This window comes from Colwellia sp. MB3u-41, from assembly GCF_014076845.1.
In the GTDB taxonomy this organism is placed as follows: Bacteria; Pseudomonadota; Gammaproteobacteria; order Enterobacterales; family Alteromonadaceae; genus Colwellia_A.
Window position 1 is genome coordinate 1 of record NZ_JACGUT010000072.1, and the last position, 57,671, is coordinate 57,671.

The following is a 57,671-nucleotide window of genomic DNA, read 5'->3' on the forward strand; positions in this document are numbered from 1 at the left end:
TCACCCTCGGTGAGCTGCTTGTATTTCATAGTGTTTTACTTCTTGGCGGGAGCAAAAAACTAAGGATATCGCAGTTCATCGTTTTTATTAACTTGGGTGTCGCACTTAGTATATGAATTCGGCAAATATAACAAGGCATTCAAGCAGGACAAATAATAGCTGGCTATTTGCTCCTTCGTCGCTTCCTTTAGCCAACTATTATTTGCCTCTTAGTGGGGCGTTATACGTTTAGGGATGTTTATGAGTACATTGGTAGTTGTTAAAAAAATGGATATGCAACTATTGCTGATGAATCAAAGATTTAGAATTTACAGTTAAGCATTCAATTTTCAAATCACTCATTAAAATCCATCAAATATTGAAAGATGAATATTTTATAGAAACTAGCGAAAATGATGATCAACCAATCGAATCATCACAAATTGATGGCTTAATTTTAACACCGAATGGTATTTTTGAATTTGATAGTTATCGTGGCGTTGATGAATACAATAAGTCTTGGGCTCTGGTATGCTTTAGGTGCGTTGCATAATGCGTATGATTAAGAACAATCATCAGAAGAAATTGCGATAGGTGCTTTTAAAGCAAGTTGTAGTTTTGATGACGGTTCAGGTTTACCTGTGCAATTTGAAACTATAGAGCTAAAAAACGTATAACAAGCCATTCAAGCAGGACTTTTAACAGTTGGTTAGGTTCCGCTTCGTTTCACAATTTTAGCCAACCATTACTTAGCCTGTTATTTGGGCGTTATACGCAAAACGGAGTTTAGGTGAAATTTTTACCATTAATATTCATTTTAATTAGTTTCACTCAATTAGTTAAAGCACAAAATATAAGTTCTTTCGAAATACCTAGAAGTAGTGTAATCGAGATTAAAGATTCTATTTCCGATAGGGTTTACCCCATATTCATAAAGCTACCCGCTTCATATAAGCGGAATAATGAAAAATCATATCCTGTCATTTATTTAACGGATGCTTGGTACAGTTTTCAAATCGTTTCTGGTGCCACTCGTTTCCCAATGAATTCAGGTAAAATGCAGGAAGCGATAATTGTTGGGATTTCATATTCAAAAGGTTCTAAAGGACCTTCAAGCCGCGTTCGTGATTATACGCACAAGAAAGACACTAGTTGGAAACTTCAAACTGGAAAGGCCCTTGAACATGCTACTTTCATAGAAGATTCAATCTTCCCATTTATCAAATCTCACTACAGGGTAAATAATTCACGTACTTATGTAGGTAATTCTCTGGGTGGCTTATTTGGTGCTTATATCTTTTTAACTAAACCAGATATGTTTAATAACTATATTTTAAGTAGTCCGTCGGTTTGGTTTAATAACAGTGATATTCTTACACTTAAGTCAAAGCCCAATCTAAACACACACAATATATTTATTGCTGTCGGTGCTAGGGAAACTATTGAGCTCGATTCCCCGCAACATGATATGGTCAATGGTGCAAATAAGCTTGCGTCAAGGCTATCTGGGGAACAATTTCCAAATGTAAAAGTTAGGCTCTTGACAGTTGAGGGTGCAAACCATGAAACAGCGTTTCCAACCACTGCAATCCAAGGGCTGTATTGGCTGTTCAAAAAATCGTGATAATTGGGTATAACAAGTTACTCAAACGGACGCTAAACAGTTGGCTAGCTTCGTGCCCCACACATTTTAGCCAGCTATTATTTGCCGCTTAACGTGGCGTTATGCGGCATTGCGAATTCGATTAGATGTAATTGTGGTAGTTGCCTTTTCTTTACCTTGGTTATTTACGCGTAATTAAATCTATTTAAGTTTTTTGGTTAAATAGTTTTTCGCCAAAAAAGTAGGTAAGTGATAAATTCACTTTTCATTAGTGGCTCAAAACTCACAGTTTAGTGTGTCGCAATACTGTGATTTTTTAAATATGTATTTTATGTCGTCAATATTTATATAAATTGTTTGGTTTGTGGTAGTGTAAAAGTCGCATAACAAGGCATTCAAACGGACAAAAAACAGTTGGCTGTTTTCACTCCGTTCAACATTTTAGCCAACAGTAATTTTCCACTTATTGCGTTGTTGGCTATACAGGTCATATTTTTTGGCACTAGCTAAAATTTACAAAGGACAGCATGGACAATGAATACGAAAAATAAAAGTACAAAATTACCTCTAAATATTCGACTTCTACTAGGTGTTTTTGCTATTCCGTCATTATTTTTAGCGTATATGGTTGGCACAATGGCATTGGAAGGCGATTACCAAGGGATTGATTATTTCGAATGGATATATTCATTGCTTGGTTTTGTCGCCATTTATATCGCAATATCTGGAAAACGAGTGTTTTAGTTTTCGCCAATTAGAATGTGTAAATAGTGTATAGCTAACCAGCCATTCAAGCAGGACAAAAAACAGTTGGCTATTTGATTCTTCGTCGCTTATTTTAGCCAACTATTATTTACGTCTTGATGGGGCGTTATATGCCCGTAATAGCAAAGTCGATCGCTGCAATAATCTCATCTCTTAATGATACAACTGAGCCAACAGGGTTTTTGAGTAAATTTGCTGGCATTGATGAAATCTGTGGTGTGAGTAAAATGAACTGTTCATTTTCATATTCTATCGCTGGAGTTAAGCCATCCATCTTTTCATTTCTAAAATGATTAAGCTTTCCTAAAGGGATCACAATTCTCGTTGCGAGATCGCTAATTAATGCATTTTGGATATCAATTATATATGGATATGCTTCCCTGCTTTTTTTACTTAGGTTGATGTATACATCAAATTGTGCCATTAAAACTCTCTAAACTCGTCACCAAAACAGCCATTTTCATCTATAAAATCATTGTAGGCTTTTATAGCGTTTTTATTTTCTTTTACCCACCTTTTAGCTTCAATACTTCTCAATTTATCTTTTAATGCTTGCTCTAAAGTTGCAGATAAATTAATGTTAAGTGCTCTTGTTTTCTTTAGTAAGTCACTATTTAGGCTAAGGTTTGTTGCTTTTTTAGGGGCTTCAAAATCGTATAATGCTTGCATAGTATGTCTCCAAGTAATCATTGTTTTTATTATGCGCACTCTAATGCGTATTGTAAAGGGCACATAACAAACCATTCAAGCAGGACAAATAACAGTTGGCTATTTGTCGAAGGAGATTATTAATGGAATATACACTTGTGAAAACATCTACGTATAAAGGATTAATCAATGAGGTTAACGACCTCATAAAGCAAGGTTGGATTCCTCAGGGGGATAATAAAAGATCAAAACGGTAGATGTTTACAGGCAATGATTAACACTTAAATTTACTGTAATGTAAAAGTATTACTTAGGCTTTATAAGCATATCCAAGTCTAACAAAAACTTCTAACGGAAAAAAACAGTTTGCTGTTTTCGTTCCTCAATATTTTAGCAAACAATTTTTAGCTTCTTATAGGGGCGTTATGGCAAGAGGTCATCGTATGAAAATACATTCTCGAAAGCTAAATGAAGCTGATTTTCAAGCAATGAAGGTTCTTCTTCTAAAAGAAGGTCCAAATGATTGGAATTACATTACAGATGAGAGCATGGTTCATCAATTTCAACTTATAAACCAAGGGAAAGCTGTAGCCGTTTTAGCCGAAGATACCAACATCGTTGGCTTCGCTGTCCTCATCATTAAAGAGGCGTGCCCGGCTAAATTAAGTAAGTATGCTGTCCTATCAGATATTGCATACATAAATGACGTGGTTGTGGCCTCAAGCCAAAGTGGTAAAGGTCTTGGCAGTCAACTTTTAAAAGAATCGATTAAATTTGCTAGCGATAAACAATGTAGCCATATCTATATCGAACGCCATGAAGAAAATTTGGCTTCTGCGGGCATGATGCGCAAGGCAGGGTTTAATCTGGTTGAGACATTCTATGACCCTGAAAAAAGAGCTACAGGTTCAAAAAACACTTCGGTGCTAAGCAGATGCACATAACAAGTTATTCAAATGGACACTAAACAGTTGGCTATTTGCTCTTTCGTCGCTTATTTTAGCCAACTATTACTTAGCCGCTTATTGTGGCGTTATGCATTTTAATCTAAAACTAGAAAGGAGCTAACTTTTGAGCTTTTATGAAAACAATATTCTTCCACATATTATAAATTGTGCTTGTTCTTCAAGTGCCATAATGGAGATTCGAGAAAAAGTAGTTCCTTTAGCTTTTGGAAATGTTTTAGAGATTGGTATGGGGTCTGCCATCAATCTGGATTTATATAATCCAGATAAGGTAACCAAAGTATGGGGGCTTGAACCATCTCTTGGAATGCGAAAAAAAGCGAATAAAAATTTAGCTAAATCACAAGTTAAGGTTGAGTGGTTAAACCTTCCGGGTGAACAAATCCCCCTTGATGACAATTCAGTGGACTCAATTGTTTTAACTTATACCCTTTGTACTATTCCTGATTGGTCTGCAGCTATGAGGCAAATGCATCGAGTATTGAAACCAAGAGGTAAAATCCTGTTCTGTGAGCATGGTCAAGCGCCAGACGAATCAATTAAGAAATGGCAAAATCGTTTAAATGGCTTATGGGGTAGGGTTTTTGGTGGCTGTAACTTGAATAGGACGGTGATTGAAAATATACAAATCAGTGGATTTTCTATAGATTGGTCTGAGAGCAATTATATAAAAGGTATGCCTAAATTTGCATCCTATATCAGCTGTGGTGTAGCAATTAAAAAGGCATAACAAGTTAGTTAAACGGAAAGATATTAGCTGGCCATCGCTTCGCGATTATAGCCAACCATTATTTTCCGCTTAGCGAGGCGTTATGTTTACCTGAGGTTTTGTACATAATCATCAAAAAACAAAAAAGGCTCTCAAGGATGAAATTTAAAATGTATAAATTTTTATTTTTGTATTTATATTATGTTCAAACATTACACTGGCACAGAATGCTTCCAACATAACTATTGGTAAACGCACTACAATTAAATCATTGATTCTAAATTCTGACAGAGAAATCCAGATTTATCTGCCAAACTCATATGACTTATATAAAAGCGCTACATATCCTGTTTTGTATCTCTTGGATGGGAGAACGTTTTTTCATTCATTTTCAGGAACTGTTGCTCAATAAAGCAGTGATGCAACACCAAAAATGCCAGAAGTGATTGTAATCGCTATCACAAGTTAAGATCGTGTAAGAGATTCATCCTCAACAAACTCACTTATTTGATACTGTGAGAAAGAAGAAAAAGGCCTTGAAGTCAGTGGTGGTGCAAATGATTTTTGAACTTCATAAAGAAAGAACTAATTCCTTTTGTTGATAAAAATTATCGAACAAATTCATATAGGACTTTTGTAGGTTATTCTTTTACTGGTTTGCCTGTTTTACATTCGCTATTTAATAGTCCAGAAACGTTTTATTCATATTTGGCTATTGATTTTAGTGCTTGGTGGGATGAACAAGTGATATTAAAGAATGCAAAAATTTTTTTTGAAAACTATAATGGAGCACGCAAAGATGTCTATTTGAACACTGTTGATAGGGCTATAAGTAACCTCTATCCAGAACGATATAATACAGTCTGGGGATTTATTCAAGAATTTGAAAAAGTCATCAAGAATTTCAATATGGACAAGTAACAGTTGGCTATTTGCTCCTTCATCGTTTATTTTAGCCCATTATTATTTGCCTTTTAGGGGCATTAGGCTCAAGTGTCACTCATAGGTATAGGCTTCCATGGTAACTCTACTTAGTACAATTAAAAACACTCTCAATGAAAATAGTGAGCAGCCTTTTTCGGTTTACACTTCCATCAAAGAGCAAAAGCTATTAAATGTCCCAATTGCGAAACCATTATTGATTGTAGTGCTGAGTGGGAATAAAGAGTTGGGTGTAGATAAAGAATTAACTTGTCATTCGGGTGAGTTTATCTTCTTATCCGACAGTCCTTCGATAGATATGCGAAATATACCTAAGGGCAAAGAGTATTTTGCTCTGTTAATCGAGTTTGATTATCAAGATTTCAATGGCCTTCAAGTCAATGCCTCTAATAAAAAGGAATATTTTATTGGTAAAACAACATTCGATTTAGAAAGCTGTCTAAAACAATTTATTGAAGTTTCATTATGGGCTCCAAAGCAATTGTGGTCACTACGAAAAAGAGAAATTATTTCGTTATTGTGTCATATGGGGCATGAAGAAATATTAACCATGCTAGGTAATCTTAAAATAAAAGATCGACTACACGAGATGTTTATTGATCAAGGCTTTCATGAATTAACCACTAAAGATCTTTGTGAACAGCTAGCAATGAGCGAATCTACGTTACGACGAAAGCTGAAATTAGAAGGTACAAGTATTCAAGTAATCAAGGACCAAGCCAGATTAGGCCTAGCATTACATTTACTGCAAACATCGTGTAACTCAATTGGTGTGGTTGCAGATAAATGTGGTTATCAATCACAGTCACGATTTACTGAGCGCTTTAAGAGGCGATTTGGCTTAACTCCTTCAGAATTAAGAAAAACTAAAAATGACTGATTAAGGCGACAATGTGATTGTTTTAGTACTAATTTTTCTAAAGACAAACTTTTAAGATAAGCCTTCAATTAATTACTACTAATTAGGATTATTATGCTTAATACAATCAAGCTTGTTACTGTTTTATCTCTTGGCATTTCGGCATCAGCCTTTGCGGGTTCTCTTACATTATCTAGTCATGATATTAAACACGGTGAGTTTATGGCTAAAGCGCAGGAATTCAACGGGTTCGGCTGTGACGGTGTGGATTTGTCTCCACATCTTAAGTGGTCTAATGCTCCTAAAGGCACAAAAAGCTTTGCTATTACCGCTTATGACCCAGATGCTCCAACAGGTAGTGGTTGGTGGCATTGGCAGATTGTGAATATACCAAAGAATGTAACGGAGATAGCAACAGGGGCTGGTAGTAAAAAGTCTGACATTGCTGGGCAGGGAAGCAGGCATATAGAGAATGATTATGGTAGCAAGGCCTTTGGTGGTGCTTGTCCTCCTTCTGGTCATGGTGTGCACCACTATCGTTTTACAATACATGCACTATCAGTAGAGAAATTGGATCTACCTGAAAATGCTTCTGGTGCATTAGCTGGTTACATGATCAATGCTAATACAATAGAATCTAATACTATTGAATCATTGTATAAACGAGATTAGCCTAATAAGTTGCTCAAACGTAAAAATAACAGTTGGCCATCGCTTCACGATTATATCCAACCGTTATTTTTCGCGTAGCAAGGCGTTAAGCATTCTTAGAGTATGAGTGTATTTATAATTTCATTTTTGGGTCGCATTATAGCTGCTTTAGGCAACATAAAAAAAGCAGATCCAACACCAGCTAATGGCACTGAAATAGTTGAATTCCCACGTTCAAAACTATCATATTTGCAAATGGTTGTGTTTTAATTCATGGGTGTGTATTACTATTTTTTAATTTCTGATGAACCACCATTTAGTATTAAATATAAAAATTCAACTGGTTGTCCTTCAATAGTACTTTAGGTATTAATAATAAAATCATGTGCTTGTATGCATTATGGTAAAAGCACAGTATTAAACCGAATGGTTAGTTTTAGTTTAAAGTGCAACAAAAGTAACTATTCATTAAAGCATTGCTCTGGTGTTTTATAGCCAAGACGCTTTCTTTTTCTTGTATTTAATTTAGCAGCGGTGATATTGCATCGTTGTTGAATTAACCCTTTCATCGATGTTCCTTTGACCAAGTATTGCCTGATTAACCCGTGCGTATTTTCGTTTGTTTACGCTCCCAGCAGTGGTGCAGATTAGCAAAGTAATGAAGGCAGTTAGTCGCTTCTTCTACTTTCTTATATTGATGAAATTAGGAGCCGTTATCAGAGGTGATTGTTTTAAATTGTTCGGGCATTTTATTCATGAGATTAATCGTTCGCTTGTTTGTTGATTTAGTCGTTCCATCATTTAATTGACCTATCAATGTGTAACCTGTTTTATGTTCAACGAGTGCGAAAATGCAGTGTTTAGAGGCTTTTTCCATCACGGTATCTATTTCCCAGTGACCTTTTTTTCTTGTATTTCAACGTTGGCTGGGCGTTAGGCGGCAACACTTTTTTATAAAGGGTTCAAATTGTCTGCTTGGTATTTTACCGTGTTGCGGTTATATTATTTTGGTCGTTCGTATTAAGTAATTGTAATTACAAAACTGTTCGCCTAACAAGGCATTCAAATCGACAAAAAAGTTATATATTTTCACATTCAATAATGAGAGGGTTTTATGTTTACAGGAATAGTTCAATCTATAGCTAAGATTGTTAACGTTAGTGACAAAAATGGTATTAGGACATTTATTATCGATTTCAAGGTTGGATTTTGTAATGATTTAGAGGTTGGGGCAAGTGTTGCAGTTGATGGCGTTTGTCTAACTGTAACAGAACTAATCTCAGAGGTTAGAGTTAAATTTGATATTATGTTACAAAGTCTTTTGATTACCGCTTTAAGCGAATATGAAAACGATTCAGATGTAAATGTCGAAAGAGCAGCAAAAGATGGCGCTGAAATTGGTGGGCATCCATTGTCCGGCCATGTCGATTTTAATACGCCAATTGAAAAAATTGTTCAGATTGAAGATAATTATTGTATACGTTTAAGTTTATCGAATGATTGGAAACGTTATATTTTCCCTAAAGGGTACATAGCGTTAAATGGAGCAAGTTTGACTGTTTCCCAAGTAAATAAACAAGAGAACTGGTTTGAAGTTTGGTTAATTCCAGAAACACGTAGAATGACTGTATTCGAAGATAAGATTGTCGGTGATAATATTAACGTTGAAATAGAACGTGGCACTCAGGTTGTAGTAGATACTGTAAGAGATACGCTTCATGAAAGTTTGGGCCCTTTACTTCCATTGTTCGAAAAGCTACTCATGGAGCAAGGTATCGATGTTAATTCATTAGGCCATAGTTCTGAACTGCCCGTAAGTAAGAGCAACTAAGTTGCTTAAACGCGATAATAACAGTTTGCCATCGCTTTGCGACTAATTTACCAACAATTATCCATGGTTTATCAATGGGAACTGTAGTTGCAAGTTATCTTGCCGCTAATAAATAAATAGATGCACTAATTCTTGATGGTGCCATTAGTACAGTTCCTGTGTTAGTAGATACTTTGATGCCTAGTTGGTCAAAACTATTTTATTCAGTTAATTTATCACCTGAATTAGCAGAAATAAACAATGGTGATTTCATTAAAAAAGATAGAAAACCATTACTTTTCTTAATCGGTGATAATGATTAAAGTACTCCAATGGAAAACTCCAAATAACTTTACAATATACCATCAAGTCAGGTTAAGGTTTTGGCTATTATTCCAAATACTGAGCATGCCAAAACGATGAAAAAAGACAAAGCAATAAAAGCATATCAGGATTTTATTAATAAATTGGTTTGCTGTAAAAAGGCTAACAAGCTGTTAAAAAATAAAAATAACAGTTGGCTATTTGCTCCATCATCGCTTATTTTAGTCAACTATCATTTGCCTCTTAATGTGGCGCTTAAAGTAAGGGTAACCTATGCACTGTGACGAACTAATGACATTCTTATCTGATAATGGGAGTAAGGATTTATCAGCTTCAGCACAATGGATTAACCCAATACCTGATGATGCTTATGCTTTAATAGAAAAAATAGATATGGCGCTAAATATTGTTAAATTTTCCCAATTACGTTGCTCTGAAGAAGGTGAGAAAGTTTCAAATAACCATCTAGATTCTTTAATACGTTTAAGGTCAGAAATCAGTAATATTCTAGATGTAAAGCGAACGTAGTTTATCTAAATTTACTCATAACAATGCCTTAAAACTCGGGTAAAGCAAAATTAATCACGGGTTGTTGCTCGTTCCTTGCTTATTTTAACCAGCTATTATGCAATTACACGGCAAAAGACAACAGTAATAATGGTTTACTGCTCTATATTTAATGCCCGTGTTGAATAACCTAGCTTTATACAGCTTACTCTTTAGGAAAAGGATTTGAGGTAAATCCTTTGAACTCGTTAACCCCAACAGGTAGAGCTTTTATTCTTTCATTAATACTCGGTGTTTTACTTGGACATTACACCCACATAAGTTTGTTAAACCACATTTCACTCTATTTTAGTCAGTATTTTTCTGCTTAAATAGGTATTACATTCAAAGTTATATAAAATAATTAGCAGTATTAAATTATTATGAGTACCTTTTTATGTTGTCTATATCTCATGGAGATTCTATCTTAGTATCTAAAATTCTGTCCGAATTACTATCAAAGCCAAAACGTACAGTTACGAAATCGGCCATGAAAGCATCACTGAATTCTATGATGCCATTATCTGTAGGTAAACCATCTAATGCTGCATTTTCAGAATTAATCAAACCTGCTCTGGCATTTAGAGCAAAATATATACAAAAAAATACAACTTAAAATAATAACGTTAGGTGGGGAGTTAGGTTTTATGTATTCTATTGTCATATAATTTCTCTTTATGCCTCGCATTTTGCAACGTTGAAGTAGTCAAATGAGTTGGGCACGGTTTTGTTATGCTGCTGGACACGAACTTTAAAATTAATACTATTTTTGGGTTTATGTGCTATTTGTGTATTCAAAATAGCAACGTTATATTCATGAACAAAGTAATAAGCCGCTTTTAATGAATAAGTTGATAAAGATTTTGCTGTAATAAAACAGAGAAGACCACGTTCATTGTTAGTTGCCATCGCTATATTTTAACTTTTGGTGCTATTGCCATGATGTTATAGATCGGTAGCATGGATTTACTCAACTTTTTTACGATGAGCAGGGGGGTTAGATTATCTAAAAAAAAAGCAATATATCGCTCTCGCTAGAGCCATACTACCCCCTGAAATATGATTACTCGATGAAGCTAGAAGAGCTAATGATGCTGAAAGTGAGCATTATGTCTATTCGACATAAAAGGGTGATAAAAACTATTATTATTGTTATGCTTCAAAGGCTAGTATTAGATGTTGGTAATCAATAGTCACCACTAAAAAGTTGGCGGTTTTATCAGCGCTTGTGAGTATTATAGTTAATAAAATTAATGACTGAGTTTAAATGATAATATGTTATTTTTGGGTAAAATAATGGTGAATTTTATTTTCGTTACTATGACTTATTTATGACGCCTATTATAAGACTAGGTAGGCCTATAATAGGCGTCAATAGATGGCTAATAAGGAACCTCATTTATCTTGAATTTCCCTGTCACTCATTTAAACTAAGATAATACAGCCTTGTACCTAACGTAGTCTGTGAGCTTTATAAAAAAGGTTTACCAATTTTTCGGACACGTTTTCAATGGTACGGATATACCGTTTGACGCGACGCCATTTGTAATATTGAGGCTATCATTTAGCCCATTAATTGAGCCATCCCATGTGTCTGTACCGATGCAATTAGTCGATGTTAGTGAACCTATTCCAACCGCTGCTAGAGAAAATAAGTTTCCACAACTAACGTTTGAACCAGCACCGCCAGTTATTGCTCCATAAGAAAAAACAGTACCAATAAAAGAGGCCTGAGCACCTAGTGTTGCAGCACCCCCTATATTCCAAATAACACTAGCCCCTCCGCCAGCGTTAATTATTTCGAATATGTTACCAGCCCCTGCAGACAGAGCACCACTAAGATTAAAAATCCAAAGTGGACTCTCTTCACCATTGCCATCAAGCGTAATGGTCGCTCCCGCTGTTATGGTTAGAGCCGACCCTCCATATACTCCAGGTTCAAAGACATAAGACCCCAATGTTGTTGGGATAACAAAATCATTTTCGAGCTCGAATAAAGTTGCTTGAGCACTCACTATCTGTTCAAGCGCATTTACCATGTTTAGCGTTTGTTTATATGCATTTATACTTTCAGAGGTATCAGTGTAAGCGGTTATACTGTTTGCCCCCACGCCAGTAATTGCTCCTGCGGCATAAACGTCGCCTGAAGTAGAGCCAGCCCCCAAACCTACTGCTGCACCAGAATAGATGTTTGCAGTAGCACCATTAGCGCCGACTACAACAGCGGCAAGAGCATAGATATTTTCAGCACTGCCATTAGCGGCTATACCAGCAGCTTCTCCAGCATAGATATTCTCAGTGTTAGAACCATCTCCTATCGCAACGGCAGCGCCAGCATATATATTTGCAGTATAACTCCCTGCTCCTATAGTAATTGCCGCCTGTGCACCAAGATTATTACTGACAACGGCATCCGCTTCTATAGTGAGTGCAGCACCAGCAATGGCTGAGTAACCTAACAAGTCAGGACCGAGCAATGAGTCGGCTACCGACGCGGTTGAGTTGAGTAATATACTGCATAAAAAAATAGTCGACTGTTTGTTATTCATATACCTGCCCCTAACTTAAATATAAATTATATTGATCTGTGCCCATTATTATCGCCACTAAATCTCCTGGACCTTACTAGCCTCGATAAGGGGGTGTCGTATAACAAAAATTTGGATTAGCGTAATTAAGAAGAGCGCATGAGTTTCGTTAACGACTCATAAACTTCTCAGGTTACAGTTCTATATAGCCACAATCATGCCAATTTATTATGTTTTTTAACCTATTGATTTTATTTGTTTTATTTTTATTGGTATCGGTTAACCGATCAATTGGCACACTGATTTTCGCAATTTGCTAATAAAGGGACTTATTTTAAAAATATCTACTGAGATCTGATCTTTTCTATAACATTGACCAGAGAGTAATACTAAACCAGAAAACTAGGCTTTATTCATTGATTGAGAAGTCGTTCTTTCAATTTTCTAAGCTATGTACAACAACGTGCAGATATTTTTTTTATTTTATTCATCGATAAAAAAACTAATAAGTGAAAATAGCTTAAGAATGTGCCATTGTGAATATATACCTATCTAAGCAACTAAGTAGATATTGCCAATGACCAGACAAACTAATGCAAGTATTTTATTTGTTGATGATGAGATAAATATCTTATTATCTTTGAAGCGTTTGGTTCATGATTTAAACTTAGAAGTACATACCGCCATTACTGCAGAAGAAGGACTGAGTATTCTAGAGAAAAATTACATTGATATTGTTATTTCAGATAAAAATATGCCAGGCATGAATGGTAATGAATTTTTGGAAAAAGTTGCTATTGAATGGCCAGACACCGTAAGAATTATGCTGACTGCCTATACAGAACTGATTGATGTAATAAGCGCAATAAATGCGGGTAAAATATGGGGGTATATAAAGAAACCCTGGGATAACAAGGAGTTAAGGCTAAGTATACAGCAGGCCTTGATTTTTAGGGAAGTCCTTGCAGAGCGAAGCTTATTGCGCCATACCCTAGATCAGGTGCAATCTAAACGAAAACGTCACTTTGAACATTTTATCGGCCAATCTACGGCTATGCAATTTGTTTATGATGCCATCGAACATTGTGCAGTAAGTTCTGCATCGGTATTTATTACTGGGCCAAGTGGCTCAGGTAAAGAACTTGCCGCTGATGCCATACACAATTTAAGTCTGCGAAAAGATAAACCCTTGATATGCCTTAACTGTGCAGCTATTCCACGCGAGCTGATGGAGTCTGAAATATTTGGCCATATCAAAGGCGCGTTTTCTGGTGCGATATCAAACCGCGATGGTGCCGCGACACTTGCTCACAATGGTACTTTGTTTTTGGATGAATTAGGTGAGATGGATATCGCTTTACAGGCCAAAATCCTAAGATTTATTCAAACGGGGACTTTTCAAAGAGTCGGCAGCAGTAAAACAGAAAAAGTTGATATTCGATTTATCAGTGCCACCAACAGATTACCCTTTGAAGCTATCGCTGATGGCCATTTGCGAGAAGACTTGTATTATAGACTAAACGTTATTTCAATTAACCTGCCTCCTTTATGTGAAAGAGAGCAAGACGCCAGTCAAATAGCTCAATATTTTATTAATCGCTTTAGTGATATCGAAAAAAAAATATTTGTTGGTATGTCTGCTGATGCAGAAAAGTTAATCAATCACTACAGTTGGCCTGGTAATGTCAGGCAGCTTGAAAATATTATTCACAGTGCCGTGGTGATGTCAGAAGGCCCTTTGTTGACTGAAAATAATTTAGCTCGACAGTTACAACTCAACGAAGGGCAGGCGAGTAGACTGATCAGTAAAAGGCCGCCATTAGATACCTATAATTTAACAGACCGATTGTCGGATGAAGAATCTACATCTTTGTTTGACAATTATGCTGAGGTGCGCAGTTTAGCAGCCGTTGAAAAAGCAGCTATTGAACATGCTATTGCTGCTTGCAGCGATAATATTGTCAAAGCGGCCAGTTTACTTCGAGTCAGTCCTTCGACTTTGTATCGTAAGATACAACAGTGGCAAGAATAGCAATAACGCCATTTTATAACGCATTATCCATCTGTTTTTCTTTTTGCTATTTTTCGCTATCTGCAAATTATTTTTGTGCAAATAGCAAAAAAGCTCAATATTTAGATTCAATAAAAAAATACCCCTTAAAATTCAATTAGTTGATTTTCTGTATACTTGGAACGATTCTTGAGTTATTTATTATAATTCTCTTGATCAGGTAAGCGTTGTGAAATTTGAATTAATGCAAGTTGAAAATAGACGTTTACTCGATAACACCACTTGGTTATTACTGACAGAGGCTGCTGCTAAAATTTCTAGGATACTCGTGATCTTAGCTTTAGCCGCTCATTTATCAGCTATTGAATATGGTACCGTCATGCTCGCATTAGCCTGCCATGAAGTTCTTAGGCTGATATTACGCTCAGGTGCGGGCGCACAAATCATCCAGTGCTCTGAAGATAAACTCAAGCAATATGCTAAAAATGGCGCGATATTACAATGGTTAGTGTGTCTGTCGTTAGCTGGAATTCAGACGACTTTAGCTAAACCTGTTGGAAATTTTTATAATAATCCCGAGGTGACTCAATTACTCGTAGCGATGGCCAGTGTTTATCTACTGTATCCGTTGGTCAGTATTAAAGTATTTTTAATTCACCGTGCAAGTAATATGCGTTTCTATAGTGTACGAAATGCCAGCTGTATTCTGGCTGAAAACCTAACCATTACTATATTTACCATCTTTGATTTTGGCATTATGTCCATTGTCTATGGAAAATGGGTGTTTGGACTCCTATGGGTATGCCTATTTTATTTCGCTCCGGTGAAACACTTTGGTATTGGCTTTCAGCTTAGTACATTTTTGCTGCTTTGCCGCACCTCTGGTCAATTACTGTTAACCGAATTAGCAAGGGCATTACGCATGCAACTTGACATGCTAATTGGTGCTCGTTTATTAAGTCCAGAAATGTTTGGGCTGTATAGCTTCGCAAAAAGTGCTGGCGTTGGCTTAAGTCAGTCGCTTAATAATGCATTTAATTCAGCACTTTACCCCTACCTTTGTGATAAACACAGACAAGGTCAATTATCACAATATATCCGTTGGATCTATCTGGTTACTACTGCCGTTGCATTGTTATTTTTGTTGCAAGCCGTCGCCGTACCTTTTTACGTACCGTTGCTGTTTGACCAACAATGGCAACAGCAATACCTTGTTATTTCATTGTTATGTTTAGCGGCATTATCTGGACTTTACATTGACACTCATTGCAATATATTACGATCACAGGGAGCCTATCAATGTGAATTATACGTGCGTTTGTTTTGCTTACTTGCCAGTACACTGGGTTTACTGATTTTCCAAACAAAGACGCCAGAAGTTTTCGCTTTAGTTGTATTGGCAAGTAGTACAACTTGGCTATTGGCTCTACTTTTTAGGCCAACCATTAGCCAGAATATTACCTCATTTAAATCACTGTCAATAAGGAGTAAAACTAATGAATAAACAATCGTTACCGATAGTAACAGTGGTTATTCCTATGTATAACGTTGAAGATCATATTCAACAGTGTATTGAATCTGTATTAGCTCAAACGTTTCAAAACTTTGAAGTGATCTGTGTTAACGATGGCAGTACAGACAGCACACTAGATAAACTTAGGCAATTTACTGATCCACGTATTAAGCTTATTCAACAAGTCAATAGAGGTTTGTCAGGTGCGCGTAATAGCGGCATTCTTGCCGCTAGAGGACTCTATGTTGCTTTGCTTGATGCTGATGACTTTTGGGCAAGTGAAAAACTAGCCTATCATGTTAATCATTTGAATAGTCATCCCAATGTAGGTGTAAGTTATTGCCCTTCTTTATTTGTCAATGAACAAGGGGGACTAATGGGTATAGGCCAATTCCCCAAGCTAAAAAAGATCACCTGTAAAGATATCTTCTGCCGTAATCCTGTTGGTAATGGCTCTGCGCCGGTGATCCGTCATCGACTACTTCGCGAAATGACTTTTGAGTGTCCAAAAACGGGTCATCTCTGTGTATTTGATGAAGAGTTAAGTCAATCTGAAGATATTGAACTCTGGCTCAGGATCGCATTACATGAAAGGTGGAGGTTTGAAGGTATTGATGTCCCTCTGACCTATTATCGAATAAACAATAGCGGACTATCGGCCAATGTAACAAAGCAATACGCGAATTGGTGCTTAGCTGTGAAAAAAAATATTGTCGGCCATGAAGAATTTTTTCAACGTTATCTGGCTTTGGCTAGGGCCTATCAACTTCGTTACCTTGCTCGAAGGGCTATTCGTTCCGGCAATAGCTGGAGTGCACTTAAGTTAATCCACAAAGCGCTAATTACTGATCCTAGAATCATAGTTGAAGAACCAATCCGGACCTTTGCAACGTTTGGCTTCGCATTAATATCAATCTTACCCCTGTCGTGTCATCGTATGTTGGAGAATATAGTTATCAATTATGTTAAGTATTGTGGCCATAGTATCCGTTAACTACTTACAACAAAGGAGTTTTTTTTGAATAATAAAAAAGCAATTAGACAAGATCCCGACATCATGAACTTCCTGAGTCGCCTACCTCAGATGTCTGCAGCCAAATTTAGTGATAGCGAACTCGAACATATTAAAGTGGCGATAGGAACCGCCAAGTATCGTAAACATAAAGTTGATGTAAGAGGAACAATCCCTATTTTTTTTACTGAATACCGCATATATTATGTGTTGTTAATGGGGCTCAATCTCCGTTCGCTTAACCGGCGAGAAAAATCATTAGCGCTAGCGGCATTATTCGTTATATTTAGCGTGTTTGTCTTATTAAGCTCAGCATCGGGTTTAGTTATCTTATATCTGCTCAAATCAGCTTTGGGTATCGATTTACTGGAAGGTGTTTCAATGGGCTTGTGGGGATGGTTTAATGACATATAAAAATATTATTAAGTTAAAATAGTTTCATTAAAAATGATTGAAATACTCAGTAACAATGAGTTTTTTAATCGTTTAAGCTTGTCTATCAGTTACTCAAAAGTCAAGAACAGTATGCCATAGTTAAACTGCAGAGAAACTGCTCTTAAAGATTTACCCGAGTTGCTTTAACAAAGGCTCTGTTAGGGCTGACGACCGCTATATCGGACCAAAAAACTTGGCAATGAGCTTATCTTTTAGTGATAACACATTCTTGGCGCGCCAGATCAACCAGTATCTGGTTTGACTTGCGTAAAAACTTAATCTGTCCATCAGTGGAAAGACCATTTTTTTATTGTCATTATGATAAAAACACTCAGCTGATTTTTTTAGCCAGTCATCATCAGATTTGTTTTTAATATGTAAAAAACTAAAAGGGTTATTTAGACGAATTTCTCTGCGCATTTTTATCTGTTCTGGCGTGCGTTGAGCGTAATGGCGACAAATAGGCGATGGATGATATAATTTACGACAAAACGGCGGCACCTTACCACTCATATCTTCAGGCCAACTTTTCTCTGGCGAATTTTTGAAAAAGCGTGGTTCTCGCCAATTTATGCGATAATAACGCCGCCGCTGTGAGACCAACAGCGTTTTATCTTCTTTCTGGTATGCCGCTAAGTCATTATCAGTGAAGTAAAACTGCGCTTGCCATACGCGCATTTGATTTTTTTTACCCTGCATTGCCTTAATTAACATTGGACGGGGATCGTCTGTTAGCATTTCATCAGCATCCAAGATGTACCACCAATCAGATGCCAAAAAGCGCGAATGAAACATATTATAGATCCTATTCCTTAATTGATTTCGGTAGATTTCATCGCTATGAGCGGCGATGACAACTCTAGGATCTTTTGCCGCTTTCCCACAGATGAGCTCCCAACTGCCATCGGTTGAGCCATTGTCAAAGACATAGATATTGTCACAAAAGCGCAAAGCATTATTGAGCGTTTCTATAATGATATCGACTTCATTTTTGATGATACAAATAGCATTTAATTTCATAATATTGCCTTGTACTGATGTCTGTTCATATGAATGGATTACTCTTTAAGCTGAGTAAAATAAGCTCTTGGAGATGAAATAAGTTTCACTATTAGCCAGACATAAAAGCCAAAGTGATGAAAAGGTTTAAACTTACAGCATGGATATTTCAATAATTGCTTTGCTATTACTAGGTTTCCGGCCGCTAGATTTAACTTAACTAACTGACAGGTATGCGCTGCACAATAAGTTAAAATAGCTTTATTCAAACGAGCATCAGTAGACTTATTCTCTACCCAGTCGACTAGTCGCTTGGCAAAAGGCAATAAGTCATTAGGCAGGTGTCTGTCACAGGCTCTATTTTCACTGTCTATGTGATATTTTAATAGGACTAAGGGTGAGTAAACAATGCTTGCCCTTATAGCGATTTGGGAAAATAATGCTTGATCTTCTCCCATAGTTTCACCAAGAGGGAACCCGCCAACTTGCTTAAATAAACGGCGTGTTATGACCGTGCTAGATGCCATAAACGGCAGATCGCCATGTCCGGCAATGGAAAAATAATTGTTAAGCACACATCCTTGAGGAGGAATGTGACCTATAGCAAGGTTGGGATCGATAAAAATACCATGCTTACCAACTTTTTGGTAATTACTTGCAAAGAATTCGTGGCCGGGGAAACGTTCAATCAATTTACTCATTTCCAATAAAAAAAACGGTGACCATTGATCATCGGCGTCGATAAAGGCGATATGTTCATATTTCGCTAGAGAAACGCCATAATTTCGGGCAGCAGATACCCCTAGATTTTTTTGTTTGACTAACCTAACCTGCGGAAGGTGAAGGGCTAAAACTTTTTCTGCACTACCATCAGTTGAGCCATCATCAACAATAATAATTTCTGCCGCTAGAAAGCGTTGTTGACTGATGGACTTAAGGGTTTGGCAAACACTTTTAGCCTTATTGAATAAGGGGACTACTACTGAAAACTTTGTTGTATTCATACCATTATCTCCAATTTAATAATGTCGCTTTAATAGCCTCATCGGTCTTCATCGTCGGCAAAGAGAAACCGATACTAAGGCCTTTTGTTAAGGTGTCAGTCAAGGTTTTAGGACAAAGTTCTACCGCGTCAAATTGATATTGCTCAGGAACCCCAACCTGCTCACACCAACTCTTACACTTTGTATGATAAATTATCGATATAGAGGGAGTATTCGCCAAGTAAGACATTATCGCCGCGTGTAGTCTCATCGAGACGGTTGCTTTAAACCGAGCCATTCGCTGTAATACGCGAAATGGGTTTGGATCATAGGGAATATGGACCACGGGGATATAGTCGGGTAAACCAAGGATTATTTGCTGATGTACATGAAAGTCACCAAAAACAGGATGTCCATTGAAATCTAAGAGATAAACATCTTCATGAGTCTGCTGCCAGATTTTTTCAATAGCCTCAATGGCTGTTTTGATGCGGCGATGTTCATTATCAACATTGGTGTGGCCGAAGGCGTCTACGGCCTGTTGACAAAAATTGAACATCACTCCTTTTCGTTCTATTGCCACGAGACGATTGGACTGATGACATAACAGTAATGGCGCAAGATCAAAGGTTAGTTTTACATTAGCCATTGGTGCAATAGCCTTGGCTATTTCTAAACTGTTGGCATCTCGTACACCAATAAAACCACATTCAGATAAAAATTTAGCACAAGCTTTTTCTGCCTTAATAGATTCGAATGCCTCAATACCTACACCAACACAACGACTTGATTTACCGTTGGTTAATGTAATTAGGTGTCGTTTAAATTGGATGTCCTTTTCACTATGTAAAACCGAGCCCCCCCCAAAGATTATATTTTCACTTAGCAACGCATTTCTATAATGCAACAGACGATGGTGACCACGAAATTTAGCCGAAGGAAAAGCCAAAATATCACCAAATTCTGGACAGCTAATGCTACTAGTGCTGCTCACTAAGTGTCTTTGATATCCCAATAGATGATGTATTGCCCAGCGGCTTGTATAAAGTAAAACGTCGTCACCGGTATTATTCATCCCATAATAGCCCATGAGGTAGGCATTGAATTTTTTAAACATGTTGACCTCTGCCTTGAAGATTTTTAAGTACCATGCCGATCCAAAATAGCGCTGGCCAATATAAATAGGCCAAAATTTCAAGATTTTCAAAAAAACTGTAGCTGATAATAATCAACAGCATACAAAGTGCCGAGCGAGCCTGAATGCTGCTATGGGCAAAAATCAATAGATATAACGTACTCAAGATCATTGGGATGGCCAATGCAAAAAAACCAACAAGTCCTTTAACGAAGAGTAAGCCATACCAGCTGTGATGTGAACCAATAGGCATAAACTCAACAATTTTTGGACCTGACTCAACGATGCCATGTCCCCAAATAGGTGCTTCATCACGCCAACGCTGAATAGCAAGGTTTTCAAGCGCAGCACGCACACGAGTGGATGCGGGGCGTGCTTCTTTAACTTGTTGATAGATATTAATTACTGATTCATATAAGGGTTCACCTAAGAGTAAAATAATGGGCAACAGCAGTCCAAAAGCGATCAGTAGCCAAGGTTTGTTAACTTGGCTGGCAAGCATATATGTTGGGACAATTACGATGAAAATAGCCCAGCCTGCACGAGATTGTGACAATAAAGCCATCACTATACAGCCGGTAAGTCCCCAATTACGGTAGTTTTTATCTTTTTCTTGTAAACAAAAAATAACAAAAAGGCAGCTAAGTAATCCGGCAGCAGTAGCCCAAGGTGCAAAAAATTGCCAACGTCCAGCAGCTACCTCTGGATTGGTTTGGTAAAGACTGACCATAAAAAAATTCTCCCCTGAACCGCCCAAAATTTGCAGGGGGGAGATAAATAATTTCCCTGGCAATCCAGTCATGTAAAGTAACCATGTTACAACACCAAATATAGCGCTATGTTTGGCAACGATGCACACCGCTCTTATTAAGACTTCAGGTTTAAGCTTGACTATTGCCCCCAGCATTGGAAACAAACCCAAAAGTGCCCAGCCTTTTGTCCATCCAACGGTGCTTTTGATCGTTTGAGTGCTACCTAAAGACCATTGTTCATGTGCGACCCAAAGACTTATTAGCATCACTAACATCCCAATGATCCATAGCCAAACTAGTACTGGAATACCAGTAAAAGAATTTTCACCTTCAATAAAAGCCCTCAGTGCAACCAAAGCTAACACTGTCCAACCCAAAACTGAGCCCGTGATATAAAGACCACCAATAGCGTATATTGGGTAGGTAAATAGCAAAGCCCCAACTATTAGCTTCTTTTCAAAAGTATCCTGATAATGCGCCTGCGATTCCATAAAACTGTTACTCCTGAGGTAAGGAAAATGAAACCCACTATACCTGCAGCCACTCCAAGCTCAGGAATGGGACTGTCTATTTTAGTCGGTAGTGACGGTTCTGTTAGTAGTTGTAAGACAGGATATGAAGCAAAAACATCCGCTTTACCTGCTTCTAATCTCGCTGCAGCAGAGGTGAAAATAGCTTCAGCCAGATCAAATCTTCGCTGCAATTGATCTAGCACTGCAGACTCTCGGGCAAATATTTTTAACTGATCACTGAGTTGCAATTCAGAGCGCTGTAAGTCATTTATTTCCGCCTGAGTACCTTGTTGACGAGCTTTAGCCTCAATTAAATCAGCAAACATTTGGGCACGTTTTGGATTGACTTCAAGATCAGAGTGAGCGAAGAGATTTGCGGCATGTGGACCAGCTAATTCGTTACTTCTGTGCAGCAAGGCTTCGCGTGCCCCATCGTAACGCTGTTGTTCAGCAATCACTTTGGGGTGACCGATTCCCCAGCGAGATTGATACTCTAAAAGTTGAGATGTACTGGTATCAAGCTCTTTAAGTAAACCTCTAAACTCAACATCTGATTGCAATAACAAAGCCTTACCAGCTAAAGTGGACGATACACCTAAGCTTTCGCTCAAGCCATAACTGTAATCACCAAGATTAGCGGCTTGGGCTTTTAGGTAGAGCTGTTTTTCTTTAATACTTTGTAAACTGGTCACCAGTAACATGAACTGATCTTGGGAGACTAAAAAAGAGCCCTCTTGGAACTGTAAAATATTAGCGCGCGCCTCGTTTAGCCTCACCCGATAATCATCAAGCACTCCCTGAGTACTCTCATCTCGACGTTTGATTTCATCGGCACGCAGACGATTTAATTCTTCTTGTAAACTTTGATAAAGCGCCCAAGCTTTTGCATTCGCTTGTTTAGCACTGATACCTATGATGCTAACAGCTAGAATGGAGGTTTGGGCGGTTAACTTTACCTTTGGTAGTCCATAGCCAATTTCCGACAAAAACATTTTTTCACGAGCCAATGCTAATACGCCGCGGCTTAATAGCATTTCTTTGTAATTTACTCTTGGGTTATATCCACCACCCGAAAAAGGTGCGCTGGTAGTTGATACCACCTGACCAACATTGTCGATAGAGACACTGGAAGAGGTGCCAGTGCCTGGTAAAACTAATTCTAATTCACTTTTATAAACAGGCGCTTTGCCCAAATATAAAAAGACGATGAGCATAATTAATACATAACCTCCTAAGGTAAATGTTAAATAAGGCCACTTGAAAAAACGATAAATTGTAGCTCTAAAACTGCTGCTAGGGGTTAAAATGGCTATTGGATATTGCATCATAAAGCGTCCTAAAATAACAAGGTAAATGGAGTTATTACATCTAAAACAGTTCGTGCGACATCACGCAAATTGGTTACACTAGAGTCGTAACAAGCAATGGCATCATTAGGCATAACGTAAGGATTAATTTCATCACGATTGGCTTCTCGGACCAATTGTTCTATCGAACGCTCAATTACCTGAGTTTGATTTGTCATTGGATTGATACTCGCCAACATGACTTTACGTGAGGCATTAGTCCATTCTTTTCCACCAACACAATTTGCTGAGACTGCAGCTTGGAGCAATTTAGTTCCATAGGGCAGATTGGTGGAATAACTCGTGACGTTTGCACTGGAGTTACTTAGCGCAGAATCAATTAAGTTAGACATAAACACACGAAAACCCTTTGGGGTTATTTGACTGGGGCGCACTAGGTGAGATTGAAAACATCCAGTACTAGGTACTATCACTTGATCGCCGGCAATCAAGGGATAGTCCTTTACGGGTAAACCAGTTAATATTCCGGTTAAATCAACTTCAATTTGCCAGCCTTGGCGTATCAGTATAATCTGGTCTAGTTTTGCATCAGGTCGAATCCCTGATGCCGCTCGGAGCGCTTCTGAAAGTAATCTTTTGTTGCTGTAATCACCACTAGCATTTACTCTTTGGTCCATTCTTTCTGTTGCACTTTTATCGTTAATTAAGACTCTTCCCGGTTGGAAAACAGCACCTGTTACAGGAATTTCTATGGCCGCCAAGTGGAGAACTTTAACGTTTACAGTTGCAGTCGCTGAGCGAAAAATATGAGCTTTAATGAGTGCTAATTCGATCTGCTCAGACAGGTACTTAGGCGACATGCCAGATGCATCTATTGCATTGAGTATTGGTAGAGTTAATAGTCCAAAATTATCCAATACATAGATACCATTAAATCCTTCTCCATATTCCATCATAATTTCTAACATATCTCCGGGGCTAAGAGGTAAGGCATTACGAGAGGGATTAATATTAGTAGGCAAGGGGGTCTGGCTTGGTGATGATGATAATATCGGTTTGTCTACCCGGTAATTCAGTGGTGCAGCAAACTGATCTTTATCAGTACAATTTAATTGACTTTCAAAAGCCTTGGTTGGGATACTTTGCTGAGTGAATAGCTCTCCATGATCATTGATTGAGCCATAAAAGCCTGAAGAGTGATTACTTATTTCTTGTAAGCTATCATTGTTGGCACACCCACTTAAGGTAGTGACACCTAATAAAGCACCGACTAACATCGCCTTTAATAGGGTGTTTAAGTTAAACCAAATATTTTTCATGAAATATTCCCTTTATTGGTACTGGGACGGATCCTTACAGATAAATATTTATTGCACTAAGTAAGCCAACAATAAAAAAACATAAGTATATGTTTTTTTTGGCTTTTACTTTTACTTGCAAATTGTTTTTGCATTTTGGGAGGCGTTATAAGGATGGTTTTTAATTTGCGAAACACAGTAAAAGGGATGATGTTCTGCTAAGAAGCCCTTAATATGATTGTTTAGAGCAACAACAAACCCAATGAAATATTTTTATTGGGTTGTAGTATTATATGGAAAGTGTGAATTCATAGCGATATCGGGTAGAATAAGCGATGTTGATATCGCTTATTTGTAGGTTATTTTATTGGTAAATTCTTTATCGATTAATTAATAAGCCCCTTGAGCTTTTAAGACAACGGGGATCGTAGCCAGTATGATCTTGATATCCAATAAGGTACTTTGTTGCCACAAGTAACTCTTATCGAGATTAACTTGGGTTTTAAAATTGGTGTCTGCTCGCCCAGATACTTGCCATAAGCCAGACAGTCCTGGTAAGCCATTAAGGCGGCCTAAGGCAAGGTATGAATATTCATCGACTTCATTTGACAATGCAGGGCGAGGGCCGATTAAAACCATATCACCGATGATAATATTGTAAAACTGTGGTAGTTCATCAATGGAAAATTTTCGGATGAACCAGCCCATAGTGGTAATACGTGGGTCCTTTTTGTACTTCTTACAGACACCGTCACGATCACTTTGACTTGGATCAGGTTCTTGGTAGTTTGGATCACTTTTAAGATACATTGAACGAAATTTGTACATTCTGAAATGCCGACCATATTTACCGATACGATCTTGACTGTATAAAAAGCTCCCCTTACTTTCTAAACAAATAATGACGGTGGTAATGAGTAAAATCGGCGTCAACAGGATTAATGCCACTAGCGCTATTAACCTTTGAATAAACAAAGGTATTCCACGATGTTTACCCAAAGTCTGCTCCTGTCTAGGCAAGTCGAAATTAGTTGCAATGTCTTGCTCCGCTGGCGTCTCTAGATAAAATATATTGTCAATATTCATCATTAATATCCTTAGCTTGCTTGATTAAGTATAAAAGTACGAATTAAAAATAAAGGGTTACCTATAATGTAACGAGTGAACTTTACTTTAGGCTCTTGAATAAGGCGCCATACCCATTCCATGCCAAGCTCTCTCATCCATAGTGGCGCACGAGATATCTTTCCAGAGTAAAAATCAAATAAACCACCAACCGCCAGAGCCGTCCGACAATTAATGAGATTTTTATGTTGAATGAGCCATTTTTCTTGCGCAGGAGAGCCCATTGCAACGAGCAAAATGTCTGCATTGGATCCATTGATTTTATCAATCACTTTAAGAGAACTGCTTGCCTCGAAATAACCATGTTCGCTGCCAGCAATTTGCAGCCCTGGATATTGCCCGCAAAGATTTTTGGCTGTAGTTTCGGCAACATTAGGTTTTCCACCCAGTAAATAAATTGATACATTATTTGCAATAGCCGCCTTGCATAACCGTGGCAACATATCAGTGCCGTTGACATTATCTTTAAGCTGTATTCCAATTTTTTTAGCAGCAATACGCATGCCTAAACCATCAGCAAAACAACGGTCTGCTTGATTAATATGAACTTTGAATTTTGGGGATTTATGCGCTAGGTTAACCGAATTTACATTGACAAAAAAACTGACTTTACATCTTTGTTTGATTGTAGGCTCCAAGGGTTTAGTCATTACCCAGTTTATTGCCTCCGCCATGTAATCGTTATTAATTTTTAGCCCAAAAAGGGAAAATTTTTCAGGGCAATGTAAGTGTGAACTCTCCCTGCTAAAAATTAATTGACTTATTACCCCTCTACATATCAGTAAAAGGTAACTGGTTCGTGTCCCTGAAAATTGTTTTTCAAGTAAAACGACTTTATCAACAGTATGCAACCCACCAGATTGATGCACTGTTATTGCATCAAAGAAACCTGCTTGAATGTGTCTATAGTGAGACAACGCGGCTTTATCTTTGCTGGTCAGCTCGATATTTATTGGCATACCACATAAACTAATACGTTTGCTAACTACCGCCCCTAATGCCGCTATATTTTTCATCACACCTGAACTAAAATGATAATAGTCGACTACTCGGTTTAAACAATCCTGATGTCGTACTTGTTGCAGTACTGATTTTTTTTGCAAAAGTGCCAGCACGGTATTTACAACAATAATCGGTAAACATAGTACTAATAAACACGTACTAATGACTCGGTTAAATTCACATCCCTTATAGAGCTTATCTTGTGATTGCTTTATTTCTATATTCTTCGGCTTGAACATTATTTGTATAAATTTAGATGACATTTTTTTCTCCGCAAACTAGAAATATTAGGGTTAAGTAGAACCGGTGGTTGTCCTTATCAATTTATCATAAGTAGTGCAGCTTAAATCATGCCAACTTTTATAATAATAAGTCATTGTTTTTATTGTTTATTTATTTGTGAGGATGATTTTATAATTTTAATTATCGTTTTGGATATGCAACTTGAAAATATTATTAAAATGAAAAATCTTAAATAAATAATCAGGTATCATCAGTTTTAGAAAAAAAATCGGTAGTATGCAGTGCAGATTTGGTTAGTTTTATTAAGGGATCTTGATGGTCATTTAGCAGATACAATGTCTGGGCATATTCCTGTAATATAGTGAGTATTCTGGTACCTCGTCCAAGCAGTTTGTGGCTAAGATTAAGAAAAAAATTTTGACGTAGGGGGCCAAAACTAAAATGTCTTATATAATCAGATAAATGTATATCGTAGGTGTTGTTCCAACGTCTATTAAGTGTACAGACAAATTGACAATTTTGGGTGTGCTCAATAATATGTCCATTTTCCCCCCAGCCAACATCATGTTCAGGTAATACTGAGAGGTGTCTAGCCGAGATAACGTCTACTAACCATTGTTGTATTTTATAATGATTTTTAACCAAGATCACACCAGAGTTAAAACGTCCGCTATAGCTCTTAGCAAGGTATAAATATTTATTTGGCCGAAGTAGTGATTCAAGTTGATATGCACTTGTCTTAATATAAGCATCAGCATCGACAAATAATACCGTGTTATATCCTGCCTTTAACGCTTCAAGCATTACGGTTAACTTTAACCAACAACATTCGACACCCATAGAAGTGAAATAAGGACGACAGATCACCCTATACTCATAGCCATAATGCTTTGCATATGCTCGCTGTGAACTTATACAATCACGGTACAACCACTGATAACCGTTTAGGGCAATACTAAAGATCAATGTTTTATTTTGCATATTCGTTGCCTATTATTTTGATTAACAATCAGGTAATAACTATTAGCAAGAACCAATCCATATAATACCAGGTTGAAATTGGCGCTTTCTCTCTGCGAATTGATAAAATATCTTTTTTTGCGATGCAAATTGCAAAAAATATCAATATTTTTTCTTTATGACAAGCTATAAAGCACCTGAGCAGTTGCTTTATAGGGGGATGTAAAACTTGGCTTGATGTTAGCATTGTATTCTTGGTAATCCGGATACAACCACCATCTCGATGGACCACTTAAGATTAGTTACAGGATCAGGAAGCAATATTATGAAAAAACAATTCAGCTTTAGTTTTATCAGTATATTAATACTACTGAGTTATTCTACCTTAGCCACAGAGCAAGAAAATGGCGATTATGTTTGGCAATTTCTGTCTGGACAACCTTGGCCTATTGGATATAATCAAAATATTGGTAAGCCAGATAATTTATTGTGGAGTGCCAGTGAATACACCACGGACTTCTTTGCTCGTATCAATAATGCACTGCCAGAAAGTGAGTTAAATGAAGCTTTTTTAACTGATGATTGTGGGTCAATAGTCGATCTAGATGAGGAAGGTGAAGTATTTGTTACTTTTGTTCACGAAGGAACGGACTATAAAAATGCCTTTGGTTTTTTCACTTTTGATCGGGACAATCCGCCACAATCCAGCGCCGAAGTAATGGAAACTATTATTTTCCCAAATTTATCGTTTCCTCATATGGCCAGTGGCCATCGATTAAGTTTGGGCACTTTTCCTGCGGGTACCAGCATAGGATTTTTGATTGCGGCTAATGGCTTTGATTATTATACTGGCGTAAGAACAGAAGAAATCCCTTACTACTACTCATTACAATATCTTAATCCAGAAGAGGATCCTACTTTACGTCAACATACGGTGCTACTTTATGATGAAGAGGTGGGCGAAGTGATTTTGGGTTTTGAAGATTTACCGGGAACATGGGGAGATAATGATTTTAATGATGCGGTATTTAGCATTAAAACAAGCCCAGGAACCGCGATACATAACGAATCCCTTACCAAGGTGCCTGACGTTAACGATAGTGATGCAGATGGTTTAATTGACTCCTTGGATGAATTTCCAGAAGATTATCGACGTGCATACAGTACATATTTCCCCAGTCAAACGGAGTTTGTGACCCTTGCTTATGAGGATAATTGGCCAAAACTTGGCGATTACGACTTTAACGATTTGGTTGTCAAAGAGCGCTTTCAGACAACTTATGATGCTTCAGGTCTCGTCAGTGGTTTCATTATTCAGGGTTTTATATCCGCTCGTGGCGGATCAAACGCTAATGGATTTGCGCTCAGGTTAGTCGACATTCCAGCGTCGCAAGTTGAATATGCCAACTTTCAGATAAATAATATCACTTATGATAAAAAAACAGAGTCAAATCAGTCAGATGCAGTTATCTCTTTATGGGGTAATAGTAAAGTCTTTACTGATACGGGTGAAACTGGCCAATGTTCGTTGTTTAATACGAACAAAAACTGTGCTGAATTTGCCCCTGTCGAATTTACTTTTGACCTAAGGTTTACCAATGGTTTACTATCTTTGAATCATTCTGTAATCGATTTTTTTATCTATCGTTCAAATGATCGTACCCTGGAAATTCATATGCCGGGCTATGCGCCAACAGACTGGTTTAACTTTGCTCGTTTTGGAACCGCCGACGACACTTCTGATGTTAGTCAAGAACGATACTTTAGATCTACGAATAATTTACCCTGGGGTTTAAAAATCAGTGATAACTGGGCTTACCCCCGTGAATATATCGATGTGTTGTGGGCTTATCCCGATTATGAAGAGTGGGTTGAAAGTTCAGGAGGTTTGGCAACGGCGTGGTATAAAACCAGTAATCGTACAAGCCACTTTTATGTTCCCACAATAATTAACCCATAAAAGGATAAAGAAAATGAATAATTTATTGTTAAATAAAAGGTATGTTTTAAGGCCAACTACCATTGGACTTGTATTGATTATACTGTTTTTGGCTTTATTTTTACCTGCTGACGCCAATGAAAATACACGACAGGATCATCAGCCAATGGCTGGAAAACTTGATACAAATGCGGGTCGTTCAAAAGAGCTATATGTTGAACCTGAGTTTCGTTTTGATACGTTTAAACTGATGACCGTAGATATATCAGTAGTTGACATAAATGGGAACCCTGTTGCTGGGGCAATTGCGCTTATTTCGAATATACCGGAAGAGGTTTTAGACCTGTATGATCAACGACTCGAACAAAAATCGCTAATAGGTGTTGTGCGCTCAGATGAATATGGGCGTGTTTACCAAACGTTAGAGCTCTCAAGTTCAGTCAAAAGGGTTTTGCTTGAGCTGAACATACAAAGTGAGAACAATAAAGTCATTATTGAATTAGATAATACAGAATACATAAGCCATTTTTTTCAAGTGGAATAAGGCGAAAATAATTTTAAATGCTAGTCAACATGAAACCAACTAATAATGAGGTTCGTGTTGACGGTGAATAAATGTCAATTATATAAGATACGCGAACAACAAAATAGTTAGTTAGTAAATTTAATCCCCTCGATAGTACGTTTGATATGAAGCAAAAATATTGATTAACTATAGAAAGTTGGTCAAACGCCGACCATTTTTTATTTTATCTGAGATAAATTGCCATTAATAAAAAGGTGGGATTTTTATTTGACTGACATTTTTATAAAAGATATTTCAAAAGTTGTTCCTACACCTTCAATAGACTTGACGGTTATTGTTGCATCATGGGCCTCAATAATTGCAAAAGAAACAGATAAGCCCAATCCAGTTCCTTCTCCCACAGGTTTGGTCGTAAAGAACGGTGTAAAAAGCTGTTTGAGAATTTTTTTGTCCATGCCACTCCCTGTATCAGAGACCCTAATAATCAACGAATCATCAGTTTCCCTGCCCGTTATACTTAAGACGCCATCATTATCCATTGCATAAGACGCATTGACAAAAAGATTAACAAATACTTGCTGCAGTTGCCCCTTATTACCCATGATAAAGGGCAGGTAATCGGTTAGTTCATTTTCAATGTTATGGTTGTACCTTAGAGAAGAAACTTTGAGAGCACCTTCAATGCAGCCAACAATAGACATTTCACAAAATGCGGTCTTTCCGCTATGTGAAAAGGTTTTTAGGCTATCAACTATGTCTCTTACTCTATCAATGCCATCAATATTTGATCGCAGTAAACTAAAGGCATCAGTGGCAATGTAATCAATATCAGCTTCGCTGATGAATTGTTCAAAAGACTCCAGATTTAATGAATGATGCTCAGACAGGTGATGCTTAATATCCCGGTATAGTGCATTGTATACTTTTAAGTCATCAAGTAATATTTCCATATTGGAGCGAATGAAAGCAATAGGGTTGTTAATTTCATGGGCCACCCCCGCTGAAAGTTGACCAAGTAATGCCATTTTTTCATACTGCATTAATTGGCCTTTAGCCCTTTCTAAACTTGTAACACTATCATTTAATTTACTTTTATTTTCAATCATTTGAACATCATTTAATCTGCGCCTAATACTACTGAGTAAGTGTCCTTTGGCAGTATCTAAGACAAATAACGATTCTTTGTCTAAATATTCGGCACGACTCAAAAATGTAATCCACACTTTTTGCTCATTGTGTAATTGAATATTAAAATAAACGAGCCAGTTAAATCCTGCTAACTGTCCTTTCTCTTTTAGGGGGATTGGTGCCACAGACCAAGACTGATAAACGGCATCTTGAGCTAGTGGTAAATACTCCATGTATGCTAAGAGAAATTCTTGATTGAGTGACCACCCAGTCTCCTTATTCCAAAGTTGAGTATTATTAAAATCTACGGTTGAGCCCAATTTAGTCACGAGGAAAAAACCATATTCTGCCGAGAAAAAATTGCCTGTTAACTCAACCGTATTTAACATTAGCTCTGTCATCGATAGTTTGGAAATAACATCATCAGATGCTTTAGCAAGAAACTCTAGTTCGGCCTGTTTTTTTTTAGCGTTAACTAAAGACGCTTGCAAAGACTGATTGGTCTCGTAGAGTTCTCTTGAGTAATTTTCAAGTTGCTGCTCAGCTAAACATCTTGCCTTCCTCTCTCTTTGTGCTTTACGTTCATAAACAGCTAATTGTTTTCTCAGGGACTCCAAAGCGTCTTTCATAATTTTTCAACCTTTATTAAACAACGTTGTTGACCTTCATGCTCACATTCAATCTGACAGACGTTGACACTTTGGCCAGTATGTTCAGCTAAGCCATGAACTAACCCCTCACAAAAATAACACAGTTGACGATTTGATTTGTAGTGAAAAATTAATGTCGTAGGTGTCTCGTCAATAAATATAAATTCTGGTAATAAAGCCTCTGGTTCGAATTTTTTAACTTCACTATGAATTAAGTTTTGTACCTTATGTAAGAATTCAAAAACATCTTTTATCTTGTCTGTGTTTGCGCTGGCTGGAATATGAGGGTAAATAGCGCTAAAGAAAAAATGGCCAAAAGCCTGTTGAATTCTTTTGATGGAAATATTTTTTTTCTTTTTTATTAATCTAAAGAGAATCATTAATTCTTGATCATCATAAATAATAGTTGAAGTGAATGCTCCTTCACTCGTTAAGTTAGCTGCTGTCAACAAGTCATCCCAAAAAAATTCTCCCCAACGTTCTACAATAAATTCATTAAATTTAATTAAAACCATTCCTTTCATCTGGTTACCCTTTTATGTGGACTTCTCCATTGACTCTATTAAAAATCAAACCGAACTTTATTACTTTTTTTTGAAGTATAGCTTATTAATGACAGAGGAAGCACTTTCTAACTATTAGGCGGCATTTTGCAGACTTGACTAAATACCAGATGATTTATACGGTAACTTCAAGCAACGAAAACACTCTATTCACTTCCGCTTGCCTAGGTTCTTACCGAGTGTTTTAAAGCCAATTGAATATTTTTACAGATGATTTTTTGTCTTTATTGATCACGCTTTTACAGTTGATATTAATCAGAGGTAGGCATTTATCTTCAAAGTAAGAATGAATAGGGCGATTATGTCTAGGTAGCATTGCTGTATATTCAGGCGTATTATCTGATAATTATAATTGTTTTTTATTGAGTTACGTCTAAAGAGCAAGCACCTGACATATCTTATATTGGCTTGTCAGTGTTATTTTCGTTAACTATTAATTTTGTGTATTATGGTCATGTCGATGCATTAAGTTTTGCTTAGTTTACGTTATAAACCTTTACCATTCTTGCACAGGCCATGATTAAGGGCTGCTTTCATCATTAGGAACAACGAAATAAATGTGTAAGGGCGTAGGTAAATGTCGAGGGAGTTTTCCCTGTATCAACACCAATATTAATTTCATTTTAATTATTGATGCTATTCATCATTAGCTACACCTGTCTTACTCTTCGGATTCAAGGCCCAGCTGACTATCCGAGTTTAGTGCTTGGAGTTTTATACGGTGTTCAATCTTGTTATGGGTCTCTCAATAGAGGAGTCTTTGTTCAATCAAACTACTGTATAAAAAGGCTTTAGTTGCTGCTATAGCTTTGGCTTCACTTGACCTAAACTTGTTTTTAAAAGAACAAAAAAGATGGATGTATTATCTATACGAGCGATTCAAGCAGGCAACACTAGTTCTGAATCGTTCTTGTGGTGTTTGCTTTCTTTTTTTGTAATTATATTGTTAAATGTTATTGCTTATCTGTTACGTTTTGTGTCTAAGTGTTGCGGTAGCTTTTTACTTATCACTCTCATCAATGCAGTTTAACATTTTGTAATGAGCTTGGTGTTTTTAACTAAATGTTAGCAAGTGACTCAAACGGAGAAAAGTAGTTGGCTGGGCTGCGTTCCTCACACATTTTAGCCAATTATTTTTCCACTTAATATGGTGTTATATATTTAAAAGGAGTTAGGCGTGTTATCACAAGTATTATTCATCGTAGGTGCTGCAATATTCGGATTACTGGGTTTTGTACATTTAATTTATACTTTATTTACTGACAAGTTTCATCCGCACAACCCTGATGTAATGGCCGTAATGAAAAGCTCCACAACAAAAATAACCAAAGAAACAACTGTTTGGCGTGCTTGGGTTGGTTTCAACGCTAGTCATAGTATAGGCGCAATACTTTTTGCCGCCATTTACATTCCTTTAGGTTTTTCACACATCCAATTTATTGTTAATAATAGTTGGTTTGGTGTATTACCTTCTATTATTGGAATTTCATATTTGATTATAGCAAAAGATTACTGGTTTAAAATACCATTTTTTGGCATTCTAATCTCAACAATATGTTTTGTAAGTGCTTTTTTTCTAATTAACACATAATAATTTCAACCAGGACAAATGACAGTGCCTAGCTTCGTGCTTCGCAATTTTAGTCATTACTTTTTCGCCACTTAATAGGGCGTTAGCGTTTATCAGAATATGGAGTACAAATGAAAAATATATCGATTACCATTGCTCTAGCGTCAATGGTTTTATTCTCTTGTGGTGGTTCTGAAGGAGATGTTACTACTGAAAAGTCAAATCAAGACCTTATAGCAAATTTATCGTATACATCTTGGAAAAAAGAATGTTTTCCTTATGATAAATTGTCCACTGACGGCTCACCAGTTTCATGGTACATCAACATTAGGTTACGTATAGATTCTTCGATGAAGTCTACTTATATAACAGAATTTTTCCGACCAAGTGATACAGCATGTGCTTCAATGATGTTTAACACTACTGATATCTCAAGACTTGAAATTACAGATAAAATTATAAGTGAAGAGAGCATTGAAGCTTACGGCCTAAATGAGACTTTTATTTTTAGTTCAGATAAGACCAATCCACCTCCTCGTTATACTTTAATTTATATTGATAGTGAAAGATTATATTTTGGTCAAAAGTCTGGTTCAAATCTTGGAAAAACCCCTGAAACAAGACATTCTTCTATTTCTCTTGATGACTATTTTTCTCAAATTATAAACTAAAAACTTAACAAGAATTTTAAGTAGGGCAGCTAACAGCTTACTAAGTTCACGCATGAATATAGCTTTGAAAGGTGGGAATTAAAAAGTTATTATATTTCTCAAACTGAAATAAAAAAAAGCCCTGTGTAAACAGGGCTTTAATATTACTAAATGTGGTCGGAGTAGCAAGATTCGAACTTGCGACCTCACGTCCCCCAGACGCACGCGCTACCAAGCTGCGCTATACCCCGAAACAGTAAACTTTAAGAGGGTTAATAAATTTACTGCTTGTATAATAATGGTTTAATCAGTGATTGCAATATAAAGTAACGAAAATTAATGCGTTCGATTATTTATTACTCAACTTATTCGTCTGTTGGCTAAATTGCTTAATAAAATTCACCCCATCAATCATTAATGGGAAGTCTGAGTTAACCATTATCGGTGCAGCTAGTTGACGTGAATAGCTTTGAAAGTTACCGTTTTGATCAATAAACACGGATTTGTCTTTACTAAAGACCATCATGCCATCGTCCATCGTGTTAGCAATAATGCGGTCTTTCGCTAATTTCAATAAGTCTTTGCCATTACTGTAAGCTTGTTCATTAAGATCGCAATTTAACCAGCGATTCATCAATGTTGGTTGAATGTCCATATGGCTGGTTAAATGGCTAACTGTTTTACTCTTACTGTCAGGTAAAATAAGGAGTGAAGGTTTAATCGATAAACTTGTCGCTTTTGATGCATTACCCACCGACGTTATCCAGATAATATCTTTAGTTTGTTTTGCTTTTTGCGCTAAGAGCAAAGCATCCATAAATAATTCAAACTGATAACTATTACTGTCTGCAAAATAGAACAAGTGTAAACCGTCAGAGATGTTATTTAGCTTTTCAGCAAAGACTAACGTTGAAATATTATTAAGTGAGCTTTTCTCGTTAAACAAGTGTTCAAAACCGTATGATTGTTGCGATCCTTCATCATTTTTACTGTCTTTACCATGGATCAATGTGTAGGTGGTTGCAAGTTTATTGCTTGCTAATAATTGAAACAATAATGGAATCGCATTCTGCTTGACGAGTCCGTCTTGGTAAATACTGGGTAAGCTATAAAACAGATTGAACCAAGCGCTGTTAGGTAACGCGTTATCAATATGATGTTCTAATGTTAATTCGTTTTGGGTGTTTCTTTGCTTAAACTGCTTAATCTGTTTATCGGTCAACATTTCATCGTTAACCACCATAAAGACTGATTGTTGTATGGGTAATTCAGCTGAACATTCGTCACTTAATAACGGATATTGTGGAATTTCATTGGTAAATGCCAGTGGGCTAGTGGTGCGCTCGATATAGGCTTCTCTGTCAAACAGGCCATATTTTGTTAGCAATGTTTTGGCCGTTGCAGGATAAGATAAAGGTAAAACCGTATCTTGTCTTAAAATATCATATTCTAAATTAGCATCGGCCCAAATATGTATAAGGTGGCTAAAGAAAAAAGAACTGACTAAACCAATAACAACAAATTTGGCAAAGACAACTTTTTGTAAATCTCGTAGATGTTTCCAAGCGTAATTACTCATTGTTAATTCAAAGGCAAAGATAACCAGTGTTAACAAGATACTGGCAAACCAAAACATACGACTGTTGTGATGTATTTGCGTGGTAATCAAGTCAAAAATTTGTGCACTTGAAGAGGCATTTAAATGATAGCCTAAACTATTATAGATATAAGCATCAAGTAACAAGACCAATAATTGTATGGTGAACACGACAGAAGCTGTTGCTCTGATAAACCGAGTATGTGGAAATATTAAGGTGATCGGGAACAGTATTAAAACGAAGGTCATAAAGGTTAAGAAACCCATATGACTAAACCAGGTAGTGACCAAATAAAACTGGCCCAGTAATGTTTCTGGGCCGCCTTCACTAAAAATATAAAAGGACGATAGTCCAATAGCAGCAATTATATTAAAAAAAGTGAACCAATGGCTCCAACTAATTAGGTGTAACAGACGCTTGCTATACGTTTTTGAGTCAAATGCAACCATAGGTAATTATCATTCTCTTATTATTTTAGTTTATCAGGTTTATATTTTTAAAATTAATAGGTAATTATTGGACTGATTTTCGTAAAGCGTTAGTGAAATTGGTTACAATTTCAGCTCTTTTAGCTTCAGGAATATTTTTATTAATAATTTCTGTTAAGGTATTTCCTAAGCACATCAGCGCTAGATCAGGGGTTGCAGACTCATTAACTAAAACATCATGTAAGCTTTGGATAATTTTTTCTACACGTTCGTTGGAATACTTGGATACAATAGGCATCTTAAAATACTTAATAGGTTGCTTGATAGATTTATACAAGTTTATCAAATGCCTGAACAATATAAAACTGGCCTTTAACTATGAGCTTAATTATTTCAAACATTGCCCTACATTTTTTAACTAAAAAAGAAGAAACCGGTGAAGTTGTGCTGCGTTTAGGGCCAGAATCCATCGAATTTAGCAGCAAGATTGAAAACTTTGTTGATGGCTTACATAAAATCTACAACGCTAAAGCAAGTAAGGCCTACGGGCACTTTTCGTCAATGCCGGCTGCAGGAGATACTGCTCGCTTTGTTGATATTATGGAAAGTTATTTAGCGGATGCACAAAGTTTTTATGCTTTTAGTTGCCAAGCAGCAAATTTATTAAAAAATGAATTAGAAAAATATAATTTGGCAGAAACTGGATATCTTGTTGTTTGTCACTATGAATATATGGGTGGGCGTTACTTACTCGCGACGGTTATTCCTGTTTCAGAGCATTATTCTGTCGATGGAGAATTAAATATCTCTGCTGACAAACACCTCGATACTGCGCGTATGCAATTAGCAGCTCGCATTGATTTATTCGATTATAAAGATAACGAACAAGGTAATAAGTACGTTTCGTTTATTAAAGGCCGAGCAGGTCGCGTTGTTTCTGATTTTTTCTTAGACTTTTTAGGCTGTGAAGAAGGTTTAAATTCAAAAGAACAAACACAAACATTAGTACAAGCCGTTGAAGATTATGTTTCGGTTAATCAACTTGATGCGACAGAAAAACAAAATACCCGTAAGGAATTGCTCAATTATTGTAAAGAGCAGAAAAGCGCGGCACAAGATGTTTCGATTCAAGAAATAGGACAAGTGATTAAACAAGAAGGGGCAAGTCAAGATTTTCATCAATTTTGCCAAGAGCAATCTTACCCACTTGAAGCCTCTTTTCCGCATGACCAAACCGTTGTTAATAAAGTGACTAAATATTCCGGTTATGGCAATGGTATTAGCTTAAGTTTTGAACGTAGCCATTTTGGTGAAGATGTCGTTTATAATGCAGCGAATGACAGTCTTACTATTTACAAAGTACCACCAAATTTAAAAGATCAATTATTAGCGTTATTACAAACGGCTGATAAAAATGAACAAGAATCGCAGCAATCTGAAAATACAGAATTTTAAATTAGCAAATAAATTGATAGGTATGAAAATGACAACATTAACCATTACTCGCCCAGACGATTGGCATGTACATTTACGCGATGGCGAAGCATTAACGACCACAGTGCCTGACACTAGTCGTTATTTTGGACGCGCTATTGTTATGCCAAACTTAGTGCCACCCGTAACAAATGCTGAGCTAGCGACGCAATATCATCAACGAATTTTGGCCGCTAACACCAATAACCCCAGTAAAAGCAAACAATTCCAACCTTTAATGGTGTTGTACTTAACAGATAAAACAACACCTCAAGAAATAAAAGACGCTAAAGCTACGGGTATTGTTTTTGCTGCTAAGCTATATCCTGCTGGAGCAACCACCAATTCATCTTCGGGTGTGACGAATGTTGATAATATTGCTGACGTTTTAGCCGCAATGCAAGAAGTGGGCATGCCTTTATTAGTTCATGGTGAAGTCACTGACAATCATATTGATATATTTGATCGCGAAGCGGTATTTATCGATACGATATTAAAACCTTTAGTGGCTAAATATCGTGATTTAAAAATTGTTTTAGAACACATAACCACTAAAAATGCGGTTGAATTTGTGCAACAAGCCAGTGACAACGTTGCGGCGACCATAACCGTTCATCACTTGTTATTTAACCGTAATGATATGTTAGTGGGGGGGATGCGTCCTCATTACTTCTGTTTACCTATTTTGAAACGTAATATTCATCAACACGCATTAATTGAAGCTGCAACTGGTGGCAGTGCTAAGTTTTTCTTAGGCACAGATTCTGCTCCTCATCCCCAACATGCCAAAGAATCTGATTGTGGTTGTGCTGGGTGTTATACATCACATGCTGCCATTGAACTTTACGCAGAGGTATTTGAAGAAGTAGGGGCTTTGGACAAATTAGAAGGTTTTGCAAGTTTACACGGCCCAGCCTTTTATAATTTGCCCGTGAACGATGATAAAATAACCTTAGAAAAAGTTGAATGGCATGTCCCTGCCACTTTATCATTCGGTCAAGATGTTGTTGTGCCTATTCGCGCAAATGATACCATCGCTTGGCAAGTAAAAGACGCGCTCTAAATAGGAAGTAATAATGCAATTATTTGTAAATGATTTAACGGTCATTGATTTTTCATACTGCTGTCCACAACGCGGTATTGTAGGTGAGAGTTGGATTGTCGATGTACTACTTAATGGTGCACTCAATGAAATGAGCATGGTACTTGATTTTGCTGTTGTTAAAAAACAAATTAAAGCAATTATTGATGATGCTGTTGATCATAAATTACTATTACCGATGAAAAACGCCTGTATCACTGTTACAGATTCCTCACATCATAACGAACATGAATACGTTGACTTAACCACTGAACGTGCCAATTATTATTTACAGTCTCCACATTGTGCTTTTGCAAAAATAGCCACTGATACTATTGATATAGCTTCAGTGACTAAGCATTTAACCGCGATTATTTTAGAGCAATTACCACAAAATGTTCAAGGGCTGAAATTAACACTGCGACCAGAGAATATCAGTGGTGATTATTATCATTACACGCATGGGTTAAAATTACATGACGGCAATTGTCAGCGTATTGCTCATGGTCACCGCTCTACAATTAATATCTTACAAAACGGTGAGCGTGTTGCGCAATTAGAAAAGGCGTGGTGTTTGCGTTGGGAAGATATTTATATTGCTTCAGAAGTCGACCGAGTTGAAAGACAACATATCGAACTGTCGGCATTTGCTTATAGCAATTTGACTCCCGATCACCATTATTTTTCTTATACCGCGCCACAGGGGCGTTTTGATATTGCGGTTGAAAGCAAAGTATTAGATGTTGTAGATTGTGATTCTACGGTTGAGCTATTAGCTGATTTTATTGCTAGACAATTAGTTGCTGATAATAATAAAGACATAACCGTAGTCGCCTATGAGGGTGTAGGCAAAGGCGCTATTGCCAATGCTTAGTATTATCGATATAAAAAAAATTCAGCTTGTGGCTTTTTGTTTAGTCAGTATATTATTTAGCCAAAACCTGATGGCTGAAATTAAGCTTTCAGGGGAAATAAAGCAGGGCGCTTTAGTTATAGGTAAAACAGCGATTAATAATATCGTTACGTTCGATGGCAAAGTGCTGCCTTTATCAACGCAAGGCGATTATGTTTTTGGTTTCGGGCGAGATGATGTTAAGCCTCATCAATTAGTGATCACTCAGCCAGATGGTAAAAGAGAGCAAAAAACCTTAACGCCAACAAAGCGTGAATATAATATTCAACGTATTGAAGGCATTGCTAAAAAAATAATGAATCCAAACCCCAAGTCTGTAGCCCGATCTAAAAAAGATGGTATTGACGTCAGAGCAGCGAGACAAACCTTAAGCGATAAAAATTATTTTTCAGCAGGTTTTATTGCTCCTATAAAAGGTGTTATCACGGGTGTATATGGAAGCCAACGTGTTTTTAATAGTATACCTAAACGCCCACACTTTGGCTTAGATTACGCCGGCAATACTGGCGATCCAGTCAAAGCACCTGCATCTGGCACTGTGGTGATGTTCGTGCCAGATATGTTTTATTCTGGTGGTACAATGATCATTGACCACGGCCATGGCATTACTTCTAGCTTCTTACATTTAAGTAAATCTTACGTTAAGAAAGGGGATGATGTTGAAAAAGGACAAGTCGTCGCGGCCGTAGGCTCTAGTGGCAGAACTACAGGTCCTCATTTAGATTGGCGTATTAATTGGTTTAATATGCGTTTAGATCCCGCATTAGCGTTAAAAGCTTTTCCGATTAAATAGAAATTTTAACGCTATATATTAAGGTCTACATTCATTTATTAAGTCGGTAGTAAGTCATACAAATAAATGAATGTTGGGTTAATTAACCTGTCTTTTTTTACCACTTTCCGCACGTTTCTTATTTTCACTTTGAACATATACCGTATCGGTTGTTGCCATGCTTGCATGACCAAGATCTTCTGAAATATCCTTAAGAGGGCGCCCGCGTTCAATTTCCATACTTGCACCGGTATGCCTTAACCAATGGGCAGAAGCTTCTTTCAATTTTAATGCCTTATTTTCACCTTCAGATCTGCGCATGTTTTCATGTGCTTGATCGAAAACACTTTGAACTAAACGGCGTAAATGTCGAGATGTCATACCACCTTGACCACGAACTTTCTCAACAAGAATTGAATTTTCATTACTTGATGGCAAACCTAATAAACCACGGGAAGAACGGTAACGCTCTAAAAAAGGTAAGAAATCAAGAGGAACCGTGATATCCCGTAATTTACGGCTTTTCCCAAAGACTTTAAGCCACCAATTTTCATCATCGTCTTGCCAAAAGTGTCCCATTGTAGGTGACCAATTTTCACGTTCCGATAGTTCGGAAATCCTTAAAAAAAGGGTTTTTAATGCAGAGATAACAAATAAATTTCGTTCAAATAGTGGGTTTTCATCAGCCATTTCAACGGCTGTATCTAAAACATATTGCCATTGACTAGCGGTTAACCGTTTAACTTCTTTAACTTGAGAGTCTATTATAAAATGTCGGCAATCTTTTTTAGCTATTTGTGCGGGATTACCAATGCAAAAATCCTCAGCCATTAAATAGTTGTAGAAAACGATAATTGCGGTAAACATTGATGAAAGTGTTTGTTGTGATGGACGATATTTTTTCTTATCGATGATATATTCAGATTTTAGACTTTTAGGTGCTTGGATTTTATATGGGAACCAAAGTTCATTAGCTAAGGAATAACCATTGGATATTTTGAAACGTTCTTGATTTGATGTACCAATCCAAGTCACTGGTGGCTGCCAACAAAAGTCAGCATATTCAAGTAAGTCTGATTTACGTAATTGATCTATTGGTTTTTTCTTTTCAATAAATGACCACAAAAGAAAACGTTCAACGTCATTTCTAAATCGGTCATAAGTATGTGTAGATTTATTTCTACCTATATAAGTAAGGAAAACTTTCCCCCAATCAAATTGTTCAAGCCACCAAGGTTCATTTGATGAGAATATTTTATCTAACTCTGGGTAGTCATCAAAATCAAAATCACACAAATCAATGTATGGTGGATATAAAGGAACAGGTTTATTTAACAACATTATTTTGAAAACCAAGTAGATAGTACGTATAAAGGCAGTCTAAACCATTATACTCGCTATGTCCAATACTGAAGAGTATCGGACATAGTGAGCTATGTGGAATATAGGGAGGTGCTCCCTGTAACTGTGTTAATCAAAGCTTACCACTAGATCGACCCAATCAATGCTTGTAAACGTGATCTCATCTATTTAGCGGCCTGCATTAATGTTTCATGTAAAACTAGTTTGCAAATATAACGCTGGATCAAATTTATGTTCGCTTCTTTGTATTCTTAATAATAATTATCACTCTTTCTTACTGTGCGCTACGTGCATGAAATGTTTAATTGTGAGGCTTACCTTGTTAATTTTGACGTAGTGTCACGTTCAATGATGTAATTTTATTCAATTTAAAGTCTGTTTTTAATCTCTCAATGGTATGGCTCCATTTCGGTGTTGTCGGTTTACAAACAGAGTTTTAATTACCACATAAACAAAACAGTTTTAATTGATTTAGTATTATGACATTTAACTGGAACTAAGTATTCTGCATTATAATCAACTAACTCTCAAAAGCTGGATAATTTCTTGAGTGGTTAACTCGTTAAGTGTTTTATTGTTAAAGTCCCTTAATTGATATTTATCAGCTCTACGTATATCACTGATAACTTCTGCAACACCAACGTAACCAGTACCCGGATATTGATCCAAACACAACCACCAGCTTCTACAATGTTTAAGGTGTTAGAATATCAGAGTTGATGACCGGCATTATTTAATCAGACTTCATTGCATCAGCCCCAAATTGATACTTAAACGCCCTATCCAAACGTTGTTATTTTAATAGGCGCTTTTGGCTGTATTCACCATATATCAACCAGTTTACTGAGATCTATATCTACGAACCCAGAAGCATAATCGATTACTTGAGCTACAACATCTCGTGACGTTTTATTTCTTTTTAGTTTAATGATTATGACGCTATCGCTTGTATCGATTGCCAATAAGTCTATATATTTATCAAAAGCCGGTTTACTGACTAAGTATCATCTATCAATTCTGTCAATATTTAGAAAACTTGTTACAATGCTATTTTTGATTTTAGGCAGACTATGAATGAAAGTAATGATCCGCTACATGGGGTGAAACTTGAACAGATCCTAACCGAACTGGAGAAGAAAATTGGTTGGGATAAAATGGGTGAGCTACTTAACATTCGTTGTTTCACCAATAAGCCGCGTCTTAAATCAAGTTTAAAATTTTTGCGCACAACTCCTTGGGCACGTAGTAGAGTTGATATTTTATACCTAAAAACATTTTGTAGTAAGCATAAAGAAACAGGGAAATTAATCAGGGGGATACTCGCCCAGAAAACAGCATCAGAAACGACCTCCAACAAGCCCACTCCCTTTCTTTGGCCAACATTGAAAAATAAATAGACTTATGTCACAGGCGGGTCTCATTCGAGTATGCCTATTAGAAATAGGAAAAACGGTCTTGAATCGATTTATGATTTGATTCAAGACCATTTAAAGGACTTTATTTAAAACAGGCAGTTACAAAAATCTATGACAGGGTCAATATCGCTTAAACTGGTTTAACAATTTTTTTCAATTTAGTTCTAAGTATTTAAAGCCCGTTATTTTCTCGCTTGTAATATGTTCTTTCGCTTCTTTTCTATCAATAAAAACACGAATACCAGCAGAATCTAATGCTTGTAGCACAACGTTATGATCCTCTAGTTCCTTGTCAACATAGCCAAACTTATCAAGTTTGTACTTAAGCGTAGCCACACTCATGAACTCTTTATTTTCAAAGCAGTAAAATTTAAGATTGTTTGATGTGTTGGTAATAGCCCACATGGTATTTTAGTTCCTTTTAGAACATTTTGAATAAGTCGATACCCGAATAACAAATTATTCCATATTCCCGCTAGCTAAAATAGATTTATATTTTATTCGCATCCTCATTGTTCAGGCTTTGTGGTCGTTATAGACTATTTTCATTGGCCCATGGTAAGAACCTACCATTGAAAAGATTTAAAAGCGTGAATCATTTTCACAAGGAATACCGTCTCCATCACCATCCATTTTCGTGTTTGGACAATGCTGTGTAAAATACTTGGCTTCTGAGCGCGAGGTCATTTGGCTACAGTGTTGCCTACCATCACATGCAAACTGTGAATTTTCACTTGAAAAAGAACTGATCGGTAATGAATGGCTCGGTGGTGATATTGAATGTTGTGGCGCTGAACTTGAAGGCGCTAACCCTAATCGTTGAAATACAAAAGCGCCAATACCGATGAACACAAGTATTAAGATAAGTTTATTTTTAGGCGCTGAAGTACTTCTATGAATACGCGGTTTATGTCTTTGAATGACTTTAGCTGCAACACCTTCAATACGACAATTAATGGCTTTGGTTTTACCCGTGGCTTGCTTTTCTATATCAAAGTAGATGAAGTCGCCTACTTTAGGCTTTCTACTCATGCTTTTTAGTGAGGATATATGAATAAACGTATCTTGATTAAGTTCACTCGATTCAATGAATCCAAAGCCTTTATCGTCTTTCCAGCTTTTGAGCTGTCCTTTGTACATTACGATCCTATACCTATGATAGATGATATTTCTAAACGATTAATTCGTGAGTCAGTATGAAGGTCTGCTACATACAGTAAAATAAGCATTAGCATCTATCACTTAACGTCGAATAACATCTCTGTAGATTGAAAGCTTTTAACAAGCTTTAAATTCTAAAATTCCATTTAAAGCTTGTTCTGTCGTCAATATCTCAATGACCTTCATTAAAAGATGCTCAGTCGCGCACTACCCGACTGAGCATCTTAGCGGGTTACATATGGTCGATAATGCAATCGCCAAATTCTGAACAGGTGACTAAGGTCGCTCCGTCCATCAAGCGTTCGAAATCATAAGTAACTGTTTTTGCATTAATAGCTCCCGACATTCCTTTAAGTAGTAAGTCAGCCGCTTCAACCCAGCCCATATGTCTTAACATCATTTCAGCTGACAAAATAACAGAGCCTGGGTTTACCTTATTCAAGCCGGCATATTTTGGTGCTGTGCCATGCGTTGCTTCAAAGATGGCAATGTCGTCATTCATATTCGCGCCTGGTGCAATACCAATACCACCAACTTGTGCAGCTAAGGCATCAGATATATAGTCCCCGTTCAAATTTAAGGTCGCTATTACACTGTATTCAGCAGGTCTTAATAATATTTGTTGTAACATTGCATCAGCAATAACATCCTTGATGATAATCTCTTTGCCAGTTTTTGGGTTTACAAATGAACACCACGGCCCCCCTGCAATAAAGTCAGCACCAAATTCATCACGTGCTAATTGGTAACCCCACTCTTTAAAGGCGCCTTCGGTGTATTTCATGATATTGCCCTTGTGTACTAAGGTCACCGACTCTCTGTCGTGATCAATGGCATACTGAATGGCTTTTCTCACTAAACGCTCAGTACCTTCTTTAGACACTGGTTTAATACCAATGCCACAGTTTTCGGTAAAACGAATTTTTGTCGCACCCATTTCTTCAATTAAAAAATTAATCATTTTTTTAGCTTGTTCAGTACCGGCTTTATATTCGATACCTGCATAAATATCTTCGGAGTTTTCTCGAAAGATAACCATGTCAACTTCACTTGGCTTTTTAACAGGGCTTGGTACACCAGTGAACCATTGCACTGGGCGCTGGCAAACATAAAGATCTAATATTTGTCTTAGGGCTACGTTTAATGAACGCATACCGCCACCAACGGGTGTCGTTAAGGGCCCTTTTATTCCTACTTTATATTGTTTGAACATGTCTAAGGTTTCATCAGGCAACCATGTTTCTGAATCGTACACTTGTGTTGCTTTTTCCCCAGCGTAAACCTCCATCCAATGAATTTTACGTTCACTGTTATAGGCTTTTTCAACAGCAGCATTAACAACTTTTATCATCGGTGGTGTCACATCGATACCGATACCGTCACCTTCAATAAAAGGGATAATTGGATTGTTAGGGACACGTAATTTTCCGTTCTCGCTAGTAATGGCTTGACCGTCTGTGGGGATTATTACATTTGTAGACATATACGATTCCTCTTCTTTTGCAAAATAACATTAAGGGCTTTTGAACTTAACACCTATATTATTTAAATTATGGATAAAACTGCTTGTTTTAGTATAGGTTATCTTCCCTTTAACGTTAAAAATAAATGAAAAAGAGCTTCAGCACTAATACAGAATAGGTGATATCGACTATAACGACGGTGAATAATTAAAACATTCGTTTAAATTACATGTTTGAAAGGCATTAATAACCGTTAATGAAATAAAATAGCTTGGTGAATGTAAACTATCTTGAGATAATTACTTTCAATATTATTTTTATAGGATTGTTGATGAAACTATTAGTACGTAATTTATCTCGCTCTACAACCGAACAAGAAATTCGGATTTTATTTTCAGCTCATGGTGGTGTCACCGAATGTACTTTAGTTTTAGATCAAGAAACGGGAAAATCTAAGGGTTTTGCTTTTGTTGAAATGCCGACTGAAGCTGAAGCTAAAAAAGCGATCAAAGCGCTTCATGAAACTAGAATTGGCAGTAACAGAATTAGAGTTAAAATATCTAAATAATGTCTAGCGTTCAATAAAAAGGCTGAGCATCTATAACGATGCTCAGCCTTTTTTATATCACGTACTCCGTTAGAGTAAGCTAGATAATATCGTATTAAAGGTTTCGCTTGGTCGCATTGCTTTACTCGCAAGTTCAACGTCAGCATAGTAGTAACCATTGATGTTCATTGCTGGTCCTTGAGCGGCATTTAATTCAGCAATAATTTTATCTTCTTGCTTAGTTAATGCTTGAGCTATCGCTGTAAAACCTGCTTTCAACTCTTCATCATTTGTTTGCTCGGCAAGTGCTTGTGCCCAATACATAGCAAGATAAAAGTGGCTGCCACGGTTGTCTAATTGACCAACTCTGCGAGAAGGTGATTTATTTTCATCAAGGAACTTGCCCGTTGCTGAATCCAATGTATCTGCAAGGACTTGTGCTTTGTTATTCTTTGTATGAACACTTACATGTTCTAAAGAGGCAGCAAGTGCTAAAAACTCACCTAAAGAATCCCAACGTAAATGGTTTTCTTTTTCAAATTGTTGTACGTGCTTAGGTGCTGAACCGCCTGCGCCTGTTTCAAATAACCCACCACCGTTCATAAGTGGCACAATTGAAAGCATTTTAGCACTCGTTCCTAATTCCAAAATTGGGAATAAATCAGTGAGGTAATCACGTAAAACATTACCCGTTACTGAAATAGTATCTTCACTATTCGCTGTTCGAGCTAAAGTAAATTCACACGCTTTAACCGGCTCTAAAATTTTAATATCTAAATCTGTCGTGTCATGATGAGCTAAATAGGTATTAACCTTTTTAATCATCTCGGCGTCATGACCACGATTTTCGTCTAACCAAAAGATAGTAGGAACGTTGGTTGCTCTAGCACGTGTTACGGCTAGTTTTACCCAATCTTGAATAGGTGCGTCTTTAACTTGACACATTCTCCAAATATCACCTTGAGCAACGCTATGTTCTAATAGCGTTTCGCCGTTGTCATTTACAACACGAACAGAGCCTTTACCTGTCATTGTAAATGTTTTGTCGTGCGAGCCATACTCTTCAGCTTTTTGAGCCATTAAGCCAACGTTTGGAACGGTACCCATAGTTGTTGGATTAAAGGCACCATTTTCACGACAAAAATCAACAACCGCTGAGAATACACCCGCGTAGTTACGATCAGGGATCATAAATTTAGTATCTTTTTGCTTACCCTCTTTATCCCACATCATTCCTGATGCTCTTAAAGCGGCTGGCATTGAAGCATCGATAATAACATCGCTAGGCACATGGAAGTTAGTAATACCTTTATCTGAATCAACCATCGCAACTTCTGGACGTGTCGCATAAACAGCCGCTAAGTCAGCTTCAATTTCAGCTTGCTTTTCACTTGGTAAGCGAGAAATTTTTGCATAAACATCGCCAATACCATTATCAGCATTAACACCCAGTTGTTCAAAAATAGCGGCATGCTTATCAAAAACGTCTTTATAGAAAACTTTAACCGCATAACCAAACATGATCGGATCTGACACCTTCATCATGGTTGCTTTTAAATGAAGAGAAAGTAAAACGCCCTCTTCTTTGGCTTTAGCTGTTTCGGCTTCATAAAACTCAACTAATGCAGACTTGCTCATTACCGCAGCATCAATAATCTCTTTGTCTAACAAAGGTAGGTGTTCTTTTAATAAAGTAACATCACCATTGTCGCTAACAAATTCTATTTTTACATTCGTTGCAGCATTTAGTGTTGTTGATTTTTCACTGCCGTAAAAGTCACCTGCAGGCATATGAGCAACGTGTGATTTTGATTCTTTTGACCAAGCACCCATAGAATGTGGATTTTTACGCGCATATTGTTTAACTGAACTCGGTGCACGACGGTCTGAGTTACCTTCACGCAAAACAGGGTTAACGGCAGAGCCTAAAACTTTTGCATAAGTAAGCTTGATTGATTGTTCTGCTTCATTTTGAGGCTCAGCTGGGTAATTAGGTAAATTATAACCCTTCGCTTGCAGCTCTTTAATTACCGCTTCTAATTGTGGAATAGAAGCTGAAACATTAGGTAATTTAATAATATTAGCTTCAGGTGTTTTTGCTAACAAGCCTAATTCTGCTAAAGCATCACTTACACGCTGTTCAGCTGTTAAATATTTAGGAAAGTTAGCCAATACACGAGCGGCAAGTGATATATCACGAGTCTCTACGTTAATGCCTGAAGAAGCCGTGAATGCTTGAATAATTGGTAATAAAGAATGAGTCGCCAACGCGGGCGCTTCATCGGTAATCGTATAAATTATTTTTGTTGAATCTGAGCTCATCTACTTTCCTATTTCTAATCTGCTGATTGCCTAATAAAGTGAACGTTATGGCGTTTAGCTATACTTCCACTCTATCAATATTAATTTTTCCGCGATAACGCTAGCGCGTTTTAAAAATGTGATTATTATTCGCGAGTCACCTGCCTGAGTTAGCTCAGACATAAAAAACCAGTGGGATCACCACTGGTTAACCTGCGCATTATAAACCTTCACGTAAGCTTCGTAAACAATATGGCTATAATTACAAATAACTAATATTGATTTTTAAGCGTTTACTCTGCACAAAGCTATTGTCGGACAACTTATTTATTCAAACCAATGCTTATCAATGGGTAATGAAAATAACAGCGGCGCTAAACGTTTATAGTTATCGCGGTTTGATGCACATTTTACATTTTCCATATAATGGGCTTTCCAAGGGTCATTGATCAGCCAAATCTTATTATTAGCAACCGCTACACCTTCTAAAGAGGTATTACCAATAAGCTCCCAGTCTTTGCACTTCTCATCATGACTAACAACAGGCGCTAAAAACGTCATTGAAATAACTTTTGTTGGTTTTTTATTTGCTAAATCAATAATCCATAATTGATTGTCATTTCTTGCCGCCGCCGCTAGATAACCAGGGTGATTATCTACAGGTAAATAATCCATACCATTTATCGGATGTTGTCCTTTACTAAAATTCGGTAATACAACGTGAGTATCTACAACAGTCGCAAATTCTTCTGACACCCAAAATTTTTCAGTTAACGCCAATGAAAAAATACGAGCCGCACCTTTATTATCTTTTTCTAAACCTAGATATAACGTATTGTTTTTACCAAAAGCCAAGCCCTCAATACCATCATTAGCGAAGTCTCCTACGTTATAACGCGCATTAAATTGGAGCGGCCTTACATGTGTCATTGACAAAACATTGTTTTCGTCAATTTTTAAACGTACTAATAGTGATGGGTATTTTGTCGAGCCCGTCTCTTTAAAGCGTTGCTGACATGCTGGTGAAAGCTGAACACCGTCGCGAGCATCTTCGGTAACAACAACAAAAACGTTATCATTGTTAGGGTCAACAGCTAATGCTTCAAAGTCAGGCTTGTCGGCTAAGTATGGGTAAAAGCAACTTTCTTTTACTTGGTTCGATAAGGTCATTACGAGCGATTTTTCTGCCACGAGTGCTGAAGCAGGGTCAATAATGTGTAATTGTTTTTGCTGAGAGTGATGAGCAGAACGGTCAGATAATGAAAGTAACTTTCCTCGCCACAACTTTAATGCTGAAGTTTGGGGGTCTAACATCACCGCTTTATTGGTCTCTACCAGCCACTTTCCTTGTAAAGTAACTTGCTGATGAAAGTCATCATCAACAAGTACAAAAGAAGTAGAGAGATAAAAGGCTAAAAAGGATAAAAGCTTCATTAACGTCTCAACCTTTAATTATTTTAAAAGATGTAATATATTTGCTAAGTCTGATTTGCCTTCGGCAATTTCTTCTTGCGTTAAACCTGATAATTCATGCGGAAAAACCAACCACTCATCTGACTCGTGAACATAATAATCAGGTTTTATGTCAACTACGTTATTGGTTGGTTTATACCAAGGGCAAGCAATACGAACATCGGTAGGCATGTTGTTGCGTGCTAACTTCTTAAGCTGTTTTATCAACGCGTCAATACTTCTGCCTGAATCAAACACGTCGTCAACAATCAGTAAACCATCAGTGGCATTGGCATTTTCGATAATGTAATGCAAACCATGCACTTTAATTTCTTTACTTTGTTGATTAATACCGTAGTAAGAAGACGTACGAACAGCAATATGGTCAGTTTCAACATTTTTGAAATCAAAATATTCTTGAACTGCAATACCAACAGGTGCTCCGCCACGCCATATACCAATGATAAACTGGGGTCTAAAACCATCTTCAAATACTTGTGCTGCGAGTCTAAAAGAATCTTCGAGTAGTTCTTGTGCGGTAATAAATTTTTTATTCATAGTGGTTGTTTCTTACTGTAAAAGTAGTGTAATGTGACAAATTATATCAATTGTTGACCGAATGGTTAAGTAAATTATTCAACGAATTAACTTTTATTATCTACCTGTGCTCAAAATAATACATTGAGTTTAACTAAGAGAAGTATTAATGCAAAAAAAAATATTAACAACTGCTAGTTTACTCTTTAGCCTCATGTATGTTTCACCCAGTTACTCACAAGAACTAAAAGTAGCTTCATGGAATATCGCTTGGTTAGGTTCTCATGAATATAATAAACGAAAATCTAACGATTATCAGCAATTAGCTGTATATGCCAAACAACTTGATGCAGACGTTATTGCTTTGCAGGAGGTTGAAGATGAAAATTGGGCTCGTAAGGTATTTGGTAATGAATATGACTTTTATTTTTCAACCAAAGATTGGGTACAACGTGTTGGTGTTGCCGTTAAAAAATCAGCAGGCTTAAGGGTTGTTGCTAAAGAATATAAAGCGTTAAATGTTACCCGAGTGAGACACGGTATGGATGTCACCTTATCGAGAAACGGTAAAGAAATAAGACTCCTTGCGGTACATTTGAAATCGGGTTGCTTTGCCTTGCCACTCGATGCTAAAAACCTCGCTTTATTGCCAAGTAATACCGATAAAGAATTAAGATTAAAAGAAGCATGTACAACCTTGAGTATGCAAATTGAACCACTTGAACGTTGGGTAGATGAGCGCGCTAAAGATGACGAAGCCTTTATTGTACTTGGCGATTTTAACCGCCGATTCTCACAAGACATAAGTCATAAATACGCTGAAGATCAAGGTTTATGGCAAGCACTAGACGATGAAGGAAACGAGTCACTTTGGACACCTACAGCCACTAAAAACTCTGATTGTTGGGGCGGTTACTACAAAGACTATATAGACCATATTGTGTTTAACCCTAGCGCTAAAAGTCTGTATGTAGACAACTCTTTTGAACAATTAGTCTTTAAAGAGAAATACACACGAGAGCTCGCTAACACCTTAACCGATCATTGCCCTATCTCCGTTAAATTAAAGCTTTAATTAATGAACCCCTAGCAGCATATTAAGGATTTTAAGCTAAAATAGAAAATAAGCGTTAACCGTTGCTCGTATTAACGAGCAACACTTTATATTATTAGGACAACATTTCCCCATGTATAACAAGCAACTGCCACTTATAGACCTTCACCGACATTTAGACGGTAACATTCGCCCTAAAACTGTTTGGCAATTAGCCCAAAAGAACAATATTCAACTACCTGAAGCTAATTTCGAAGACTTCCTCCCGCACATTAAAATTACTAATAATGAGGCCGACCTACTCGCTTTTTTAAAGAAATTAGATTGGGGCGTTAAAGTCATAACGTCATTAGATGATGTCATTCGTATTGGTTATGAAAATGTTGAAGACGCTTACTTGGCCAACATTGACTATGCCGAGTTACGTTTTTCGCCATTTTATATGGCGATGACCCATCAACTGCCTATTGAAGGTGTTGTTGAGGCTATTATTGAAGGGGTCAATCAAGGGTGTAAAAAATATCCTACCAAAATAAACTTAATTGGCATTCTTAGCCGTACCTTTGGTGTTGAAAACTGCCAAACCGAACTCAATGCAATATTAGCCCATAAAGATAATATTGTTGCACTTGATTTAGCCGGAGATGAATATAATTTTCCTGGTAATCTTTTTGAAAGCCATTTCAAAAAAGCCCTCGATGCAGGTTTACAGATAACAGCACATGCGGGTGAAGCTGCTGGCCCAGAAAGTGTTTGGCATGCCATAGAAAAACTTGGCGCAACAAGAATTGGTCACGGCGTAGCTTGTGTAAAAGATCACAAACTTATGGATTACATGCGTAAACATGAAATTGGTCTTGAGTCATGCCTCACCTCGAACTACCAAACAGGTACGATAAAAGACTTAACCAAGCACCCCATTAAAACCTTTTTAGCGAATGGTCTTAATGTTTGCCTCAATACCGATGATCCAGCCGTTGAAAACATTGAGCTTGAAGATGAATTCAATCTTGCGAGCAAATTACTTAAGCTCAATGAAGAGCAAATAACTCAATTACAAACCAACGCGATTGAAATGAGCTTTTTAAGCAACGAAGAAAAACAAAGCCTACGTGAATTAAAAATATAGGTGAAGATAAGTACAGTTTCGGCGTTAATGATCAATAGATAATTGATCGTTTCTTCACTTAGTATTATTATAACGCCATTAACTCTTAGGCGATGTTAAAACATCGTCAAAAACAATTTTTCAGTAAAAAATCCTTGATAGCAGTTTGATCTCATCAGCTCTGGCTAAAAACTTACTGAGTTACACTTAACGAACTAAAGGATAACTCTTATGCCAACACCACATATTGAAGCTCAAGCCGGCGACTTTGCAAAAACAGTATTAATGCCGGGCGATCCGCTTAGAGCAAAATATATTGCCGATAATTTCTTAGAAAATGTTAAATGCGTAACGCGTGTTCGTAACATGTTTGGTTACACGGGCACTTATAAAGGTAAGCCTATTTCAGTCATGGGTTCAGGAATGGGGATCCCTAGCGTTTCAATATACGCGACTGAACTTTATAAAGACTACGGCGTTGAAAGTATTATTCGCATTGGCTCTTGTGGCGCTGTTCGTGACGACATAAAAGTGCGTGATATTGTTATAGGTATGGCAGCAAGTACTGACTCTAACGTGAACAGACAGCGTTTTCATGGCGTTGACTTTGCAGCATGTGCAGATTTTTCATTATTAAAAAGTGTGGTAGATACTGCCGAACGATTAAATAAGCCCGTACGCGTAGGTAACATTTTTACGGCTGATTTATTTTACACACCTCAACCAGAAATGTTTGCCACTATGGAGAAATATGGCATTTTAGCGGTTGAAATGGAAGCAGCGGGTCTTTATGGCGTAGCAGCAGAATACGGTAAAAAAGCATTAACGGTGTTAACGGTGAGCGACCATATTAAAACAGGTGAACAAACTACAGCTGATGAACGTGAAACAACGTTTAAAGACATGATGGAATTAACTTTAGAAAGTATTCTATAACGTTTAAATGAAGGTTATGTTGTGATTAGCCATCGACGTGGATGGAAATACTCATGCTAATAAGCATAAACGCCTAAGAACGGCCAGAGCACCACAACATTGCATACAAGGATATAGAGACTAAGTTTTGTTTGAAAAATAAACTGACCGTTTATCCTAAACATAAAAAGGGTTAGCATTAATGGCTAACCCTTTTTTATATCAACTATTTAAGCCAAGTAAATGGTTTGATCAAGCAAAAAATGGCTATGTGTTATTAAAACCAAGCTCAGTTAAAAAGCTTGTTCCGTAAGCCATTTCTTCAACACTAAACAGTTCTGCTATGGTTTGTCCTAAATCAGCAAAAGTGGTTCGTCTACCTAAATTCACTGAAGCAATATTGTGATGATAGGCTAATACCGGCACATATTCACGTGTATGATCGCTACCTGGCCAAGTTGGATCACAACCATGGTCAGCCGTTAGAAACAATACATCGCTATCTTTCATCGCACTCAGTACTTCAGGGATGCGAGCATCAAAAGCTTCAAGCTCTCTAGCATAACCTACTGGGTTTCGTCGATGGCCAAAGTCCTGATCAAAATTAACTAAATTAGTAAAGATTAATGCATTATCTTGTGCGCTATTAATATGAGTGATGGTTGCATCTAATAACGCATCTAATCCCGTTGCCTTGGTTTTTTCACTAATGCCTTGATGAGCAAAAATGTCAGCAATTTTACCGACACTTATCACATGAGTACCGGCATCATAAATTTTATCAAGTACAGTCGGCGCTGGTGGTAATACCGAGTAATCGCGACGGTTACCAGTTCTCGCAAAATCTTCGGGAGTCTCACCAATAAAAGGTCTTGCTATAACTCGTCCTATATTTAAGCCTTCAAGTTCAGCGCGTACCGTTTCACAATACTTATAAAGATTGTCTAGACCAAAATGTTCTTCATGTGCCGCTATTTGAAAGACACTGTCTGCTGAGGTATAACAAATGGGTAAACCTGTTTTGATATGCTCTTGCCCTAATTTTTCTAGAATGTCAGTGCCAGAGGCATGACAATTACCTAACATACCGCTAAAGCCTGTCGCCAGATTAACTTTTTCAATCAAATCTTCAGGGAAGGCATTTTCTTTATTGGTGAAATATCCCCAGTCAAAAAGTACGGGAACACCGGCCATTTCCCAGTGTCCACTCGGCGTATCTTTGCCGGTGCTTATTTCTTGTGCGAAACCGAAAGCGCCTTTTTGGGGCTCTCCACCTTGCTGTGGAAAATCAGTATTTGAAGCATCGTGGCCAGCTTTAAATAAACCTAAACTTGCAAGGTTAGGTAAGTTTATGGCCTTTCCTGTCTCGGTGTAATATGCCTTAGCAAGGTTAGCAAGGGTATTTGCACCAACATCACCAAATTCTGCTGCGTCAGCAGAGTAACCGATGCCAAAACTGTCTATCACTAAAACTATTGCGCGGGCCATAGCATTTCCTTTATGATCATTTTTCAAATATATATTCATAAATAGCAGAATAAAACATGACCACATGGTCAAGTTGTGCTAATTTATCACCTTTTGAAAATGGGGTAAATGATGCTTTTAAAAATACGCTGATAAAGTAACGTATTTTTCATCATTACATCATAAAAGTATGAACTAGCTTTTAATTACTGTCATCTCAACAGCGGATGACAGAATTAAAATTATTTTTGAAGCTGAATTATCGACAGGCTAAAACATTGAACGCAAATAAACCGACAATTATTACAATCACAGGTCCATCAGCATCGGGTAAAACCCTTTTTGCGCATACAATTCATGATGAACTTATCGATGAATTAGGTGAAGACGGTATTTCCATTTTAAGTGAAGACGCATACTACCGCTCACAATCTCATTTAACGATGTCTGAACGTGAACAAACAAACTACGACAACCCTAGCGCCTTTGAACATGATTTATTAGCAGAGCACTTAAAAAGTATCACTGAAAATAAATCTATCGATGTCCCTATTTATTGTTATAAAACACACACGCGTTTAAATGAGACTCGCAGATTTACCCCCACAAAAATAGTCTTGGTTGAAGGCATTTTATTACTGACAGATAAAGCACTTCGAGATCAGTTTGACATTAAAGTCTACATGGATACACCACTTGATATCTGCTTGGTTAGACGCATTAAACGCGATTTAACTGAACGCAATAGAAGTATTGAGTCGGTAACCAATCAATATTTAGAAACAGTGAGACCGATGTACTATCAATTTATTGAACCCTCTAAAGCTTGGGCTGATATAGTGATCACTCGCGGCGGAAAAAACAGAATGGCGATTGAAGTGCTTAAAGCAAAAATACGCCAACTCTCAAAACTACCACTACAAAAATAAAAATAACAATAACAATAATTATAAATTAAGGGGATTTATGGATTTTTCCGCATATAGAGGGGTAATAGGCATATTTGTTTTATTAGCCATCGCCTATGGACTTTCAAAAAGCAAAAAAGATATTAACTTTCGTACCGTAGGTTTTGCCTTTTTATTACAACTGTTACTGGGTGCTTTTGTTTTATATGTTCCCTTTGGTAAAGACGTATTAACGACAATCACCTCAAGCGTACAAAGTGTCATTGACAGTGCGAAGGTTGGCATAAGTTTTCTCTTTGGTGGGCTTGGCACAGACGCAATGTATGAAAATGGCGTTGGTTTTGTTTTTGCTATTCGAGTGTTACCTAATATTATTTTCTTCTCTTCTTTAATTGCCGTTCTTTACTACCTTGGCATTATGCAATGGGTCATCAAAATTATTGGCGGGAGCTTACAGAAATTATTAAAAACCAGTAAGCCAGAGTCACTTTCAGCCACCGCCAATATATTTGTTGGTCAAACTGAAGCCCCCTTAGTTGTTCGTCCTTATATAGCTAAAATGACACAGTCAGAACTCTTTGCCATTATGGTAGGGGGACTTGCTTCTGTAGCAGGCTCTATTATGGCAGGTTATGCAGGTTTAGGTATTGACCTTAAATATTTAATCGCGGCATCTTTCATGGCAGCTCCCGGCGGTTTATTAATGGCTAAAATTATATATCCTGAAACCGAACCTGAAAAAATCATTCAAGAAGAAGTTGACTTCGATGAAGGCGATGATAAACCGGCTAACGTCATTGACGCAGCGGCTTCTGGAGCAGCATCTGGGTTAAAACTGGCGGTAAACGTGGGTGCAATGTTATTGGCATTTATTGCGCTAATTGCTTTACTAAATACGATTGTTGGCGGTATTAGTGGTTTATTTGGATATGATAATATTACTATCGAACTCATTCTCGGATACGTTTTTGCCCCTTTCGCATTTATTATTGGTGTACCGGTAAACGAAATGCTGCAAGCAGGCAGTTTTATCGGCCAAAAAGTGGTTGTAAATGAATTTTTTGCTTACGTAAA

At 37.2% G+C, this 57,671-nt stretch carries 58 protein-coding genes and 1 tRNA gene (1 of these 59 running past the window's edge); 31 read left to right on the plus strand and 28 right to left on the minus strand.

The features are described 5' to 3' along the window. Window positions 1-769: 769 nt before the first annotated feature. Window positions 770-1,603, plus strand: a complete 834-nt coding sequence (locus H4J73_RS06745; protein WP_310649644.1) for an alpha/beta hydrolase-fold protein — start codon at window positions 770-772, stop codon at window positions 1,601-1,603. Between the two features lie 513 nt (window positions 1,604-2,116). After that, window positions 2,117-2,326 (plus strand): hypothetical protein, encoded by a 210-nt coding sequence (locus H4J73_RS06750; RefSeq protein WP_182179313.1) that lies wholly within the window; start codon window positions 2,117-2,119, stop codon window positions 2,324-2,326. Window positions 2,327-2,453: 127 nt separating this feature from the next. Here the strand turns inward: H4J73_RS06750 and H4J73_RS06755 are convergent, their stop codons facing one another. Beyond that, the gene (locus tag H4J73_RS06755; protein ID WP_182179315.1) at window positions 2,454-2,771 is read right to left on the minus strand and encodes a CcdB family protein; all 318 of its coding nucleotides are present in this window, start codon (window positions 2,769-2,771) and stop codon (window positions 2,454-2,456) included. Further along, the gene (locus tag H4J73_RS06760; RefSeq protein WP_182179317.1) at window positions 2,771-3,016 is read right to left on the minus strand and encodes a type II toxin-antitoxin system CcdA family antitoxin; all 246 of its coding nucleotides are present in this window, start codon (window positions 3,014-3,016) and stop codon (window positions 2,771-2,773) included. Before H4J73_RS06760 ends, H4J73_RS06755 begins: the two co-directional genes overlap by 1 nt. A gap of 404 nt (window positions 3,017-3,420) precedes the next feature. Between H4J73_RS06760 and H4J73_RS06765 the strand changes: the two genes are divergently transcribed. From H4J73_RS06765 to H4J73_RS06790, 6 genes are all read left to right on the plus strand, one after another. Further along, window positions 3,421-3,939 (plus strand): GNAT family N-acetyltransferase, encoded by a 519-nt coding sequence (locus H4J73_RS06765; RefSeq protein WP_220460656.1) that lies wholly within the window; start codon window positions 3,421-3,423, stop codon window positions 3,937-3,939. Between the two features lie 127 nt (window positions 3,940-4,066). Next, window positions 4,067-4,690, plus strand: a complete 624-nt coding sequence (locus H4J73_RS06770; protein ID WP_182179321.1) for a class I SAM-dependent methyltransferase — start codon at window positions 4,067-4,069, stop codon at window positions 4,688-4,690. A gap of 250 nt (window positions 4,691-4,940) precedes the next feature. After that, on the plus strand, window positions 4,941-5,081 hold the full coding sequence (locus H4J73_RS20950; protein WP_182179323.1) for an alpha/beta hydrolase-fold protein: 141 nt from the start codon (window positions 4,941-4,943) through the stop codon (window positions 5,079-5,081). A gap of 152 nt (window positions 5,082-5,233) precedes the next feature. Continuing rightward, window positions 5,234-5,590 (plus strand): alpha/beta hydrolase-fold protein, encoded by a 357-nt coding sequence (locus tag H4J73_RS06780; protein ID WP_182179325.1) that lies wholly within the window; start codon window positions 5,234-5,236, stop codon window positions 5,588-5,590. Window positions 5,591-5,687: 97 nt separating this feature from the next. After that, complete coding sequence (locus H4J73_RS06785; protein ID WP_182179327.1) at window positions 5,688-6,491, plus strand: helix-turn-helix transcriptional regulator; 804 nt, start codon at window positions 5,688-5,690, stop codon at window positions 6,489-6,491. 93 nt (window positions 6,492-6,584) lie between these two features. After that, complete coding sequence (locus H4J73_RS06790) at window positions 6,585-7,142, plus strand: YbhB/YbcL family Raf kinase inhibitor-like protein (RefSeq protein ID WP_182223867.1); 558 nt, start codon at window positions 6,585-6,587, stop codon at window positions 7,140-7,142. A 682-nt stretch (window positions 7,143-7,824) separates the two neighbouring features. On the opposite strand, the gene H4J73_RS06795 is transcribed toward H4J73_RS06790, so the two are convergent. Continuing rightward, the gene (locus H4J73_RS06795) at window positions 7,825-7,998 is read right to left on the minus strand and encodes a hypothetical protein (protein ID WP_182179331.1); all 174 of its coding nucleotides are present in this window, start codon (window positions 7,996-7,998) and stop codon (window positions 7,825-7,827) included. 237 nt (window positions 7,999-8,235) lie between these two features. On the opposite strand from H4J73_RS06795, the gene H4J73_RS06800 reads away from it, so the two are divergent. The 4 genes from H4J73_RS06800 (at window position 8,236) to H4J73_RS06810 (ending at window position 9,783) form a co-directional block, all read left to right on the plus strand. Further along, window positions 8,236-8,952, plus strand: a complete 717-nt coding sequence (locus H4J73_RS06800; protein WP_182179333.1) for a riboflavin synthase subunit alpha — start codon at window positions 8,236-8,238, stop codon at window positions 8,950-8,952. A gap of 176 nt (window positions 8,953-9,128) precedes the next feature. Continuing rightward, window positions 9,129-9,254, plus strand: coding sequence for a hypothetical protein (locus H4J73_RS20430; protein WP_259366663.1), 126 nt, complete (start codon window positions 9,129-9,131; stop codon window positions 9,252-9,254). A 60-nt stretch (window positions 9,255-9,314) separates the two neighbouring features. Next, a complete protein-coding gene (locus H4J73_RS06805) occupies window positions 9,315-9,539 on the plus strand; it encodes a hypothetical protein (RefSeq protein WP_182179337.1) in 225 nt (74 codons plus the stop codon). Then, a complete protein-coding gene (locus tag H4J73_RS06810; protein WP_182179339.1) occupies window positions 9,529-9,783 on the plus strand; it encodes a hypothetical protein in 255 nt (84 codons plus the stop codon). The genes H4J73_RS06805 and H4J73_RS06810 overlap by 11 nt, the downstream gene beginning before the upstream one ends. A gap of 693 nt (window positions 9,784-10,476) precedes the next feature. On the opposite strand, the gene H4J73_RS06815 is transcribed toward H4J73_RS06810, so the two are convergent. Together H4J73_RS06815 and H4J73_RS06820 are read right to left on the minus strand one after the other, a co-directional pair. Continuing rightward, window positions 10,477-10,710, minus strand: a complete 234-nt coding sequence (locus H4J73_RS06815; protein ID WP_182223868.1) for a hypothetical protein — start codon at window positions 10,708-10,710, stop codon at window positions 10,477-10,479. A 575-nt stretch (window positions 10,711-11,285) separates the two neighbouring features. Further along, window positions 11,286-12,350, minus strand: coding sequence for an ice-binding family protein (locus tag H4J73_RS06820; protein ID WP_182179343.1), 1,065 nt, complete (start codon window positions 12,348-12,350; stop codon window positions 11,286-11,288). A gap of 556 nt (window positions 12,351-12,906) precedes the next feature. On the opposite strand from H4J73_RS06820, the gene H4J73_RS06825 reads away from it, so the two are divergent. The 4 genes from H4J73_RS06825 to H4J73_RS06840 all read left to right on the plus strand — a co-directional run bounded on the left by H4J73_RS06825 (window position 12,907) and on the right by H4J73_RS06840 (window position 17,279). Then, a complete protein-coding gene (locus tag H4J73_RS06825) occupies window positions 12,907-14,361 on the plus strand; it encodes a sigma-54 dependent transcriptional regulator (RefSeq protein WP_182179345.1) in 1,455 nt (484 codons plus the stop codon). Window positions 14,362-14,569: 208 nt separating this feature from the next. After that, window positions 14,570-15,844, plus strand: a complete 1,275-nt coding sequence (locus H4J73_RS06830; RefSeq protein WP_310649643.1) for an oligosaccharide flippase family protein — start codon at window positions 14,570-14,572, stop codon at window positions 15,842-15,844. Further along, window positions 15,837-16,847: a glycosyltransferase family A protein gene (locus H4J73_RS06835; protein WP_182179347.1), complete on the plus strand. Its 1,011-nt coding sequence runs from the start codon at window positions 15,837-15,839 to the stop codon at window positions 16,845-16,847. The genes H4J73_RS06830 and H4J73_RS06835 overlap by 8 nt, the downstream gene beginning before the upstream one ends. A 24-nt stretch (window positions 16,848-16,871) precedes the next feature. Then, window positions 16,872-17,279, plus strand: a complete 408-nt coding sequence (locus tag H4J73_RS06840) for a hypothetical protein (protein WP_259366662.1) — start codon at window positions 16,872-16,874, stop codon at window positions 17,277-17,279. 195 nt (window positions 17,280-17,474) lie between these two features. Here the strand turns inward: H4J73_RS06840 and H4J73_RS06845 are convergent, their stop codons facing one another. The 9 genes from H4J73_RS06845 to H4J73_RS06885 form a co-directional block, all read right to left on the minus strand. Continuing rightward, window positions 17,475-18,320: a glycosyltransferase family 2 protein gene (locus H4J73_RS06845; protein WP_182179349.1), complete on the minus strand. Its 846-nt coding sequence runs from the start codon at window positions 18,318-18,320 to the stop codon at window positions 17,475-17,477. A 38-nt stretch (window positions 18,321-18,358) separates the two neighbouring features. Next, a complete protein-coding gene (locus H4J73_RS06850; RefSeq protein ID WP_182179351.1) occupies window positions 18,359-19,303 on the minus strand; it encodes a glycosyltransferase family 2 protein in 945 nt (314 codons plus the stop codon). A gap of 4 nt (window positions 19,304-19,307) precedes the next feature. Beyond that, window positions 19,308-20,399 carry a polysaccharide pyruvyl transferase family protein gene (locus H4J73_RS06855; RefSeq protein ID WP_182223869.1) on the minus strand — a complete coding sequence of 364 codons (1,092 nt, stop codon included), beginning with the start codon at window positions 20,397-20,399 and terminating at the stop codon, window positions 19,308-19,310. Continuing rightward, entirely contained in the window at window positions 20,392-21,660 is a 1,269-nt protein-coding gene (locus H4J73_RS06860; RefSeq protein WP_182223870.1) for an O-antigen ligase family protein, read from the minus strand. The genes H4J73_RS06855 and H4J73_RS06860 overlap by 8 nt, the downstream gene beginning before the upstream one ends. Continuing rightward, window positions 21,615-23,009 (minus strand): hypothetical protein, encoded by a 1,395-nt coding sequence (locus H4J73_RS06865; protein WP_259366661.1) that lies wholly within the window; start codon window positions 23,007-23,009, stop codon window positions 21,615-21,617. Before H4J73_RS06865 ends, H4J73_RS06860 begins: the two co-directional genes overlap by 46 nt. Before the next feature lie 8 nt (window positions 23,010-23,017). Next, window positions 23,018-24,307 carry a polysaccharide biosynthesis/export family protein gene (locus H4J73_RS06870; RefSeq protein ID WP_259367930.1) on the minus strand — a complete coding sequence of 430 codons (1,290 nt, stop codon included), beginning with the start codon at window positions 24,305-24,307 and terminating at the stop codon, window positions 23,018-23,020. 369 nt (window positions 24,308-24,676) lie between these two features. Beyond that, entirely contained in the window at window positions 24,677-25,375 is a 699-nt protein-coding gene (locus tag H4J73_RS06875; protein WP_259366659.1) for a sugar transferase, read from the minus strand. An 8-nt stretch (window positions 25,376-25,383) separates the two neighbouring features. Then, window positions 25,384-26,676: a WecB/TagA/CpsF family glycosyltransferase gene (locus H4J73_RS06880; RefSeq protein WP_259366658.1), complete on the minus strand. Its 1,293-nt coding sequence runs from the start codon at window positions 26,674-26,676 to the stop codon at window positions 25,384-25,386. Window positions 26,677-26,896: 220 nt separating this feature from the next. Continuing rightward, a complete protein-coding gene (locus H4J73_RS06885) occupies window positions 26,897-27,637 on the minus strand; it encodes a hypothetical protein (RefSeq protein ID WP_182179356.1) in 741 nt (246 codons plus the stop codon). 304 nt (window positions 27,638-27,941) lie between these two features. Between H4J73_RS06885 and H4J73_RS06890 the strand changes: the two genes are divergently transcribed. Both H4J73_RS06890 and H4J73_RS06895 read left to right on the plus strand, forming a co-directional pair. Then, the gene (locus H4J73_RS06890; RefSeq protein ID WP_182179357.1) at window positions 27,942-29,576 is read left to right on the plus strand and encodes an LruC domain-containing protein; all 1,635 of its coding nucleotides are present in this window, start codon (window positions 27,942-27,944) and stop codon (window positions 29,574-29,576) included. Between the two features lie 13 nt (window positions 29,577-29,589). Then, complete coding sequence (locus H4J73_RS06895; protein ID WP_182179358.1) at window positions 29,590-30,099, plus strand: hypothetical protein; 510 nt, start codon at window positions 29,590-29,592, stop codon at window positions 30,097-30,099. 245 nt (window positions 30,100-30,344) lie between these two features. On the opposite strand, the gene H4J73_RS06900 is transcribed toward H4J73_RS06895, so the two are convergent. Together H4J73_RS06900 and H4J73_RS06905 are read right to left on the minus strand one after the other, a co-directional pair. After that, complete coding sequence (locus H4J73_RS06900) at window positions 30,345-31,838, minus strand: sensor histidine kinase (protein ID WP_182179359.1); 1,494 nt, start codon at window positions 31,836-31,838, stop codon at window positions 30,345-30,347. Then, window positions 31,835-32,383 (minus strand): heme NO-binding domain-containing protein, encoded by a 549-nt coding sequence (locus H4J73_RS06905; RefSeq protein WP_182223871.1) that lies wholly within the window; start codon window positions 32,381-32,383, stop codon window positions 31,835-31,837. Before H4J73_RS06905 ends, H4J73_RS06900 begins: the two co-directional genes overlap by 4 nt. Before the next feature lie 1,216 nt (window positions 32,384-33,599). On the opposite strand from H4J73_RS06905, the gene H4J73_RS06910 reads away from it, so the two are divergent. Together H4J73_RS06910 and H4J73_RS06915 are read left to right on the plus strand one after the other, a co-directional pair. Then, window positions 33,600-34,013, plus strand: a complete 414-nt coding sequence (locus tag H4J73_RS06910) for an LIC_13387 family protein (protein ID WP_182179362.1) — start codon at window positions 33,600-33,602, stop codon at window positions 34,011-34,013. A 110-nt stretch (window positions 34,014-34,123) separates the two neighbouring features. Further along, window positions 34,124-34,663 carry a hypothetical protein gene (locus tag H4J73_RS06915; protein WP_182179364.1) on the plus strand — a complete coding sequence of 180 codons (540 nt, stop codon included), beginning with the start codon at window positions 34,124-34,126 and terminating at the stop codon, window positions 34,661-34,663. Between the two features lie 153 nt (window positions 34,664-34,816). On the opposite strand, the gene H4J73_RS06920 is transcribed toward H4J73_RS06915, so the two are convergent. The 3 genes from H4J73_RS06920 to H4J73_RS06930 form a co-directional block, all read right to left on the minus strand. Next, window positions 34,817-34,893 (minus strand) — tRNA-Pro (locus H4J73_RS06920). Between the two features lie 98 nt (window positions 34,894-34,991). Continuing rightward, the gene (locus H4J73_RS06925; RefSeq protein WP_182179366.1) at window positions 34,992-36,689 is read right to left on the minus strand and encodes a DUF3413 domain-containing protein; all 1,698 of its coding nucleotides are present in this window, start codon (window positions 36,687-36,689) and stop codon (window positions 34,992-34,994) included. Between the two features lie 64 nt (window positions 36,690-36,753). Next, complete coding sequence (locus H4J73_RS06930; protein WP_182179368.1) at window positions 36,754-36,966, minus strand: DUF1414 domain-containing protein; 213 nt, start codon at window positions 36,964-36,966, stop codon at window positions 36,754-36,756. 80 nt (window positions 36,967-37,046) lie between these two features. Here H4J73_RS06930 and yejK point away from each other — a divergent pair, with 80 nt between their 5' ends. Genes yejK through H4J73_RS06950 form a run of 4 tightly spaced genes read left to right on the plus strand, consistent with a single transcriptional unit; the run spans window position 37,047 to window position 40,928 of the window. Beyond that, window positions 37,047-38,123, plus strand: coding sequence for a nucleoid-associated protein YejK (gene yejK / locus H4J73_RS06935; RefSeq protein WP_182223872.1), 1,077 nt, complete (start codon window positions 37,047-37,049; stop codon window positions 38,121-38,123). Window positions 38,124-38,151: 28 nt separating this feature from the next. Continuing rightward, window positions 38,152-39,204 carry a dihydroorotase gene (pyrC, locus tag H4J73_RS06940; RefSeq protein ID WP_182179372.1) on the plus strand — a complete coding sequence of 351 codons (1,053 nt, stop codon included), beginning with the start codon at window positions 38,152-38,154 and terminating at the stop codon, window positions 39,202-39,204. Between the two features lie 13 nt (window positions 39,205-39,217). Next, window positions 39,218-40,096 carry a 6-carboxytetrahydropterin synthase gene (locus tag H4J73_RS06945; protein ID WP_182179374.1) on the plus strand — a complete coding sequence of 293 codons (879 nt, stop codon included), beginning with the start codon at window positions 39,218-39,220 and terminating at the stop codon, window positions 40,094-40,096. Further along, window positions 40,089-40,928 (plus strand): M23 family metallopeptidase, encoded by an 840-nt coding sequence (locus H4J73_RS06950; RefSeq protein ID WP_182223873.1) that lies wholly within the window; start codon window positions 40,089-40,091, stop codon window positions 40,926-40,928. Before H4J73_RS06945 ends, H4J73_RS06950 begins: the two co-directional genes overlap by 8 nt. Window positions 40,929-41,006: 78 nt before the next feature. On the opposite strand, the gene H4J73_RS06955 is transcribed toward H4J73_RS06950, so the two are convergent. Both H4J73_RS06955 and H4J73_RS06960 read right to left on the minus strand, forming a co-directional pair. Continuing rightward, window positions 41,007-42,248 (minus strand): tyrosine-type recombinase/integrase, encoded by a 1,242-nt coding sequence (locus H4J73_RS06955; RefSeq protein ID WP_182179378.1) that lies wholly within the window; start codon window positions 42,246-42,248, stop codon window positions 41,007-41,009. A gap of 537 nt (window positions 42,249-42,785) precedes the next feature. Then, window positions 42,786-42,938 (minus strand): hypothetical protein, encoded by a 153-nt coding sequence (locus H4J73_RS06960; RefSeq protein WP_182223874.1) that lies wholly within the window; start codon window positions 42,936-42,938, stop codon window positions 42,786-42,788. Window positions 42,939-43,339: 401 nt separating this feature from the next. On the opposite strand from H4J73_RS06960, the gene H4J73_RS06965 reads away from it, so the two are divergent. Further along, window positions 43,340-43,666, plus strand: coding sequence for a VF530 family DNA-binding protein (locus H4J73_RS06965; protein ID WP_182223875.1), 327 nt, complete (start codon window positions 43,340-43,342; stop codon window positions 43,664-43,666). Between the two features lie 171 nt (window positions 43,667-43,837). Here H4J73_RS06965 and H4J73_RS06970 read toward each other — a convergent pair whose 3' ends face one another. From H4J73_RS06970 to icd, 3 genes are all read right to left on the minus strand, one after another. Further along, window positions 43,838-44,020 (minus strand): hypothetical protein, encoded by a 183-nt coding sequence (locus H4J73_RS06970; protein ID WP_182179384.1) that lies wholly within the window; start codon window positions 44,018-44,020, stop codon window positions 43,838-43,840. Window positions 44,021-44,266: 246 nt separating this feature from the next. Beyond that, on the minus strand, window positions 44,267-44,824 hold the full coding sequence (locus tag H4J73_RS06975; RefSeq protein WP_182223876.1) for a cold shock domain-containing protein: 558 nt from the start codon (window positions 44,822-44,824) through the stop codon (window positions 44,267-44,269). Between the two features lie 253 nt (window positions 44,825-45,077). Further along, window positions 45,078-46,328 carry an NADP-dependent isocitrate dehydrogenase gene (icd, locus tag H4J73_RS06980; protein ID WP_182179388.1) on the minus strand — a complete coding sequence of 417 codons (1,251 nt, stop codon included), beginning with the start codon at window positions 46,326-46,328 and terminating at the stop codon, window positions 45,078-45,080. Between the two features lie 311 nt (window positions 46,329-46,639). Between icd and H4J73_RS06985 the strand changes: the two genes are divergently transcribed. Beyond that, window positions 46,640-46,876, plus strand: coding sequence for an RNA-binding protein (locus tag H4J73_RS06985; protein ID WP_182179390.1), 237 nt, complete (start codon window positions 46,640-46,642; stop codon window positions 46,874-46,876). A 69-nt stretch (window positions 46,877-46,945) separates the two neighbouring features. On the opposite strand, the gene H4J73_RS06990 is transcribed toward H4J73_RS06985, so the two are convergent. The 3 genes from H4J73_RS06990 to H4J73_RS07000 all read right to left on the minus strand — a co-directional run bounded on the left by H4J73_RS06990 (window position 46,946) and on the right by H4J73_RS07000 (window position 51,166). Next, window positions 46,946-49,177, minus strand: a complete 2,232-nt coding sequence (locus H4J73_RS06990; protein WP_182223877.1) for an NADP-dependent isocitrate dehydrogenase — start codon at window positions 49,175-49,177, stop codon at window positions 46,946-46,948. A 306-nt stretch (window positions 49,178-49,483) separates the two neighbouring features. After that, window positions 49,484-50,590 (minus strand): hypothetical protein, encoded by a 1,107-nt coding sequence (locus H4J73_RS06995; RefSeq protein ID WP_182179394.1) that lies wholly within the window; start codon window positions 50,588-50,590, stop codon window positions 49,484-49,486. A gap of 18 nt (window positions 50,591-50,608) precedes the next feature. Next, complete coding sequence (locus H4J73_RS07000) at window positions 50,609-51,166, minus strand: phosphoribosyltransferase (protein WP_182223878.1); 558 nt, start codon at window positions 51,164-51,166, stop codon at window positions 50,609-50,611. Between the two features lie 148 nt (window positions 51,167-51,314). Here H4J73_RS07000 and H4J73_RS07005 point away from each other — a divergent pair, with 148 nt between their 5' ends. The 3 genes from H4J73_RS07005 (at window position 51,315) to deoD (ending at window position 54,243) form a co-directional block, all read left to right on the plus strand. Continuing rightward, the gene (locus tag H4J73_RS07005) at window positions 51,315-52,220 is read left to right on the plus strand and encodes an endonuclease/exonuclease/phosphatase family protein (RefSeq protein WP_182179398.1); all 906 of its coding nucleotides are present in this window, start codon (window positions 51,315-51,317) and stop codon (window positions 52,218-52,220) included. Window positions 52,221-52,332: 112 nt separating this feature from the next. Next, on the plus strand, window positions 52,333-53,328 hold the full coding sequence (add, locus tag H4J73_RS07010; protein WP_182223879.1) for an adenosine deaminase: 996 nt from the start codon (window positions 52,333-52,335) through the stop codon (window positions 53,326-53,328). 210 nt (window positions 53,329-53,538) lie between these two features. Beyond that, window positions 53,539-54,243, plus strand: coding sequence for a purine-nucleoside phosphorylase (gene deoD, locus H4J73_RS07015; protein WP_146800086.1), 705 nt, complete (start codon window positions 53,539-53,541; stop codon window positions 54,241-54,243). Between the two features lie 246 nt (window positions 54,244-54,489). On the opposite strand, the gene H4J73_RS07020 is transcribed toward deoD, so the two are convergent. Then, entirely contained in the window at window positions 54,490-55,710 is a 1,221-nt protein-coding gene (locus tag H4J73_RS07020; RefSeq protein ID WP_182179400.1) for a phosphopentomutase, read from the minus strand. Between the two features lie 257 nt (window positions 55,711-55,967). On the opposite strand from H4J73_RS07020, the gene udk reads away from it, so the two are divergent. Together udk and H4J73_RS07030 are read left to right on the plus strand one after the other, a co-directional pair. Then, window positions 55,968-56,618: a uridine kinase gene (udk, locus tag H4J73_RS07025; RefSeq protein ID WP_259366657.1), complete on the plus strand. Its 651-nt coding sequence runs from the start codon at window positions 55,968-55,970 to the stop codon at window positions 56,616-56,618. 37 nt (window positions 56,619-56,655) lie between these two features. Beyond that, a protein-coding gene (locus H4J73_RS07030) for a NupC/NupG family nucleoside CNT transporter (protein WP_182179402.1) crosses the window boundary here: on the plus strand, window positions 56,656-57,671 show its 5' portion. 229 nt of this gene lie beyond the right edge of the window; the window shows 1,016 of its 1,245 coding nt (coding positions 1-1,016); it begins with the start codon at window positions 56,656-56,658; the stop codon falls past the right edge of the window.

What these genes read in the sequence shown, in the direction of transcription:
- H4J73_RS06950 (WP_182223873.1), top strand. Translation starts at nt 40,089, where the DNA reads ATGCTTAGTATTATCGATATAAAAAAAATTCAGCTTGTGGCTTTTTGT.
- deoD (WP_146800086.1), top strand. Translation starts at nt 53,539, where the DNA reads ATGCCAACACCACATATTGAAGCTCAAGCCGGCGACTTTGCAAAAACA.
- H4J73_RS06930 (WP_182179368.1), bottom strand. Translation starts at nt 36,966, where the DNA reads ATGCCTATTGTATCCAAGTATTCCAACGAACGTGTAGAAAAAATTATC.
- H4J73_RS06885 (WP_182179356.1), bottom strand. Translation starts at nt 27,637, where the DNA reads ATGCAAAATAAAACATTGATCTTTAGTATTGCCCTAAACGGTTATCAG.
- H4J73_RS06945 (WP_182179374.1), top strand. Translation starts at nt 39,218, where the DNA reads ATGCAATTATTTGTAAATGATTTAACGGTCATTGATTTTTCATACTGC.
- icd (WP_182179388.1), bottom strand. Translation starts at nt 46,328, where the DNA reads ATGTCTACAAATGTAATAATCCCCACAGACGGTCAAGCCATTACTAGC.
- H4J73_RS06955 (WP_182179378.1), bottom strand. Translation starts at nt 42,248, where the DNA reads ATGTTGTTAAATAAACCTGTTCCTTTATATCCACCATACATTGATTTG.
- H4J73_RS06825 (WP_182179345.1), top strand. Translation starts at nt 12,907, where the DNA reads ATGACCAGACAAACTAATGCAAGTATTTTATTTGTTGATGATGAGATA.
- H4J73_RS06965 (WP_182223875.1), top strand. Translation starts at nt 43,340, where the DNA reads ATGAATGAAAGTAATGATCCGCTACATGGGGTGAAACTTGAACAGATC.
- H4J73_RS06790 (WP_182223867.1), top strand. Translation starts at nt 6,585, where the DNA reads ATGCTTAATACAATCAAGCTTGTTACTGTTTTATCTCTTGGCATTTCG.
- H4J73_RS06835 (WP_182179347.1), top strand. Translation starts at nt 15,837, where the DNA reads ATGAATAAACAATCGTTACCGATAGTAACAGTGGTTATTCCTATGTAT.
- H4J73_RS06860 (WP_182223870.1), bottom strand. Translation starts at nt 21,660, where the DNA reads ATGGAATCGCAGGCGCATTATCAGGATACTTTTGAAAAGAAGCTAATA.
- add (WP_182223879.1), top strand. Translation starts at nt 52,333, where the DNA reads ATGTATAACAAGCAACTGCCACTTATAGACCTTCACCGACATTTAGAC.
- H4J73_RS06810 (WP_182179339.1), top strand. Translation starts at nt 9,529, where the DNA reads ATGCACTGTGACGAACTAATGACATTCTTATCTGATAATGGGAGTAAG.
- H4J73_RS06855 (WP_182223869.1), bottom strand. Translation starts at nt 20,399, where the DNA reads ATGTTTAAAAAATTCAATGCCTACCTCATGGGCTATTATGGGATGAAT.
- H4J73_RS06985 (WP_182179390.1), top strand. Translation starts at nt 46,640, where the DNA reads ATGAAACTATTAGTACGTAATTTATCTCGCTCTACAACCGAACAAGAA.
- H4J73_RS06820 (WP_182179343.1), bottom strand. Translation starts at nt 12,350, where the DNA reads ATGAATAACAAACAGTCGACTATTTTTTTATGCAGTATATTACTCAAC.
- H4J73_RS07005 (WP_182179398.1), top strand. Translation starts at nt 51,315, where the DNA reads ATGCAAAAAAAAATATTAACAACTGCTAGTTTACTCTTTAGCCTCATG.
- H4J73_RS06890 (WP_182179357.1), top strand. Translation starts at nt 27,942, where the DNA reads ATGAAAAAACAATTCAGCTTTAGTTTTATCAGTATATTAATACTACTG.
- H4J73_RS06925 (WP_182179366.1), bottom strand. Translation starts at nt 36,689, where the DNA reads ATGGTTGCATTTGACTCAAAAACGTATAGCAAGCGTCTGTTACACCTA.
- H4J73_RS06975 (WP_182223876.1), bottom strand. Translation starts at nt 44,824, where the DNA reads ATGTACAAAGGACAGCTCAAAAGCTGGAAAGACGATAAAGGCTTTGGA.
- yejK (WP_182223872.1), top strand. Translation starts at nt 37,047, where the DNA reads ATGAGCTTAATTATTTCAAACATTGCCCTACATTTTTTAACTAAAAAA.
- H4J73_RS06900 (WP_182179359.1), bottom strand. Translation starts at nt 31,838, where the DNA reads ATGAAAGACGCTTTGGAGTCCCTGAGAAAACAATTAGCTGTTTATGAA.
- H4J73_RS06795 (WP_182179331.1), bottom strand. Translation starts at nt 7,998, where the DNA reads ATGGAAAAAGCCTCTAAACACTGCATTTTCGCACTCGTTGAACATAAA.
- H4J73_RS20430 (WP_259366663.1), top strand. Translation starts at nt 9,129, where the DNA reads ATGCCTAGTTGGTCAAAACTATTTTATTCAGTTAATTTATCACCTGAA.
- H4J73_RS06915 (WP_182179364.1), top strand. Translation starts at nt 34,124, where the DNA reads ATGAAAAATATATCGATTACCATTGCTCTAGCGTCAATGGTTTTATTC.
- H4J73_RS06755 (WP_182179315.1), bottom strand. Translation starts at nt 2,771, where the DNA reads ATGGCACAATTTGATGTATACATCAACCTAAGTAAAAAAAGCAGGGAA.
- H4J73_RS06750 (WP_182179313.1), top strand. Translation starts at nt 2,117, where the DNA reads ATGAATACGAAAAATAAAAGTACAAAATTACCTCTAAATATTCGACTT.
- H4J73_RS07000 (WP_182223878.1), bottom strand. Translation starts at nt 51,166, where the DNA reads ATGAATAAAAAATTTATTACCGCACAAGAACTACTCGAAGATTCTTTT.
- H4J73_RS06905 (WP_182223871.1), bottom strand. Translation starts at nt 32,383, where the DNA reads ATGAAAGGAATGGTTTTAATTAAATTTAATGAATTTATTGTAGAACGT.
- H4J73_RS07020 (WP_182179400.1), bottom strand. Translation starts at nt 55,710, where the DNA reads ATGGCCCGCGCAATAGTTTTAGTGATAGACAGTTTTGGCATCGGTTAC.
- H4J73_RS06990 (WP_182223877.1), bottom strand. Translation starts at nt 49,177, where the DNA reads ATGAGCTCAGATTCAACAAAAATAATTTATACGATTACCGATGAAGCG.
- H4J73_RS06760 (WP_182179317.1), bottom strand. Translation starts at nt 3,016, where the DNA reads ATGCAAGCATTATACGATTTTGAAGCCCCTAAAAAAGCAACAAACCTT.
- H4J73_RS06815 (WP_182223868.1), bottom strand. Translation starts at nt 10,710, where the DNA reads ATGGCAACTAACAATGAACGTGGTCTTCTCTGTTTTATTACAGCAAAA.
- pyrC (WP_182179372.1), top strand. Translation starts at nt 38,152, where the DNA reads ATGACAACATTAACCATTACTCGCCCAGACGATTGGCATGTACATTTA.
- H4J73_RS06880 (WP_259366658.1), bottom strand. Translation starts at nt 26,676, where the DNA reads ATGTCATCTAAATTTATACAAATAATGTTCAAGCCGAAGAATATAGAA.
- H4J73_RS06865 (WP_259366661.1), bottom strand. Translation starts at nt 23,009, where the DNA reads ATGATGCAATATCCAATAGCCATTTTAACCCCTAGCAGCAGTTTTAGA.
- H4J73_RS06895 (WP_182179358.1), top strand. Translation starts at nt 29,590, where the DNA reads ATGAATAATTTATTGTTAAATAAAAGGTATGTTTTAAGGCCAACTACC.
- H4J73_RS06845 (WP_182179349.1), bottom strand. Translation starts at nt 18,320, where the DNA reads ATGAAATTAAATGCTATTTGTATCATCAAAAATGAAGTCGATATCATT.
- H4J73_RS06850 (WP_182179351.1), bottom strand. Translation starts at nt 19,303, where the DNA reads ATGAATACAACAAAGTTTTCAGTAGTAGTCCCCTTATTCAATAAGGCT.
- H4J73_RS06995 (WP_182179394.1), bottom strand. Translation starts at nt 50,590, where the DNA reads ATGAAGCTTTTATCCTTTTTAGCCTTTTATCTCTCTACTTCTTTTGTA.
- H4J73_RS06870 (WP_259367930.1), bottom strand. Translation starts at nt 24,307, where the DNA reads ATGAAAAATATTTGGTTTAACTTAAACACCCTATTAAAGGCGATGTTA.
- H4J73_RS06785 (WP_182179327.1), top strand. Translation starts at nt 5,688, where the DNA reads ATGGTAACTCTACTTAGTACAATTAAAAACACTCTCAATGAAAATAGT.
- H4J73_RS06800 (WP_182179333.1), top strand. Translation starts at nt 8,236, where the DNA reads ATGTTTACAGGAATAGTTCAATCTATAGCTAAGATTGTTAACGTTAGT.
- H4J73_RS06765 (WP_220460656.1), top strand. Translation starts at nt 3,421, where the DNA reads ATGGCAAGAGGTCATCGTATGAAAATACATTCTCGAAAGCTAAATGAA.
- H4J73_RS06875 (WP_259366659.1), bottom strand. Translation starts at nt 25,375, where the DNA reads ATGATGAATATTGACAATATATTTTATCTAGAGACGCCAGCGGAGCAA.